Origin of the sequence: Kitasatospora purpeofusca (assembly GCF_000718025.1) — a bacterium.
Taxonomy (GTDB): Bacteria; Actinomycetota; Actinomycetes; order Streptomycetales; family Streptomycetaceae; genus Kitasatospora; species Kitasatospora purpeofusca.
In genome coordinates, this window is record NZ_JODS01000019.1 from 1 (window position 1) to 56,307 (window position 56,307).

Genomic DNA, 56,307 nt, shown 5'->3' on the forward strand with positions numbered 1-56,307 from the left:
CGGGCCGACAAATCCCAAACAGGACAGTCGAAACGTCAGTCAGTGCTCGGGTCAGACCCGCCAGCAGCGTCACCACGTACATCATCACTGTCAGTGCTGCTCGCGCCAGCCGTCGTGGGAGGCGGCGACGGTGTCGAGGGCGTGGAGGAGAGCCGGGGTCCAGCCGTGCTCGGGGGGTTCCACGACCACCAGCCACTGGGCGTCCTCGGCGTCGTCCTCCCCGGCGAGGGCGTCCCGGACGATCTCCGGCTCGGCGAGGTCGGGGTGGTCCGCGCCGAGCTCCTCGGCGGCCTCCTCGGCGGCATCGCGGTCGGGCAGGACGAGCAGTTGCCGGGCGTGCGGGTCGAAGTCGTCCGGCAGGTCGGCTGCCTCGGAGACGGACGCGGCGACGGACTCGGTGGTGGGGTCGGTGGTGGGGTCTTCGGTCACCCGTCCATTCTCCAGGGCGGCCGGAGCTGTCCGTGCCCCGTGGGATGCTGGTAGGCGATGGCCAGGAAGAGTGCACCCGACGACCTGCTCGCCCCGCTGACCCTCGCGGTCGGCCAGGAGGAGCTGCTGCTGGACCGCGCGGTGGCCCAGGTGGTGGCCGCGGCGAAGGCCGCCGACCCGGACACCGATGTGCGGGACATCCCGCCCGGTGGCCTGCAGCCCGGCAGCCTGGCCGAGCTCACCACTCCCTCGCTCTTCGCCGAGCGCAAGGTCATCGTGGTCAGGGCCGCGCAGGACCTCTCCGCCGACTCCGTCAAGGAGGTCAAGGCGTACATCGAGGCCCCCGCCGAAGAAGTGATCATGGTCCTGGTGCACGCGGGCGGCGCCAAGGGCAAGGGCCTACTGGACGCGGGCCGCAAGGCCGGCGGCCGCGAGGTGGCCTGCGCGAAGCTCGCCAAGGCGAGCGAGCGGCTGGCCTTCGTGAAGGGCGAGTTCCGGACCCTCGGCCGCTCGGCGACGCCGGAGGCCTGCCAGACCCTGCTGGACGCGCTCGGCAGCGACCTGCGCGAGCTGGCGGCCGCCTGCAACCAGCTGACCTCCGACGTCGAGGGCACCATCGACGAGACCGTGGTCGCCCGCTACTACAGCGGCCGGGCCGAGGCCACCGGCTTCGAGGTCGCGGACCTGGCGGTCACCGGCCGGGCCGCCGAGGCGCTGGAGCGCCTGCGCTGGGCCCTGGCGGTCGGCCAGCCGCCGACCGGCATCACCTACGCGCTGGCGTCCGGCGTGCGGAGCATCGGGCGGCTGGCGACGGCCGGGCGGAACATGCGCCCGGGGGACCTCGCCCGCGAGCTGGGCATGCCGCCGTGGAAGGTGGAGCGGGTCCGCCAGCAGATGCGCGGCTGGACGGGCGACGGCGTGGCCGTGGCGCTGACGGCGATCGCGCAGGCGGACGCCGCCGTCAAGGGCGGCTCCGACGACCCGGCCTTCGCCCTGGAGCGTGCCGTGGTCGCCGTGGCGAGGGCCGCCAGGGCCGGTTCCCGGCAGCCCTCGTACTGAGCCCGCTCCGGGGCTACGGGCCGCCGATCGCCTTGAGCATGTCCCGGGTGTCGTCGAGCATGGCCTTGCGCACGGTCTCCCGGTCCAGGGTGTGGTTCTTGCCGACCTGGTAGTTGTCCGTCCAGTACAGCGAGTACGTCATACCGCCGTCGCGGACCTGCAGGTAGTAGTTGATGTCGTGGAAGGTCTTGTCCGAGCTGGTCGGTTCGTCACCGTAGGCGAGGTAGGCCTCCTCGCCGAGGCCCGGTACGGGGGTGATCTCGTACTTCTGCTGCTCGAAGTACTGTCGCAGGGCGGTGAACTCCGGGGCGGAGTCGACGGCCCGGTGCAGTTCGGCCCGGATGTCGAGGGTGGCGTAGTCGGTGGTCTCGCTGTCGGACGGGGTGCGCTTCATCAGCGCGTAGCAGCGCATGACGTCCATGGAGTCGGTGCGGCCGACGTGTTCCAGCGGGTAGTTGTCCACCATCTTGTACTTGCCGCGGAACGCGGTGAGCTTGCCGGCGTCGCAGATCCGGTCGACCGCGTGGTAGCTGCGGAGGCTCTTCGCCGCGGACCCGCCGTCGACCAGACCGGGCACCGCGAGCACGGTGCCGGTCCAGACGGCCGAGGCGAGGATCGCGCCGACGAACGCCCAGGTCGCGTTGCGCCGAAGTCCGCCGCTCCGGCGGCCGCCCGGGGCGGGGGCGCCGCCCACCACCGCCGAGCCGGGCACCGTGGGTGTTCCCGGTCCGCCCGGTGCGCCGGGCGCGCTGGGGAGGCCGGGCGGCGGCCCGAAGCCGGGCGGGCTGTTCGGTACCGGTGGCTGCTGCGGGAAGCCGGCGAAGCCGGGTCCGTTCTGCGGCGACGGTGCCGGTGACGGTGATGACGGCGGCGGTGTCCCCAATGTGTGCCCCCCTCGGGCCTGCGACGTGGGTGCCGGAGCCCCGACCCTATCGGCCGGGCCGGGCGACCGTTCGAGGAAAGCGACGGCCGCCGGGCCGACCCGGTTCCCGCCCCGGCCCGGCCGCCGGCCCGGGGCCCGGAAACGCCGACTGCCCGCCCGGTGTGTACCGGGCGGGCAGTGGTGGGAAGTCCTGCGGGCAGGTACTTCCGGTCAATCCCTGTGCACCGCACCCGCGTGGCGAACGCAGGCCGCGTGCGGTGCGAAGTCTGTTGTGCGCCTCGGGGGTTCCGGGTAGAGGGCCGGGCGTCCCGAGGGGTGGGGCCGTCGTGCGGCCCCGAGGCGTCAGGCCTGGACGGCGGTGTTGACGCGCTTGGTGATGGCCGACTTCTTGTTGGCGGCCTGGTTGGCGTGGATGACGCCCTTGCTCACGGCCTTGTCCAGCGCCTTGGAGGCGGCGCGGGCCAGCTCGGTGGCCTTCTCGGTCTCGCCGGCGGCAGCGGCCTCGCGGGCCTTGCGCAGAGCGGTCTTCAGCGAGGACTTGACGGCCTTGTTGCGCAGGCGCGCCTTCTCGTTGGTCTTGTTGCGCTTGATCTGGGACTTGATGTTCGCCACGAAAGTGCCTCAGTCTGTGAAATCGGTTCTGGGGGTTCCCCGGCCGGAGGCTGGGGAGGTTTGCACCAGCGACCCTTGGAGCAGCTGAGAGGGCATGCCGGGGCCAGGTGCAGCGGCCAACGCTACCAGGGCCGACGGGCCCGGCCCAAACCGGGCGGGCACGGCGCGGGCACGGCGCGGGCGCGCGCTGGGCGCCCGGTGGAGGCGCGCCGGGCGCCCGGTGCCGGTCAGGCCCGCAGCAGCGGCTCGCCGTAGTGCTCGACCTCGGGGAACGGCCGGTAGAAGTGGTGCAGCAGCGCACGCCACCGCTGGTACTCGGGGGAGCGGCGGAATCCCTCGGTGTGGTCGGTGAGGTTCTCCCACTCCACCTGGAGCAGGAACCGGGAGCCGCGCCCCTCGTCCAGGCAGCGGCGCAGGGCCAGCGAGCGGAAGCCGGGCCGGCCGGCGATCAGGGGGCGGGCCTCGGTGAAGGCGGCGAGGAATTCCTCCTCCTGGCCGGGCAGCACGTCGAGCAGGGCGCTTTCGAGGATCATGGCTCGCCATCCTGCCGTGCGACCTCGACCGCGGGAGCCGTCCCGCGGGCCCCGGGGACCCCTCGCGACAGCCCGCTTCGGGGCCCCCGGGCGGCCCGAAGCGGACGGGTGGCGCGCGGTCCGCCCGCGGGAGGTGGGAAGATGGGAGGAACTATCTCGATCGGACGACCGTCCGGTCGCCCGGGAAGCCGGTCAGCGATGATCCGGACACCCCCGGCCCCCGGACCAACGGAGAATCGGACCAAGGTGCCCGCGACCCCCAGCAATGTGCCAGAGCCCAGCCGTACCGACCCGGCGCTGATCCGCAACTTCTGCATCATCGCCCACATCGACCACGGCAAGTCGACCCTCGCCGACCGGATGCTGCAGATCACCGGTGTGGTCGACCCGCGGCAGATGCGCGCCCAGTACCTCGACCGCATGGACATCGAGCGCGAGCGCGGCATCACGATCAAGTCGCAGGCCGTCCGTCTCCCGTGGGCGCCGAGGACCGGTCCCCACGCCGGGAACACGCACATCCTCAACATGATCGACACCCCGGGCCACGTGGACTTCACGTACGAGGTGTCGCGTTCCCTCGCGGCCTGCGAGGGCACCGTCCTGGTCGTCGACGCGGCCCAGGGCATCGAGGCGCAGACCCTCGCCAACCTGTACCTGGCGCTGGAGAACGACCTCACGATCGTCCCGGTGCTGAACAAGATCGACCTGCCGGCCGCGCAGCCGGAGAAGTACGCCGCGGAGATCGCCCACATCATCGGCTGCGACCCGTCCGATGTGCTTCAGGTCAGTGCCAAGACCGGTCTCGGTGTCGAGGACCTGCTGGACCACATCGTCAACACCGTCCCGGCCCCGGTCGGCGTCAAGGACGCCCCGGCCCGCGCGATGATCTTCGACTCGGTGTACGACTCCTACCGCGGCGTGGTCACCTACGTCCGTGTCGTGGACGGTCAGCTGACCAAGCGCGAGCGCATCGCGATGATGTCCACCGGCGCCACCCACGAGCTGCTGGAGATCGGCGTCATCTCGCCGGAGCCGAAGGTCGCCGACGGCCTGGGCGTCGGTGAGGTGGGCTACATCATCACCGGTGTGAAGGACGTCCGGCAGTCCAAGGTCGGTGACACCATCACGTCGATGCACAAGGGTGCCACCGAGGCGCTCGGCGGCTACAAGGACCCGCGTCCGATGGTGTTCTCGGGCCTGTACCCGCTGGACGGCTCGGACTACCCGCTGCTGCGCGACGCCCTGGACAAGCTGCGGCTGAACGACGCGGCGCTGGTGTACGAGCCGGAGACCTCGGTCGCGCTCGGCTTCGGCTACCGCTGCGGCTTCCTCGGCCTGCTGCACCTGGAGATCATCCGGGAGCGCCTGGAGCGCGAGTTCAACCTCGACCTCATCTCCACCGCCCCGAACGTGGTCTACCGGGTGATCATGGAGGACGGCTCCGAGCACACCGTCACCAACCCGAGCGAGTTCCCGGTCGGCAAGATCGCCGAGGTGTACGAGCCGGTCGTGCGCGGCACCATCCTGGCGCCGAACGAGTTCGTCGGCGCGATCATGGAGCTGTGCCAGTCCCGCCGCGGCAACCTCCAGGGCATGGACTACCTGTCCGAGGACCGGGTCGAGCTGCGCTACACCCTTCCGCTCGCGGAGATCGTCTTCGACTTCTTCGACCAGCTGAAGTCCAAGACCCGCGGCTACGCCTCGCTCGACTACGAGCCCATCGGCGAGCAGACCGCCGACCTGGTCAAGGTCGACATCCTGCTGCACGGCGACGCGGTGGACGCGTTCTCCGCGATCGTGCACAAGGACAAGGCCTACGGCTACGGCGTGATGATGGCCGGCAAGCTGCAGAAGCTGATCCCGCGCCAGCAGTTCGAGGTGCCGATCCAGGCCGCGATCGGCTCCCGGGTGATTGCCCGTGAGACCGTCCGCGCCATCCGCAAGGACGTCCTCGCCAAGTGCTACGGCGGTGACATCTCCCGTAAGCGGAAGCTGCTGGAGAAGCAGAAGGAGGGCAAGAAGCGGATGAAGATGGTCGGCCGCGTGGAGGTCCCGCAGGAGGCCTTCATCGCCGCGCTGTCCACCGACGCCGAGACCCCCAAGGGCGAGAAGAAGTAACCGAAGAAGTAACCGAGGGCGGAAGGCGGTCGGGGAGGACCCCGGCCGCTCGCCCTCCACCGTGAGGGGCCCGGGACACGATGCGTGTCCCGGGCCCCTCACGTGTGCTTCAGCGCAGCGACATGACGACGCTCTTCAGGATCGCGGCCTTGATCAGCCGCCCGGTCCGGCCGGTGAGCGCGGTGGGTCGCATCGAGTCGTCGCCGTGGATCAGCTGGACCAGCCCGTCGCGCCGCCCGAGGCTCAGGCACTGCACGAGGTAGCGGAAGGCGAACGGCTTGTCGGTGCGCCCGGCGAGCAGCTTGCCGAGGTACTGGCCCTGCGGCAGGGCGGTGGCGCAGCCCATCCGCAGGGTGCCGGTGCCGGGGACGGTGACCTCGGCGGCGTCGCCGATCACGTGCACCTCGGGGTGCGAGACCGACCGCAGGTGGTCGTCGACGATCGCCCGGCCGGCCGGGGTGACGGCGAGGCCGGCCTCGGCAGCGAGCGGGTGCGGTTCCATCGAGGCGGCCCAGACGACCAGGTCGGCGGGGATCCGGCCGCCGGCGGTGGTGAGGCCCTCGGCGTCGACGGCGGTGACGGCGGTCTGCTCGTGGATCGCGACGCCGAGTCCGCGCAGCACCCGGTGGACGTGGCCGCGGCCCTTGGCCGAGAACCAGCCGCCGACCTGCTCGGCGGCGACGATCCGCACGGTCCAGTCGGGGTGGGCCTCGGCGAGTTCGGCGGCCAGTTCGATGCCGGTGGCGCCGCCGCCGACCACGGCGACGGTGCCGGGGCGGTCGGCGGTGCGCAGCCGTTCGGCGATCCCGGCGGCGTGTTCGGCGGCGTAGGCGTGCTCGGCGGCGCCGGGGACGTCGTGCCAGGCAGTGCGGCTGCCGAGGGCGTGGACCAGGGTGTCGTAGGCGACGACCTCGCCGTTGTCGAGGGTGATCTTGCGGCCGGCGAGGTCGATCCCGGTGGCGCGGGCGGCGATGTGGCGGACGGCGCGTCCGCGCAGCACCTCGGCGAGGGCGGGCCGGTGCTCGGGGTGCCCGGCGGCGGTCTCGTGCTGCCGGATGCGGTGCAGGATCCGCTGCTCGGGGGCGATCAGGGTGACCTGCCCGCGCTTGCCGGCACGGGTGGCGGCGGCGAGGCCCGCGTAGCCGGCGCCCAGTACGACGATCTGCTTCTCGGTCATGTCGTCCCGCTCCTTCGTGGCGCCGTCGGCGGCGTCCTCTTCCGGCGCCCCCGGGGTGGCCGGGGAGCGCTCTCCGCGTGTTCGGAAGGGGGACGACGGAGCCGGTCGGAGTGTGACGGTGACCCGCGTCACACCGCCGGCGGGGTGGTGGCGGGGTTGAGGTGGGTGAGCTTCTCCGGGTTGACCACGGTGTAGGCGGAGGTGATCCGGCCGTCGGCGACGGTGAAGCCGACCACGCCGCCGACCAGGCCCGGCTGCTGGTACCAGACCAGGCCGGGTTCGCCGTTGACCAGGGCGAACTCGATGACGGTGTCGGGGGTGCCCCACTTGGTGACCATGCCGGCGACGAGCCGGGAGACCTTCTCCGCACCGAAGACCGGGCGGGCGCCGGCGGTGACGAGGCCGCCGCCGTCGGAGTGCCAGACCACCTCGGGGTCGAGGACGGCGAGCAGGCCCTCGATGTCGCCGCGGGCGGTGGCGGCGGCGAACGCCTCGACGGCCTGCCGGTGCTCGGCGGGGTCGGCGGTGGCCCGGCGGCCGCCGTCCTTGACCCGGCGGCGGGCGCGGGAGGCGAGCTGGCGGGCGGCGTCGGGGCTGCGGTCGAGGGAGGCGGCGATCTCGTCGAAGCCGACGGCGAAGACGTCGTGCAGCACGAAGGCGGCGCGTTCGGCGGGGGTGAGCTGTTCGAGGACGGCGAGCAGGGCCAGCGAGACGGATTCGCCGAGTTCGGCGAGCTCGGCGGGGGAGGCGGGGCCGCTCTGGTAGGAGACGGACGGTTCGGGCAGCCATTCGCCGAAGTAGGACTCGCGGCGGGCCCGGGCGGAACCGAGCTGGTCGTAGCAGAGGCGGGTGACGACGGTGGTGAGGAAGGCGCGGGGGTCGGCGACGGCGGCGCGGTCGGCGGCGCGCCAGCGCAGCCAGGCCTCCTGGAGGACGTCCTCGGCGTCGGTGAAGGAGCCGAGCATCCGGTAGGCGACGGAGCCGAGGTAGCGCCGGTTGGCCTCGAAGGCGTCCGGGGCGGTGCCGCCGGTCGTGGCGTCGGTGCTGCCGGTGGTGGCCCGGGCGCTGCCGGTGCCACCGCTGCCGCTGCCGGTGCTGGGCGCGGCGGTGGCCGCCGACGGTTCGTCACTCACGGCCCTACGGTAGCGTCCCGCCCCCCGGCGGGGCAGGGTGGGACGGCCCCGGACGTGCGGGAACCCGGGGCGACCGGCTGTCGGGCCGGCCGCCCCGGGTTCGCCGGGAGGCTCACCGGGAGGTGGGCGGGGAAGGCGCGCGACCGCGCCCGGGGGCTACTCGACCTCGGCGACCGCCTCGGCGAACTGCGCCTGGTAGAGCCGGGCGTAGGCCCCGTCGGCGGCGATCAGCTCGTCGTGGCCGCCCTGCTCGACGATGGAGCCGTTCTCCATCACCAGGATCACGTCGGCGTCCCGGATGGTGGAGAGCCGGTGCGCGATGACGAAGCTGGTGCGGCCGGTGCGCAGCCGGGCCATGGCCCGCTGGATGAGCACCTCGGTGCGGGTGTCGACGGAGCTGGTGGCCTCGTCGAGGACCAGGATCGACGGCTGGGCGAGGAAGGCGCGGGCGATGGTGATGAGCTGCTTCTCGCCGGCGCTGACGCCGGTGCCCTCGTCGTCGATGACCGTGTCGTAGCCGTCCGGCAGGGTGCGGACGAAGCGGTCGACGTGGGCGGCCCGGGCGGCCTCGATCACCTGCTCGCGGGTGGCGCCGTCGGCGCCGTAGGCGATGTTGTCGGCGATGCTGCCGCCGAACAGCCAGGTGTCCTGGAGGACCATGCCGATCCCGGAGCGCAGGTCCTCGCGGGACATGGCGGCGATGTCGACGCCGTCGAGGGTGATCCGCCCGGCGCTGACCTCGTAGAACCGCATCAGCAGGTTGACCATGGTGGTCTTGCCGGCGCCGGTGGGGCCGACGATGGCGACGGTCTGGCCGGGTTCGACCTTGAGCGAGAGGTCGTCGATGAGCGGCTTGTCGGGGTCGTAGCGGAACGCGACGTCCTGGAAGACCACCCGGCCGCGCAGGGTGTCGGGGCGTTCCGGCATGGCCGGTTCGGGGGTCTGCTCGGCCGAGTCGAGGAGTTCGAAGACGCGTTCGGCGGAGGCGACGCCGGACTGCACCAGGTTGGCCATGCTGGCGACCTGGGTGAGCGGCTGGCTGAACTGCCGGGAGTACTGGATGAAGGCCTGGACGTCGCCGATGGAGAGGGCGCCGCTGGCCACCCGCAGGCCGCCGACGACGGCGATGAGCACGTACTGGAGGTTGCCGATGAGCATCATCGCGGGCTGGATGATGCCGGAGATGAACTGGGCCTTGAAGCTGGAGGCGTAGAGGGCCTCGTTGTGCTCGCGGAAGGTGGCTGCGGACTCCTTCTGCCGGCCGAAGACCTTGACCAGGGAGTGGCCGGTGTACATCTCCTCGATGTGCGCGTTGAGCTGCCCGGTGGAGCGCCACTGCTGGACGAACTGGGGCTGGGCGCGCTTGCCGACCCGGGTGGCGACGACGACGGACAGCGGGACGGCGATCAGCGCGATCAGGGCGAGCAGCCAGGAGATCCAGAACATCATGGCGAGTACGCCGACCACGGTGAGCAGGGAGTTGATCACCTGGCCGGTGGTCTGCTGCATGGTCTGGCTGATGTTGTCGATGTCGTTGGTGACCCGGCTGAGGACCTCGCCGCGGGGCTGCTTGTCGAAGTAGCTGAGCGGCAGCCGGGCGAGCTTGGCCTCGGTGTCCTGGCGCAGCCGGTAGCCGACGCGCTGGATGGCGCGGGCGGCGAGGCGGCCCTGGACGACGCCGAAGACGGCGGAGGCGACGTAGATGGCGAGGACCCAGAGCAGGATGCTGCCGATGGCGCCGAAGTCCATGCCCTGGCCGGGGGTGAAGTCGACCGAGGAGATCAGGTTGGCGAGGTCGCCGTCGCCGCGGGCGCGCATGGCGTCGACGATCTGCTGCTTGGAGGAGCCGGCCGGGAAGCGGCTGCTGACGACGCCGGCGAAGATGAGGTCGGTGGCGTGGCCGAGGATCTTGGGGCCGACGATGGCGGCGCCGATGCTGAGGACGCCGAGGCCGAGGACGCCGGCGATCAGGGCGCGTTCGGGGCGGAGCAGTTTGAGCAGCCGCTTGCCGGAGGTCTTGAAGTCCATGGACTTCTCGGCGCCCTGACCGCCCATGAAGCGGCCGGGGCCGGCGGGGCCGCGGCGGGCGGCGGCGGACTGGGAGTCACCGACCGGCGCGCCCGGTCCGCCCGGTCCGCCGGGGCCGCCCGGACGTCCACCGGGTCCGCCCGGTGCCTTGGCGAAGTCCGGCCGTCCACCCGGTGCCTTGGCGAAGTCCGGCCGTCCGGGTGCTTTGTCGGACCCGGGTGCGGGCCTGTCGGGGCTGGTCACGCCGCCTCCTGCTCGGTGAGCTGGGAGAGCACGATCTCCCGGTACGTCGGGTTGCCGGCCATGAGCTCGCCGTGGGTGCCGGTGCCGACCACGGCGCCCTCGTCGAGGACGATGATCCGGTCGGCGTCGCGGATGGTGGAGACGCGCTGGGCGACGATCACGACGGTCGCCTCGGTGGTCTCGCGGGCGAGCGCCTTGCGCAGCTTGGCGTCGGTGGCGTAGTCGAGCGCGGAGAAGGAGTCGTCGAAGAGGTAGATGTCGGGCCGGCGCACCAGGGTGCGGGCGATGGCCAGGCGCTGGCGCTGGCCGCCGGAGACGTTCCCGCCGCCCTGGGCGATGGGCGCGTCCAGGCCCTCGGGGAACTTCTCGACGAACTCCTTGGCCTGGGCGATCTCCAGCGCGTGCCAGAGCTCCTCGTCGGTGGCGTCGGGCCGGCCGTAGCGGAGGTTGCTGGCGACGGTGCCGGAGAACAGGTAGGGCTTCTGCGGGACGAGTCCGACGCTGTCCGAGACGGCGCCGGGGTCGAGTTGCCGGACGTCGACGCCGCCGAGCAGGACCTGGCCGGAGCTGACGTCGAAGAGCCGGGGGACGAGGCCGAGCAGGGTGGACTTGCCGCTGCCGGTGGAGCCGATGACGGCGGTGGTCTCGCCGGGGCGGGCGGTGATGTCGATGCCGCGCAGGACGGAGGCCTCGGCGCCGGGGTAGCGGAACTCGACCTCCCGCAGTTCGAGGTGGCCGCGGCGCAGCACCTCGGTGACGGGGTCGGTGGGCGGGACGACGCTGGACTCGGTGCCGAGCACCTCCTGGATGCGTTCGGCGCAGACCTCGGCGCGCGGCACCATCATGAACATGAAGGTGGCCATCATGACGCTCATCAGGATCTGCAGCAGGTAGGAGAGGAACGCGGTGAGTGCGCCGATCTCCATGTCGCCGCTGTTGATCCGGTGGGCGCCGAACCACAGGACGGCGACGCTGGAGATGTTGACGACCAGCATCACGCTCGGGAACAGGTAGGCCATCAGCTTGCCGACCTGCAGCGAGACGCCGGTGAGGTCCTCGTTGGCGTCGGCGAACCGGTTCTGCTCGTGGTCGTCCTTGACGAAGGCGCGGATGACCCGGATGCCGGTGATCTGCTCGCGCAGCACCCGGTTCACGGTGTCGATCTTGTCCTGCATGCTGCGGAAGCGCGGGCGGAGCTGGCGCACGAGCACGGCGACCACGACGGCGAGGGCGGGGACGACGGCCAGCAGCAGGCCGGAGAGCGGCACGTCCTGGTTGAGGGCCATGATGATGCCGCCGACGCACATGATCGGCGCCGCGACCATCATGGTGAACGACATCAGCACCAGCATCTGGACCTGCTGGACGTCGTTGGTGGTGCGGGTGATGAGGGACGGGGCGCCGAACTGGCCGACCTCGCGGGCGGAGAAGCCCTGGACGCGGTCGAAGACGGCGGCGCGGATGTCGCGGCCGACGGCCATGGCGGTGCGCGCCCCGTAGTAGACGGCGCAGATCGAGCAGAGGGTCTGGAGGACGGTGACGCCGATCATCACGGCGCCCACCTGCAGGATGTAGCCGGTGTCCCCCTTGATCACGCCGCTGTCGATGATGTCGGCGTTGAGTGTGGGCAGGTAGAGCAGCCCGAGGGTGGACACCAGCTGGAGCAGCACCAGCAGGGTGATCGGTCGGGAATAGGGGCGGAGGTACGCCCTTAGCAGTCTGATCAGCACTGGCTCACTCTTGTCGTCGGCGGCGTCTTTGGCATCCCAATTCTCGTTGTTCGGAGGGCTCGTACAGCCGATTCCGGGCAAGCGAGCCGGATCTTTGTCCGGCTCTTTGCCGAACGTTCCGGGCGGCGGGGTGGTGCCGTGCACCGATGGTTCGGGAGGGTGCCAGCTCGGTCCGCCCTCTTACGGAATGACCGGTTTCCCCCTAGGCTGCTGACAGCCCTCTTGTTACTCACTGGTACCGGCCCGGTTTGCGTCAGGCGGGCCGGCGACCGCCCCCACGGCCGCCGCGCGTCCCGTCCGCGGTGCCGGTCCCAGCCGCAGACCCCGTCCCTCCACGTCCATCGGACGGCCACCCGCCCCCGGAGGTCCTCGTTGAGTTCCGCGCAGTCCCTGATCGACTCCGGCCGTCCCGACCTGGTCGCCGGGCGTCCCACCTCCGTCGCCCACCTGTTCCAGGAGCGGGTCGCGCTGACCCCCGGCGGTGAGGCCTACCGCTACCCGGTCCCGGTGGACGAGCACGCGGCGGACAGCACCCCCGGCGCCGAGCAGTGGCGGTCGCTGACCTGGGCGCAGTCCGCGACCCGGGTGTACGCGGTGGCGGCGGGGCTGCTGTCGCTGGGCATCGAGGCCGAGGACCGGGTCGCGCTGGCCTCCTCCACCCGGCTGGAGTGGGTCCTGGCCGACCTCGGCAACATGTGCGCGGGCGCGGCCACCACGGCCGTCTACCCGAGCACCAACGCCGACGAGACCGCGTTCATCCTCTCCGACTCCGGCTCCCGGGCCATGTTCGCCGAGAACACCGCCCAGCTGGACAAGGTGGTCGCGGAGCTGGACCGGCTGCCCGCGCTGGAGACGGTGGTCCTCTTCGACGCGCCCGACGGGCCGCCGGAGGCCGGCCGGCTGAGGGTGCTGTCCTTCACCGAGCTGGAGCGCCTCGGCACCGAGTACCTGGCCGCGCACCCGGACGCGGTCGAGAAGGCGATCGCCGCGCTCGACAAGGAGCAGCTGGCGACCCTGATCTACACCTCCGGCACCACCGGCCGCCCCAAGGGCGTGCGGCTGGTGCACGACTGCTGGGCGTACGAGGGCCGGGCCCAGGAGGCCAGCGGGCTGCTGGCCGCCGACGACGTGCAGTTCATGTGGCTGCCGCTGTCGCACGTGTTCGGCAAGACGCTGATCTCGGGGCAGATCGCCACCGGGCACGTGATGGCGCTGGACGGCCGGGTGGAGCGGATCATCCACAACCTCCCGGTGATCCGGCCGACCGTGATGGCCTCGGCGCCGCGGATCTTCGAGAAGGTCTACAACGGCATCGCCGGCAAGGCCAGGGCCGAGGGCGGCGCCAAGTACAAGATCTTCCTGTGGGCGGCGCGCACCGCCCGCGACCACGCCCGCGCGGTGCAGGAGAGCCGGGTGGCGACCGGGGTGGGCACCGCCCCGGTGGGGCTGCGGCTGAAGCACGCGATCGCCGACCGGCTGGTGTACTCGAAGATCCGGGCCGCGTTCGGCGGCCGGCTGCGCGGGGCGGTCTCCGGCAGTGCCGCGCTGGCGCCCGAGATCGGCTACTTCTTCGTCGGCGCGGGCGTGCCGATCCTGGAGGGCTACGGCCTGTCCGAGACCAGCGCCGGCTCCTGCGTCAACCGGGCCGAGGACATCCGGGTCGGCACGGTGGGCCGTCCGCTGCCGGGCACCGAGGTGCGGATCGCCGAGGACGGCGAGATCCTGCTGCGCGGCCCCGGTGTGATGCGCGGCTACCACAACCTGCCGGAGAAGACCGCCGAGGTGCTGGAGTCGGACGGCTGGTTCCACACCGAGGACATCGGCGAGCTGTCCGCGGACGGCTTCCTGCGGATCACCGACCGCAAGAAGGACCTGTTCAAGACCTCCGGCGGCAAGTACGTCGCGCCGAGCGAGGTGGAGGGCAAGTTCAAGGCGGTCTGCCCGTTCGTCAGCAACATCCTGGTGATCGGCAACGGCCGCAACTTCTGCACCGCGCTGATCGGCCTGGACGAGTCCGTGATCATGCCGTGGGCCGCCGAGCACGGGATGGCCGGCAGCTCCTACGCCGAGGTGACGGCCGACCCGCGGACCCACGAGCTGATCGAGGGCTTCGTCCGGCGGCTGAACGGCTCGCTGCAGCGCTGGCAGACGATCAAGAGGTTCCACCTGCTGCCGCGCGACCTGGACGTCGAGCACGGCGAGCTCACCCCGAGCCTGAAGATCAAGCGCCCGGTGGTGGAGCGGACCTACGCGGACGAGGTCACCGCGATGTACGCGGGCGCCAACGAGGCCTGATCCCGGCCCGGTCCGACCGCGTCCCACACTGTCCCGTACGGCCCGGGGGGATCACTCCGGCCGTACGGGACAATGGGGTCATGCCCTCCGCACTCCCCGACGGTGAACCGGTACCGTCCGACGGCTCCCTGCCCGCGCACGCCCTGGACGGGCTGGGCTCCCGGCCGTTCGGCTTCTACCTGCACGTGCCGTACTGCGCCAGCCGCTGCGGCTACTGCGACTTCAACACCTACACCGCCACCGAGCTGCGCTCCTCCGGCACGGTCGCCTCCCAGGAGACCTACGCGGACAACGTGGTCGCCGAGGTCCGGCTGGCTCGCCGGGTGCTCGGCGACGCCGCCCCGCCGGTGCGCACCGTCTTCCTGGGCGGCGGCACCCCGACCCTGCTGCCCGCCCGCGACCTGGTGGCGATGCTCGCCGCGATCCGCGAGGAGTTCGGGCTCGCCGAGGGGGCCGAGGTCACCACCGAGGCCAACCCGGAGTCCGTGGACCCGGCGTACCTGGCGGAGCTGCGCGAGGGCGGCTACAACCGGATCTCCTTCGGCATGCAGTCGGCCCGCCCGCACGTGCTGCAGCTGCTCGACCGCCACCACACCCCCGGCCGCCCCGAGGCCTGCGTCGCCGAGGCGCGCGCGGCGGGCTTCGAGCACGTCAACCTCGACCTCATCTACGGCACCCCCGGCGAGTCCGACGACGACTGGCGGGCCTCCCTGGACGCCGCGATCGGCGCCGGCCCGGACCATGTCTCCGCCTACTCGCTGATCGTCGAGGAGGGCACCAAGCTGGCCGCCCGGGTCGGCCGCGGCGAACTGCCGATGATCGACGACGACGTGCACGCCGACCGCTACCTGATCGCCGAGGAGGCGCTGGCCGCGGCCGGCTACTCCTGGTACGAGGTCTCCAACTGGTCCACCACCCCCGAGGGCCGCTGCCGCCACAACGAGCTGTACTGGACCGGCGGCGACTGGTGGGGCGCCGGCCCCGGCGCGCACAGCCACGTCGGCGGCGTCCGCTGGTGGAACGCCAAGCACCCCGCCGCCTACGCCCGCGCCCTCGCCGAGGGCCGCACCCCCGCCCAGGGCCGCGAACGCCTCGCCGCCGAGGACCGCCGGGTCGAGCGGATCCTGCTGGAACTGCGCCTGGTCGAGGGCATCCCGCTGGACCTGCTGACGGAGACCGGCCTGAAGGCCGCACACCAGCACCTGGCCGACGGCCTCCTCGCCCCGCAGCCCTGGGCCGCCGGCCGCGCCGCCCTCACCCTCCGCGGCCGCTTGCTGGCCGACGCGGTGGTACGTGACCTGGTGGACTGACTCGCGCTAGCTTTCTTCCGTGATGACTGATGAGCACAGGGTGATGGAGCTCTTCGAAGGGCTGGCCGTCCCGGAGGGGTGGAGGGCGGAGCTCGTCCGCGGCGAGATTGTGCTGAGCATGAGCTCGGACCTGACCGCCAATCTGATCACCGCATCCGTGCGGGACCGGATTCCACACCATCGCTGGCACGCTCTGACCACACAGGACGTGGCCATTGCCGGTGCGCTCAGCGAGCCCCAGCCGGACCTGGTCGTGTTCGAACGTGGGGCGGTCGACGGTCCGGGACGGGTGGTTCCCGCGTCGGACCTCACGCTGGTCGTCGAGGTCGTCTCGAAGACCAGCGTGCTGCGCGACTACCGGACCAAGCGGGAGCTGTACGCCGAGGGCGGCATCCCCGTCTACCTGATCGTCGACCCGATCAAGGGCCTCTGCGTCCTGCTCACCGAGCCGACCCGGGCGGCCGCCTCCGGGCTGCCCGACTACGTGGCCGAGCGGACCACCAAGTTCGGCGAGCCGGTTCCGGTGGACCTGCTGGGCATCACGCTCGACACCACGGAGTTCCGGCCCTACTCCTGACCCGGCAGGGTCACGAAGTCGATCAGTTCCTCGACCTTGCCCAGCAGCTCGGGCTCCAGGTCCCGGTAGGAGTTCACCTTCGACAGGATGCGCTTCCACGCCGCCGGGGTGTCCTCGGGCCAGCCCAGGCGGCGGCAGGTGCCGGTCTTCCAGTCCTCGCCCCGGGGGACGGCGGGCCAGGCCGGGATGCCAACGGAGGAGGGCTTCACGGCCTGCCAGACGTCGATGTAGGGGTGGCCGACGACCAGGACGTGCGGGCCGCTCGCCCGGGCGGCGATGCGGTGCTCCTTGGTGCCCGGGAGCAGGTGGTCGACCAGGACGCCGAGGCGGCGCTCCGGGCCGGGGGCGAATTCGGCGACGATCGCGGGCAGGTCGTCGACGCCCTCCAGGTACTCGACGACCACGCCCTCGATCCGCAGGTCGTCGCCCCAGACCCGCTCCACCAGCTCGGCGTCGTGCCGGCCCTCGACGTAGATCCGCGACTCGCGGGCGACCCGGGCCCGGGCGCCGGGGACGGCGACCGAGCCGGAGGCGGTGCGGGCGGGGGTGCGGGCCGGGGCCGGGGCCGCGGGCCGGACCAGGGTGACCGTCCGGCCCTCCAGCAGGAAGCCGCGCGGGACCAGCGGGAACACCCGGTGCTTGCCGAACCGGTCCTCCAGGGTGACGGTGTGGCCCTCGGCGGTCCGCTCGCAGCGCACCACCGCCCCGCAGAAGCCCGTCGACGCCTCCTCGACCACGAGGTCCCGCTCGGCCGGTACCTCGGGGGCGGGCGTCGACCGCTTCCACGGCGGGGTCAGGTCCGGTCCGTACTGGCGGCTGCGCATTCCCCGGAGTCTACGGGGCGTCAGCCAGTGAACGGCGAGTTCAGCACCAGCAGCTCGGCGATCCGCGCGCGCAGGGCGGCGGAGTGCGGCAGCGGCACCGGTGCGCCGCCGCGCTGCATCCGGACGCCCCGGTCGGCGAGCACGTAGACGGCCCGCAGGGTGCGCAGGGTGTTGGAGACGACGGCGGGGACGGCGCCCGCGGTCGCGGAGGGGCGGCGCGGCGGCTGCGCGGCGATCGGGTCGAGCCAGCCGAGGGCCTGGCGCTCGGTCAGCTCCGGCCGGGTGAGGATCTGGGCGACCGCGCGGCCGAGCCGGTCGTCCTCCATGGCGTCCAGTACGTGGTCGGTGGGGGCGAGCAGCCGGGCGGTGACCAGGTCCAGCAGCGGGGTCGGGTCGGCGAGCAGCGGGCCGCGGCCGAGGGCGGCCAGCAGGTCGGCGCCGTGTGCCACCGCGTGCAGCCAGCCGAGCCGGGGGTCGAAGCCGCGCAGGTCGGTCTCCTCGACGTACCAGCGGGCGAAGGCCGCCAGCCAGGCCGGGCGGTGGGCGCCGTGGTCGGCGAGGTCGGCGAGGACCAGCGGGGCGAAGGTGCGGGCCTGGATCTCGGGGTCGGTGAGGCGTTCGGCCATCTCGTCGCCGAGCGCGAGGCGCTGCTCGGGCGTCAGCAGCGGTACCCAGCGGCACAGCTGCTCGTAGGCGAGGCTGTCGCGGACGTGCGGGTCGGGCGAGCGCAGCGCGGCGCTGACGGCGGCGAGGGTGTCGGGGGTGGGGGCGGCGGATTCGAGTGCGGTCCAGTTGATCACGGGCGGACCCTAGGGGCGGGGGCGGCCGCGGGCCACCGATTTAACGGGCCCGGTGGGCGGCCCGGTTCACAACCCCGGCTCACAGCCCCGGCGCGCCCCAGACCGGGAACCAGCGGGTGAGGTCCTTCTCCAGCCGCAGGTCGTTGCCGAGCATCGCGTTGACCTCCAGCTCCAGCGGGTTGTCGCGCTTCTCCCCGCCGCCGGGCAGCGGTGCGAACGGGTAGAAGGTGCCGCGCTTGTACAGGTAGACGAGGGCCAGCGGGCGCTGTCCGTCGGCGTCGCGGAAGCCGACCAGGGAGCAGAGCAGCTGGGGGCCGAAGCCGTGCGCCTCGAGTTCGCTGTTGACCGCGTGCAGGTCGTTGACGAGTTCGGGCAGTTCGCCGGGCTCGTGCCGGGCGAGCAGCCAGGAGTAGCCGTAGGAGTCCTTGGACGCCTCGACGGGGACGCCGCCGCGTTCGGTGTCGGCGTCGAGCAGGGCCCGGACCTGACGTTCGACCTCGTCGAAGGCGCCGCCCTCGACGGAGGCGAAGCAGACCGAGCCGAGTCCGGTGGGCCGGAAGCCGGCCGCGGCCTCCAGGGTGAGGGCGGCGGACGGCACGCCGAACAGCTGGTCGAGGTCGGGCTTGACGGGCTTGGTGCGGCCGAACAGCGTGTCCAGGATGCCCACGGCGGTCCTTCCGGTCAGAGGGCGGTGCGGTGCGGTGCGGGGGCGGTGCGGTGCGGAGTACGGGAGCCGCGGCCGGACGGGTGGCTCAGCGGCCGAGCTCGGAGGAGATCTTCGCCAGCTGGGCCAGCCGCTGCTCCAGCGACGGGTGGGTGGAGAACAGCTGGGTGGCGGCCTCCCGGGCGCTGAGCGCCGGCGCGAAGTAGAACGCGTTGTAGGGCTGGGCCTGGCGCAGGTCCCGGGTCGGGATGGCGGCGATCTGGCCGGTCACCTTGGTGAGCGCCGAGGCCAGCGCGCTGGGCCGCCCGGTGAGCTGGGCGGCGGCCCGGTCGGCGGCCAGCTCCCGGTAGCGGGAGAGCAGCCGGGTCAGCAGGAAGCTGATCGCGTAGACGGCGATCGACACCAGCGGGATCACCAGGGCGGCGATCGCGGCGTTGGAGTCGTTGTTGTTGCGCCCGCCGCCCATGAAACCGCCGTACATGGCGATCCGGGTCATCGCGCCGGCCAGTACGCCGAGGAAGCCGGCCACCGTCATCACGGCGACGTCCCGGTGGGCGACGTGCGACAGCTCGTGGGCGAGCACGCCCTCCAACTCCTCCGGCTCCAGCCGGCGCAGCAGGCCGGTGGTCACGCAGACCACCGCGTTCTGCGGGTTGCGGCCGGTGGCGAAGGCGTTCGGCATGTCGTTGTCGGCGACCGCCACCCGGGGTTTGGGCATGTCGGCGAGCGCGCAGAGCCGGTCGACGGCGCCGTGCAGCTGCGGGTACTGCTCCGGGGTGACCCGGTGGGCGCCCATCGCCCGTTCGGTGATCCGGTCGCTGAACCAGAACTGGGCGACGAACAGGCCGCCCGAGATCAGCACGATGATCGGCCAGGCGCCGCGCAGCAGCGCGATCAGCAGACCGGTGAATCCCACGTACAACAGCCCGATCAGGAACATCGTCCCCACCATGCGGCCGGTCAGGCCGCGGTCGGGGGCGAAGCGGGTGTGCTGGCCCGAGCTCGACATCGCTGCTCCTCCGTTCGCCGTCCGCTTCCGATGCTGCCACCGGGCGGGCCCCGCGGCATCACCCGCGCGCCGCGGACTGCGGGCAGGATCACCCCGGCCGGGCCGTTCCTGCCGTCGGACCCGGGCCTTACACTGGCAGGTACGGTTCTGGCACTCGTGTGTTCAGAGTGCCAAGGCCGGGCCCCGCGGGGTCGGACCGGACAGCTCGAACACGGACACATGCCACGACGGTGTGTCACAACGGACAACGCGTGAAGACGGAGGTGCGTGCCCATGGCCGGTGAGGTCCGCCAGCTCGACGACCGCAAACTCGCGGTGCTTCGCGCGATCGTCCAGGACTACGTGGGGACGGAGGAGCCGGTCGGCTCCAAGGCCCTGGTCGAACGGCACAACCTCGGGGTCTCCCCGGCGACCGTGCGCAACGACATGGCGGCGCTGGAGGAGGAGGGCTACATCCACCAGCCGCACACCAGCGCCGGTCGGATCCCCACCGACAAGGGCTACCGGCTGTTCGTCGACAAGCTGGCCGAGGTCAAGCCGATGAGCGCGCCCGAGCGGCGGGCGATCCGGCACTTCCTCGACGGCGCGGTGGACCTCGACGACGTGGTCGCCCGCACGGTGCGGCTGCTCGCCCAGCTGACCCGCCAGGTCGCGGTGGTGCAGTACCCCTCGCTGAGCCGTTCCACGGTGCGGCACATCGAGCTGGTGGCGCTGGCCCCGGCCAAGGTGATGCTGGTGCTGATCATGAACACCGGCCGCGTCGAGCAGCGGCTGGTGGACTGCCCGGGTACGGTCGGCGAGACCGTGCTGGCGGACCTCCGGGGCCGGATCAACGCCCGGGCCGCCGGACAGCGGCTCCCGGACGTCCCGGGGCTGCTGGAGGAACTGCCCGCGCAGTTCGAGGCGGCCGACCGGCCGACCGTGTCCACGGTGCTGGCGACGCTCTTCGAGACCCTCGCCGAGCAGCGCGAGGAGCGGATCATGCTGGCCGGCACGGCCAACCTGACCCGCTTCGGCCACGACTTCCCGCTGACCATCCAGCCGGTGCTGGAGGCGCTGGAGGAGCAGGTCGTCCTGCTCCGCCTCCTGGGTGAGACGGCGGACGCCGGGATGACGGTCCGGATCGGGCGGGAGAACGCCTACGAAGGGCTGAATTCCACCTCGGTCGTCTCGGTCGGTTACGGTTCGGGCGACGAGAGCGTGGCCAAACTGGGGGTGATCGGTCCGACCCGGATGGACTACCCGGGCACAATGGGGGCGGTGCGAGCGGTGGCACGGTACGTGGGTCAGATTCTGGCCGAGTCGTAGGAACGGTCGTCGTCGGACAGCTGACGGCGCCCGAAGTCGCAAGCACTCACACAGGCGGAACAAGCGGAGCATTTGGTGGCCACGGACTACTACGCGGTACTCGGCGTCCGACGGGATGCGGGGCAGGACGAGATCAAGAAGGCGTTCCGGCGCCTGGCACGCGAACTGCACCCGGACGTCAACCCGGACCCGAAGACGCAGGAGCGGTTCAAGGAGATCAACGCCGCCTACGAGGTGCTCTCCGACCCGCAGAAGCGCCAGGTCTACGACCTCGGCGGCGACCCGCTCTCGCCGAACGGCGGGGGCGGCGCGGGCGGCTTCGGCGCGGGCGCGGCGGGCTTCGGCTTCTCCGACATCATGGACGCCTTCTTCGGCGCCGCCTCCGGCCAGCGCGGACCGCGCTCCCGGACCAGGCGCGGCCAGGACGCCATGATCCGGCTGGAGATCACCCTGGAGGAGGCCGCGTTCGGCACCACCAAGGAACTCCAGGTCGACACGGCCGTCACCTGCACCACCTGCAGCGGCGAGGGCGCCGCGCCCGGCACCTCCGCGCAGACCTGCGACATGTGCCGCGGCAAGGGCGAGGTCTCCCAGGTCACCCGGTCCTTCCTGGGCCAGGTCATGACCTCCCGCCCCTGCCCGCAGTGCCAGGGCTTCGGCACCGTCGTGCCGACCCCCTGCCCGGAGTGCGCCGGCGACGGCCGGGTCCGCGCCCGCCGCACCCTGACCGTCAAGATCCCGGCCGGGGTCGACAACGGCACCCGGATCCAGCTGGCCGGCGAGGGCGAGGTCGGCCCCGGCGGCGGCCCGGCCGGCGACCTCTACGTCGAGATCGCCGAGACCGCCCACCCGACCTTCCAGCGTCGCGGCGACGACCTGCACTGCACGGTCACCATCCCGATGACGGCGGCCTCGCTCGGCACCCAGGTGCCGCTGCAGACCCTGGACGGGATCGAGGAGGTCGACATCCGGCCCGGCACCCAGTCCGGCCAGTCGATCCCGCTGCACGGCCGGGGCATCACCCACCTGCGCGGCGGCGGCCGGGGTGACCTGATAGTGCATGTCGAGGTGCAGACGCCCACCAAGCTCGACGCCGAGCAGGAGGAGCTGCTGCGCCGCCTGGCGGTGCTGCGCGGCGAGGAGCGGCCGTCCGGCCAGTTCGCGCCCGGGCAGCAGGGGCTGTTCTCCCGGCTGAAGGACGCCTTCAACGGCCGGTAGCCGTCCCGCGCGGGGGTGCCGAGGCTTCCTCGGCACCCCTTTCGCGTTCCCGTTCCCGTTCCCACCCCGGAGGTTCCCCGCATGACCGCGCCCGTGTTCGTCGTCGACCCCGAGCGGATCGCCGCCGCCGCGCCGGGCGCGTCCGTCCGGCTGGACGGGCCGGAGGGCCGGCACGCCGCCGCGGTGAAGCGGCTGGAGCCGGGCGAGGCGGTCACCCTGGCCGACGGCCGGGGCCTCGGCGTGGACGGCACCGTCGCGGCGGTGCACGGCAAGGACGCGATCGAGGTGACGGTGACGGCCGTGCGGCGCGAGCCGGAGCCGTCGCCGCGGATCGTCGTCGTGCAGGCGCTGCCCAAGGGCGACCGGGGCGAGCTGGCGGTGGAGACCATGACCGAGGTCGGCGTGGACGTGGTGATCCCCTGGGCGGCGTCGCGCTGCATCACCCAGTGGAAGGGCGAGCGCGGCGCCAAGGCGCTCGCCAAGTGGCGGGCCACCGCGCGGGAGGCCGGCAAGCAGTCCCGGCGGCTGCGCTTCCCCGAGGTCCGCGAGGCGATGACCACCCGGCAGCTGGCCCCGGTGCTGGCCGGCGCCGCGTTCGCGGCGGTGCTGCACGAGGAGGGCTCCGAGCCGCTGGCCGGCGCCGCCCTGCCGGAGACCGGGGACCTGGTGCTGGTGGTCGGCCCGGAGGGCGGCGTCTCCCCGGAGGAGCTGGCCGCCTTCGCCGAGGCCGGCGCGAAGCCGTACCGGCTCGGCCCCTCGGTGCTGCGCACCTCCACGGCCGGGGTCGCGGCCGGCGCGCTGCTGCTGGGCCGCACCGGCCGCTGGGCCTGACACCGGCGTCCCCCGTCGGGGTTCGCGGACCGCGAACTCCGGGCGCGCCGCGCCCCCGGCTGCCTAGGGTGGCGACCGTGAGCGAACCCGAGAGCACCCCCGAGGGCGCCTACCTGCGCCACCCGCACCTGCACGGCGACCTGATCACCTTCGTGGCCGAGAACGACGTGTGGCTCGCCCCGCTGGACGGCGGCCGGGCCTGGCGGCTGACCGCCGACCACCGACCGGTCCGCAGACCGATGTTCTCCCCGGACGGCCGCCACGTCGCCTTCACCTCCACCCGGGACGGCGCCCCCGAGGTGCACGTGGTCCCGGTGGACGGCGGGCCGTCCCGGCGGCTGACCCACTGGGGCGACGCGCAGACCCAGCTGCGCGGCTGGACCGCCGACGGCCGGCCGATCGCCACCACCGCCGCCGGGCAGGCCTCGCTGCGCCGCACCTGGGCGCGGGCGGTGCCGCTGGACGGCGGCGAGGCGGCCCGGCTGCCGTACGGCCCGGTCGGCGGGCTGGCCTTCGAGCCCGACGGCGACCGGGTGCTGCTGGTCTCCGCCTACGCCACCGAGCCGGCCTGGTGGAAGCGCTACCGGGGCGGGCGGACCGGCCGGCTGTGGATCGGCTCCGACCGCTTCGAGCGCGTCCACGAGGAGCTGGACGGGCACATCGAGTCGCCGCTGTGGGTGGGCGGGCGGATCGCCTTCCTCTCCGACCACGAGGGCGTCGGCGCGCTCTACTCCAGCCTCCCGGACGGCTCCGACCTGCGCCGGCACGGCATCTCGCCGGAGGGCTTCTACGCCCGCACCGCCACCACCGACGGGAGCCGGGTGGTCTGGCACAGCGCCGGCGACCTGTGGCTGCTGGAGGACCTCGACGGCGCCGGGCCGCGCCGCCTGGACGTCCGCCCGGCCGGTCCGCGCACCGGCCGCCGCCCCCGCCCGGTGTCCGCCGCGCACTGGCTGGAGGGCGCCGCCCCGGACCGCACCGGGCGGGCCGGGGCCGTGGTGGTGCGCGGCTCCGTGCACTGGCTCACCCACCGGGAGGGTCCGGCCCGGGTGCTGGACGAGACGCCGGGCGTGCGCGGTCGGCTGGCCCGGGTGGTGCCGGGACCGGCCGGCGAGGACGCCGCCCAGGGCGTGGTCTGGGTGACCGACGCCGAGGGCGAGGACGCGATCGAGTACGCGCCCGCCGTGCTCGGCACCGAGCGCCGCCGGCTCGCCGCCGGGCAGCTGGGCCGGGTCCGCTCGCTGTTGGTCTCCCCGGACGGCAAGCAGTTGGCGGTCGGCGCGCACGACGGCCGGGTGCTGCTGGTCGGCCTGGCCGACGGCGCCGTGCACGAGCTGGCGCACAGCACCGACGGCGAGGTCAGCGGGCTGGCGTTCAGCCCGGACTCGGCCTGGCTGGCCTGGTCGCAGCCGACCCTCGGCGCCTGGTCGCTGCGCCAGATCGTGCTGGCCAACCTGGCCACCCGGACGGTCTCCGAGGCGACCCCGCAGCGGTTCGTCGACACCTCCCCGGCGTTCACCGCCGACGGCCGGCACCTGGCGTTCCTCTCGGTGCGCAGCTTCGACCCGGTGTACGACTCGCACGTCTTCGACCTGTCGTTCCCCAACGGCTGCCGCCCGTACCTGATCACGCTGGCCGCCGACACGCCGTCGCCGTTCGGGCCGCGCCGGGCGGGCCGGGCGGCCGGCGGGGAGGAGGACGAGCCGAAGGGCCGCCGGGCGGACGGCGAGGAGGGCGCGGCCGACGCGCCGCCGGCGACCCGGGTCGACCTGGACGGCATCGCCGACCGGATCGTGCCGTTCCCGGTGGAGGGCGGCCGGTTCGGGGTGCTGCGGGCCGCCAAGGACGGCGTGCTGTGGACCAGGCTGCCGCTGGTCGGCGAGCTGGGCGACGAGGCCGCCTCGCTGGAGGACGAGCGCCCGCGGCCGACCCTGGAGCGCTTCGACTTCCGCAAGCGCCGGGCGGAGCAGCTGGTGGACGGCCTGGACGCGTTCGCGGTGAGCGGGGACGGCACCCGGCTGGTGGTGCTGGACGAGGGCGAGCTGCGGATCGTGCCCGCCGACCACAAGGCCTCCGGCGAGGACGACGAGATCGACGTCGACCTGGACCGGCTGCGGGTGACGGTCGACCCGGCGGCCGAGTGGCGGCAGATGTACGACGAGAACGGCCGGCTGATGCGGGACAACTTCTGGCGTCCCGACCTCGGCGGGGTGGACTGGGCCGGGGTGCTGGCCCGCTACCGGCCGCTGGTGGAGCGGCTCGGCTCGCACGACGACCTGGTGGACCTGCTCTGGGAGGTGCACGGCGAGCTGGGCACCTCGCACGCCTACGTGGTGGCGCACGGGGTGCACACCGAGCCGGCCCGCCGGCAGGGCCTGCTGGGCGCGGACCTGGTCCGGGACGGTGAGGTGTGGCGGGTCGCGCGGATCCTGCCGGGGGAGTCCTCCGACCCGCGGGCGCACTCGCCGCTGGCCGCCCCGGGCGCGGCCGTCCGCCCCGGGGACGCGGTGCTGGCGGTCAACGGCCGCCCGGTGGACCCGGTGACCGGCCCGGCGCCGCTGCTGGCGGGCACCGCCGGGCAGCCGGTCGAGCTGACGGTGGCCGGCAAGGACGGCACCGACCAGCGGTACCCGGTGGTCGTCCCGCTCGCCGACGACGAGGCGCTGCGCTACCACGACTGGGTGGCCGGGCGGCGGGCCGCCGTCCGGGAGCTGTCGGACGGCCGGCTCGGCTATCTGCACATCCCCGACATGCAGACCACCGGCTGGGCGCAGATCCACCGCGACCTGCGCTCGGAGATGGCCAGGGAGGGCGTGGTCGTCGACATCCGGGGCAACCGGGGCGGGCACACCTCGCAGCTGGTGGTGGAGAAGCTGGCGCGCCGGATCGTCGGCTGGGGCGTGGGCAGGGACGTCGCCAACCCCGCGCCGTACCCGGAGGACGCGCCGCGCGGTCCGGTGGTCGCCCTGGCGGACGAGTACTCGGGCTCGGACGGCGACATCGTCAACGCGGCGATCCAGGCGCTGGGGATCGGCCCGGTGGTCGGCACCCGCACCTGGGGCGGGGTGATCGGCATCGACAGCCGCTACTCGCTGGTGGACGGGACCCTGGTGACCCAGCCGAAGTACGCGTTCTGGTCGGAGCGGCTCGGCTGGGGCCTGGAGAACCACGGAGTGGACCCGGACGTGGAGGTGCCGTTCCCGCCGCACGCCTGGGCGGCGGGGGAGGACCCGCAGCTCGCCGAGGGGGTGCGGATCGCCCTGGCGGCGCTCGCGGAGCGGCCGGCCAAGACCCCGCCGGCGCTGCCCTGGGAGCGCTAGCCGGGTGGTCGCGGGAGGCCGGACCCCGGTCCGGCCTCCCGCTCCGGGGCGGCCGTCGCCGTGCGTGCTCCGGCGGCGACCGCCTGGCGTGATCCGAAAGGGAGGGCCTAGCATGCGGCCGTACGCTCCCACCAGACCAGCACCAGCATCCCGCGAGGAGATCCCGATGGCCGGCGAGGCGCAGCCCGACTGCCTGTTCTGCAAGATCGTGGCGGGCGAGATCCCGGCCACCGTGGTCCGCAAGACCGACCGGACCCTCGCCTTCCGCGACATCGCCCCGAAGGCCCCGGTGCACGTCCTGGTGATCCCGCACGCCCACTACCCGAACGCGGCCGCGCTGGCCGACGCCGAGCCCGACGTCGCCGGCGAGCTGCTCGCCGAGGCGGGCCGGGTCGCCGCGGACGAGGGCCTCGAGGACTACCGGCTGATCTTCAACACCGGCGCCGGCGCGGGCCAGACCGTCTTCCACGCCCACGTCCACGTGCTGGGCGGCACGTCCATGACCGAGCGCATGGTCTGAGGCGTGTCCCAGCGCGAGCTCGTCGTCCTCGGGACCGCCAGCCAGGTCCCGACCCGGCACCGCAACCACAACGGCTACCTGCTGCGCTGGGACGGCGAGGGCCTGCTGTTCGACCCCGGCGAGGGGACCCAGCGGCAGATGCTGCGCGCCGGGGTCTCGGCCACCCAGCTCACCCGGATCGCCGTCACGCACTTCCACGGCGACCACAGCCTGGGCCTGGCCGGGGTGATCCAGCGGATCAACCTGGACCGGGTCCCGCACCCGGTGGACGTCTACTTCCCGGCCTCCGGCGAGGTGTACTTCGAGCGGCTGCGGCACGCCACCGCCTTCCACGAGACGGCCGTGCTGCGGCCCCGCCCGATCGAGGAGCCGGGCCCGCTGCCCGCGCCCGGCGCCCGGTTCGCGCTGGAGGCGGTCCGGCTGTCGCACCCGGTCGAGTCCTTCGGCTACCGGCTGAGCGAGCCGGACGGCCGCCGGCTGGTGCCCGAACGGCTGGCCGCCCTGGGCATCGCCGGCCCCGACACCGGCCGGCTCCAGCACCGGGGCGCGATCGAGGTGGACGGCAAGCGGATCACCCTGGAGGAGGTCAGCGAGCCCCGGCCGGGGCAGCGGTTCGCCTTCGTCATGGACACCCGGCTCTGCGAGGGCGTCCACGAGCTCGCCGAGCGCGCCGACCTGCTGGTCGTCGAGGCCACCTTCTCCGACGCGGACGCAGGGCTGGCCGAGGACCACGGCCACCTCACCGCCGGCCAGGCCGCCAAGGTCGCCGCCGAGGCGGGTGTCCGCACCCTGGTCCTGACCCACTTCTCGCAGCGCTACCCCGACCTCGGCCAGCACCTCGCCGACGCCCGCAAGCATTTCGACGGCCCGATCGTGCTTGCCGAGGACCTCGCCCGGGTACCAGTACCGCTCCGGCACAAGTGAGGCGCCCATCCGTCAGGGCCGCGGTGAACAGCGTGGAAAACCGCTCGCGCCGCCCGGCGTTCTGCCGCAGCATCGTCGGGTGCGGCCCCGCCGCCCGCCGCAGCGATCACGTGCGCGGCGTACCCTGGTGCCCCGGAAGGACCGAGCGGCACACGAGACACGGATGGGATGAGGCAGGCCCCAGCGCCGACCTATGAGTGACACATCGCAGACCCGTTCCAACGGACAGCCGCGCCCCGAACCGGCCGAGGACGGCCGCGTCAGCGCCCGGATCGTCATCCCCGAGAAGCATCCGATGGTCACCCTGCTCGGCGCCGCCGACTCGCTGCTGCGAGTGATCGAGCAGGGCTTCCCCGCCGCCGACATCCACGTCCGGGGCAACGAGGTGACCGCGACCGGCGAACGCGCCGAGGTCGCCCTCGTCAAGCAGCTGTTCAGCGAGATGATGCTGGTGCTGCGCACCGGCCAACCCCTCACGGAGGACTCCGTGGAGCGTTCCATCGCCATGATCCGCAGCGCCGTCGACGACCCGGACAGCCCGACGCCGTCGAAGGTGTTCACCGCGAACATCCTGTCCAACCGGGGCCGGACCATCCGTCCGAAGACCCTCAACCAGCAGCGCTACGTCGACGCCATCGACAAGCACACGATCGTCTTCGGCCTCGGCCCGGCCGGCACCGGCAAGACCTACCTCGCGATGGCCAAGGCCGTCCAGGCCCTCCAGGCCAAGGAGGTCAACCGGATCATCCTGACCCGCCCGGCCGTCGAGGCGGGCGAGCGGCTCGGCTTCCTGCCCGGCACCCTGTACGAGAAGATCGACCCGTACCTGCGGCCGCTGTACGACGCGCTGCACGACATGATGGACCCCGACTCCATCCCGCGGCTGATGGCCGCCGGGACCATCGAGGTCGCGCCGCTCGCCTACATGCGCGGCCGCACCCTCAACGACGCCTTCATCATCCTCGACGAGGCCCAGAACACCTCGCCCGAGCAGATGAAGATGTTCCTCACCCGCCTCGGGTTCAACTCCCGGGTGGTCGTCACCGGCGACACCAGCCAGATCGACCTCCCGGGCGGCACCCGCAGCGGCCTCAAGGTCGTCCAGGAGATCCTGGTCGACGTGCCCGACATCCACTTCTCCGTCCTCACCAGCACCGACGTGGTCCGCCACAAGCTGGTCGGCCGGATCGTGGACGCGTACGAGCGCTGGGACGCCCTCCAGGAGGCCCAGGAGACCGAGGAGCGCCGCCCCCCGGTCAAGGCCGCCCAGCGGCGCGGCTCACGCGCACCCCGACAGTCCCATCGCACCGAAAGCTGAGTAACCAGCCCGTCATGTCGATCGACATCGCCAATGAGTCCGGCTGGGACGTCGACGAGGAGTCCGTCCTCGCCGTCGCCCGCTACGCCCTGGACAAGATGCGGATCCACCCGCAGTCCGAACTGTCCGTGATCCTCGTGGACGGGGCGGCGATGGAGGAGCTGCACATCCAGTGGATGGACCTCCCGGGCCCCACGGACGTGATGTCCTTCCCCATGGACGAGCTGCGCCCCGGCAAGGAGGGCGAGGAGCTGCCGCAGGGGCTGCTCGGCGACATCGTGCTCTGCCCCGAGGTCGCCGAGCAGCAGGGCAAGGCGGCCCCGTCCAAGCACTCGATGGACGAGGAGCTGCAGCTGCTCACCGTGCACGGTGTGCTGCACGTGCTCGGCTACGACCACGAGGAGCCGGACGAGGAGGAGGAGATGTTCGGCCTCCAGAAGGCGATCCTCGACGGCTGGCGGGCCGAGCGGGGCCTCGGCGGCATCTCCCCGGCCCCCACCACCCACTGAGCGCGGAGCCCGAACCCCTGTGAGTGGTGAAAGTACGAGCTTCATCCTCGGCGCGGTCGCGCTGGTCGTGCTCGGCTGGCTGGCCGCGTGCGCCGAGGCGGGCATCTCCCGGGTGTCCCGGTTCCGGGCCGAGGAAGCGGTCCGGTCCGGGCGCAGGGGCTCGGCCCGGTTGCTGGCGCTGGCCTCCGACCCGATCCGCTACCTCAACCTGGCCACCCTGATCCGGGTGGCCAGCGAGATGGCGGCCGCGGTGCTGGTCACCGTGGTGTGCGTGCGCAACATCGACACGACCTGGCAGGCCGTGCTGCTGGCGTTCGGCGTGATGGTGCTGGTGTCCTTCGTGGCGGTGGGGGTCTCCCCGCGCACGATCGGCCGCCAGCACCCCCTCACCACCGCCACCGCGGCCTCCTTCGTGCTGCTGCCGCTGGCCCGGATCCTCGGCCCGATCCCGCGGCTGCTGATCCTGCTCGGCAACGCCCTGACGCCCGGCAAGGGCTACCGCGAGGGCCCGTTCGCCTCCGAGGCGGAGCTGCGGGCGCTGGTCGACCTGGCCGAGAAGAACGACGTCATCGAGGACGAGGAGCGCCGGATGGTGCACTCCGTCTTCGAGCTGGGCGACACCATCGTCCGCGAGGTCATGGTGCCGCGCACCGACCTGGTGATGATCGAGCGGCACAAGACCGTGCGCCAGGCGCTGACCCTGGCGCTGCGCTCGGGCTTCTCCCGGATCCCGGTGGTCGGCGACAACGAGGACGACGTGGTCGGCATCGTCTACCTCAAGGACCTGGTGCGCCGCACCCACATCAACCGGGACTCCGAGTCGGACGAGGTCGGCGCCGTGATGCGCCCGGCGGTGTTCGTCCCGGACTCCAAGCCCGCCACCGACCTGCTGCGCGAGATGCAGCAGATGCGCTCGCACGTGGCGATCGTGATCGACGAGTACGGCGGCACCGCCGGCCTGGTCACCATCGAGGACATCCTGGAGGAGATCGTCGGCGAGATCACCGACGAGTACGACCGGGAGATCGCCCCGGTGGAGGACCTCGGGGACGGCTCCTACCGGATCACCGCCCGGCTGCTGGTCGAGGACCTGGGCGAGCTGTTCGGGATCGAGCTGGAGGACGAGGACGTCGAGACGGTGGGCGGCCTGCTGGCCAAGCACCTGGGCCGGGTGCCGATCCCCGGCTCCTCCTGCGCGATCCCGCTGCCCGAGGAGGTCCCGGGCGGCCTCACCGCGATCCGCCTGACCGCCGAGAGCTCCGCCGGCCGCCGCAACCGCATCGGCTCCGTGGTCGCCGCGCCGGTGCGGGAGGCGGAGGAATCGGCCCCCGGGGCCGACGAGTAGCGTTCGGGTACGTCCGGAGCGACGATGGGGGCATGAGTCACCAACTTCGCGCGGAGTACGGCCCGCAGGGGGCGGCGGGCGGGGTGAAGGTCTGGCACGTCGTGCGGGAGGGGGATCCGGCCGTGGCACTGTGCGGCCGGAGCATGCCCGCCGACGTGGAGACCCGGTCGGAGCAGGAGTGGGGGACCGGGCTCCGGTGCTGTCAGCAGTGCGGTTCGCTGTACATGCACGAGGTGCCGCACATGCAGGGGAGCCACCCCTACAGCTAGGCGGGCCCGGGCCCGACAACCAACAGCCAGGCGCTACGACCGAGTCGGAGGTCGCCATGAAGCTGCAGGACGAATTGCCCGTCGACCACAGACTTGTGCTGGTGTGGCGGATCGGGGCGGGTCTCGGCGGGGTGTTCCTGATCGTGTTCGGCTGCCTGGGGCTGGCCGACCACCCGGGATTCCTGTCCACCGAGGGCAACGACATCGCCGGCATGTCCACCAACGGCGCGCTGAGCGTCCTGTCCATCGTGATGGGCGGGGTGCTGGTGGTCGCCGCGGTCATCGGCGGCAACGTCGCCGCCAATGTGAACATGGCGGTCGGCGTGCTGTTCGTGCTGTCCGGGTTCTACGGGCTGACCGTGCTCGGCCGCTCGGACGCCAACATCCTGAACTTCGGGATCCACAACGTGATCTTCGCCTTCGCCTTCGGCGTGGTGATCACCACCTTCGGGATGTACGGACGGGTCAGCAGCCACCTGCCGCACGACAACCCGTACTGGCGCAAGCGGGCGGCGGACGAGGTGGCGATGCCCAACGGTCCCAAGACCTTCGTGAAGGTGATCCGGCCCGGTCCGCCCAACCCGGTCGGCCACTGAGGACCCCGGCCGGTCGGCCACCGAGGACCGCGGTCGGCGGGGCCTATGCTCCTGGGCATGAGTGACATCGTCGAGCTGGACCCCGAAGACAAGAAGATCATCACCCTGGCCCGCTCCGCCCGCGCCCGCAACGGCGTCCCGGAGGGGGCCGCGGTGCGTGACGAGACCGGCCGGACGTACGTGGCCGGGACGGTCGCGCTGGAGTCGCTGCGGCTGAGCGCGGTGCAGACGGCGGTGGCGATGGCGGTGGCCAGCGGTGCGAAGTCGCTGGAGGCGGCGGCCGTGGTGTCCGAGGCGGAGCAGCCCGCCGAGGCCGATCTGGCGGCCGTGCGGGACCTCGGCGGCGCGGGCACCCCGCTGCTGCTGGCCGGGCCGGACGGGGTGCTGCGGGTCTCGGTCGAGGCGCGCTGAACGCTTGCGGCGTCGCCGGTGCCCGGGGTTCGCGCCCCGGGCATCCGTGCGTTCGAACACCCTTGGGCCAGGCGGATAATCTCACCGGGGACGGGCGGGGAATCCGCACGGTGAGGGGGCTGGGCGATGGGGCCGTACGCGTTCTTCGCGGGACTGCTGCTGGGCGTGATGGGCATGGGCAAGTGGCAGGAGACCGGCTCGCCGTTCTGGCTCTGGGGCTCGGTCTCCTTCCTGCTGATCGTCCTCGGCTGGGGGCTGGGCTCGCTGTTCGGCGGGAAGAAATGACCGGCCCGGACGCCGGTGGCGGTCCCCTCGCGGGTGATCAGGGAGAATGGGGTCCATGAGTGCCCCTTCCTCCTCGTACCGCTCCGGCTTCGCGTGTTTCGTCGGCCGGCCCAACGCGGGCAAGTCGACCCTGACCAACGCTCTGGTGGGGACGAAGGTCGCGATCACCTCCGACCGCCCGCAGACCACCCGGCACACCGTCCGCGGCATCGTGCACCGCCCGGACGCCCAGCTGGTGCTGGTCGACACCCCCGGCCTGCACAAGCCGCGCACCCTGCTCGGCGAGCGCCTCAACGACCTGGTCCGCAGCACCTGGGCCGAGGTCGACGTGATCGGCTTCTGCCTGCCCGCCGACCAGAAGCTCGGCCCCGGCGACAAGTTCATCGTCAAGGAACTCGCCGAGATCAAGAAGACCCCCAAGGTCGCCATCGTCACCAAGACCGACCTGGTCGACTCCAAGCGGCTCGCCGAGCAGCTGATCGCCGTCCACCAGCTCGGCGCCGAGCTGGGCATCGAGTGGGCCGAGATCATCCCGGTCTCGGCGGTCGGCGAGAAGCAGGTGGACCTCGTCGCCGAGCTGATCACCAAGCTGCTCCCGGAGGGCATGCCGCTCTACCCGGACGGCGACCTGACCGACGAGCCCGAGCAGATCATGGTGGCCGAGCTGATCCGCGAGGCCGCCCTGGAGGGGGTCCGCGACGAGCTGCCGCACTCGCTGGCCGTCGTGGTCGAGGAGATGATCCCGCGCGAGGGCCGTCCGGCCGACCGGCCGCTGCTCGACATCCACGCCAATGTGTACATCGAGCGGCAGAGCCAGAAGGCGATCGTCATCGGCGCCAAGGGCGCCCGGCTCAAGCACGTCGGCACCACCGCCCGCAAGCACATCGAGGCGCTGCTCGGCACCCCGGTCTACCTGGACCTGCACGTCAAGGTGGCCAAGGACTGGCAGCGGGACCCGAAGCAGCTGCGCAAGCTCGGGTTCTGACCGACGGCGGGCTCTGACCGGCAGCTGGCTCTGACCGGCAGCGGGTTCCGATCAGCGGCGGGCTCTGATCGGCGGCGGGACGGCGAGGGGGCGGGGATGAAGCTGAACACGCGCGAGTGGGGCAGCGGCGACCGGGTGGCGCTGCTGGTCCACGGGATCATGTCCGACCACCGCAGCTGGCGGTCGGTCGGCCCGGCGCTGGCCGGGCGCGGCTACCGGGTGATCGCGGTCGACCTGCGCGGCCACGGCGCCAGCCCGCGCGGGGAGGGCGCCGCCCCGGTGGACCGCTACCGGCCCGAGCAGTACGCCCAGGACCTGGTGGACACCCTGCCGACGGGCGCGGAGCTCGCGATCGGCCACTCCCTCGGCGCCCTGACCCTGCTGCACGCGGTGGACCGGCTCCGGCCGGCCCGGGCCGTCTACTCCGACCCGGCCTGGCGCTTCGTGCGGCCCGGCCTGTTCGACCCGGCCGTGTTCACCCAGTTCAAGGCGGCCACCCGGGAGCAGATCGGCGTGCTCAGCCCGCGCTGGGACGCGGCGGACGTCGAGGTCGAGCTGGCCACCCTCGCCGTCTGGGACCCGGACACCGCGCTCGCCCTCTCCGCCCTCGCGGACCGGGCCGCGCTGCCCGGCGCCCCGGTGGTGCCGTCCCTGGTGCAGCTGGCCGACAACAGCTGGCTGATCGGGCCCGAGGACGCCGGGACGCTGCGCGGCCTGGGCTACGAGGTACGCACGGTGCCCGGCGCCGGGCACACCATCCACCGGGACGACCTCCCGGGCTTCCTGGCCTCGCTCGACGGCTGGCTCTGACGGCCGGGTGTGACGGCCGGGTGTGACGGCCGGGGTGTGACCGCTGCGGTGCGACGGTCGGGAGGCGTTGCCGGTCAGGCGCCCTCGCGCAGGACCAGCGAGACCAGCTCCCGCTGGGACTCGGTGAGCTTGGGGTCCGCGCAGTGCACCGTGCGCCCGTCGACGGTGATCGCGTAGTGGTAGCCGTCCGGCACCCCGTAGGAGGGCGCGCGCAACCCGCCCGCGACGGCCTCGCGGGCGAGCGCGTGCACGTGCGGGGCGTCCACCCGCTCGGTGGTGTCGAGCTCAGCGCGGCGGACGTGTCCCGCGAGGCCGCCGGTCCGGGTCACCTGGATACGCATGGTGTCCATGGTGCTACCCAGGGATGGCGTTTGCCGGTGTTTTTCCGGACCTTGACCCAATCGCCACTCAGGTCGGGCTGATGCCGACCTTCGCCCAGGACGCGGTCACCGTGTCCGCGACCTCCGGCTCCGGGTAGCGGGCCTTCGCGGCCGCCACGGTGGCCCGGGCGAAGGCCGTGAAGTCGGCGTCGGCGGGCAGCCGCCGGCCGGTCAGCGCGTCGTACCAGATCTGGCCCGCGCGCTCCCAGGACCGGCCGCCGAGCGCGGTGGCGAGCAGGTAGAAGGCGTGGTTGGGGATGCCCGAGTTGATGTGCACGCCGCCGTTGTCCTGGCCGGTGCGCACGTAGTCGCGCATGTGTGCGGGCTGGGGGTCCTTGCCGAGCCGGGGGTCGTCGTACGCGGTGCCGGGCTCCTTCATCGAGCGCAGCGCCACGCCCTGCACCCCGGGGGCGAGCAGTCCGGCGCCGATCAGCCAGTCCGCCTCGGCGGCGTCCTGGAGCAGCGCGTACTGCTTGACCAGGGAGCCGAAGACGTCGGAGACCGACTCGTTGAGCGCGCCCGGCTGGTCCCGGTACTCCAGGCCCGCGGTGAACTGGGTGACGCCGTGGGCGAGCTCGTGGCCGATGACGTCGATGCAGGCGGTGAAGTCGCCGAACACCTCGCCGTCGCCGTCGCCGAAGACCATCCGCCGGCCGTCCCAGAACGCGTTGTCGTAGTCCTGGCCGTAGTGGACGGTGGCGTCCAGGCGCAGCCCCTGGTCGTCGATGGAGTGCCGGCTGTAGACGGCGGAGAACAGGGTCCAGGTCGCGCCGAGGCCGTCGTAGGCGTGGTTGACGGACTGGTCCGGGACGGCGCCCTCGCCCTCCCGGCGGACGGTGCGGCCGGGCAGGCGCTCGCGGTGCGCGGCGTCGGAGATCACCCGTTCCAGCCGGTCGGCGGCGGCGGCCCGGTCCGGCAGGGCGGCGGTGAGCCGCGCGGCCCGGTGCGCGGCGTCGAGGGCGAGGGAGCGGGCGGCGGGCTCGTGACCGTCCTCGGCGAGGCGGTCCAGGACGTACGGCGGAACGATCGCGCAGAGCGTCGGTTCGGCTGTCATGTGGCCCAGGGTGAGGCATTGATGACGTGTTGTCACCGGCGCGGACAGGATTTCGCGCCTCCCGGGCCGGGCCGCGCGCCGCCGGGGGACCGTCTCAAGGGGTGGGAAGACCGCCCGGGCGGCTTCGGGGTCGCGCGGCGCTGGGTTAGGCTGGATCGCATCATGCGCATCGGGCTGCTTCTTCTTAGCTGCCGCGTCGAGGGCCTGTAGTCCGTCAAGGGCCGGCTTCCCTCGCCGCGGGGACTGTGCTGCGCGCTGAATTTCGGGCGATCCGTGAACGGGTCGTGAGCGGCAGCAGGCCGGCCGAGTCGGGTGACACCTCACCCCGACCCGCCCGCACCACGCATCACAGGAAGCCGAGACTCACCTCCATGACCGAGCAGAGTTCCGCCGCGCCCATCCCCGCCGCCCGCGCCTTCGTCGACCGCCCCACCCCGATCACCGCCGCCTCGGTACGCCAGCGGCCGTCCGGGATGCGGCACGGCCGCTACCTGCCGTTCGGCACCGTCGACCTGCCGGACCGCACCTGGCCGAACCAGGTGATCACCAAGGCGCCGCGCTGGCTGTCCACCGACCTGCGGGACGGCAACCAGGCGCTGATCGACCCGATGTCCCCGGCCCGCAAGCGCAAGATGTTCGACCTGCTGGTGGCGATGGGCTACAAGGAGATCGAGGTCGGCTTCCCGTCCTCCGGGGCCACCGACCACGCCTTCGTGCGCTCGCTGATCGAGGAGGGGGCGATCCCGGAGGACGTCACCATCTCGGTGCTGACCCAGGCGCGCGAGGAGCTGATCGAGAAGACCGTCGAGTCGCTGGTCGGGGCGCCGCGGGCGACCGTGCACCTGTACAACGCGACCGCGCCGCTGTTCCGCCGGGTGGTGTTCCGCAACGACCGGGCGGCCACGAAGGCGATCGCCGTCGACGGCACCCGGCTGGTGATGGAGTACGCCGAGAAGCTGCTGGGCGACGACACCGCCTTCGGCTACCAGTACTCGCCGGAGATCTTCGTCGACACCGAGCTGGACTTCGCGCTGGAGGTCTGCGAGGCGGTGATGGACGTCTGGCAGCCGGGCGAGGGCCGCGAGATCATCCTGAACCTGCCGGCCACCATCGAGCGGGCCACCCCGAACGTCCAGGCCGACCAGTTCGAGTGGATGTCGCGCAACCTGTCGCGCCGGGAGTTCGTCTGCCTGTCGGTGCACCCGCACAACGACCGGGGCACCGCCGTGGCCTCCGCCGAACTGGCCTACATGGCCGGCGCCGACCGGATCGAGGGCTGTCTGTTCGGGCAGGGCGAGCGGACCGGCAACGTCGACCTGGTGACCCTGGGCATGAACCTGTTCTCGCAGGGCGTCGACCCGGAGATCGACTTCTCCGACATCGACGAGGTCCGCCGCACCGCCGAGTACTGCAACCAGATGGAGGTGCACCCGCGCCACCCGTACGCCGGCGACCTGGTGTACACCTCCTTCTCCGGCTCGCACCAGGACGCCATCAAGAAGGGCTTCGACGCCCTGGAGGCCGACGCCAAGGCGGCCGGCGTACCGGTGGAGCAGCACACCTGGGGCGTGCCGTACCTGCCGATCGACCCGAAGGACGTCGGCCGCACCTACGAGGCGGTCATCCGGGTCAACAGCCAGTCCGGCAAGGGCGGCGTGGCGTACGTCCTGAAGAACGACCACAAGCTGGACCTGCCGCGCCGGATGCAGATCGAGTTCTCCCGGATCATCCAGGCCAAGACCGACGCCGAGGGCGGCGAAGTCACCCCGGCCGAGATCTGGCGGGTCTTCGAGGACGAGTACCTGCCGACCACGGGCAACCCGTGGGGCCGGATCTCGCTGACCGGTTCGCGCACCCTGACCACCGAGGACGGCCGGGACGCGCTGACCGCCCACGCGGTGGTGGACGGGGCGACGGTCAGCCTGGCCGGTACCGGCAACGGCCCGGTCTCGGCCTTCGCGGACGCGCTGGCGCAGATCGGCGTGGACGTCCGGGTGCTGGACTACGCGGAGCACGCGCTGAGCGAGGGCGGCGACGCCCAGGCCGCCGCGTACGTGGAGTGCGCGGTGGACGGCCGGGTGCTGTGGGGCGTGGGGATCGACAGCAACACCGTGCTGGCCTCGCTGAAGGCGATGATCAGCGCCGTCAACCGGGCGCAGCGCGGTTAGTTCGTACGGGTAAAAGTTTCCGGGCCGTCCCCTGCGGGGCGGCCCGGCGGCGTTCCCGGACGTCGTGGGGCGGTCGTCCGGCCGGGGGCGCCCCGGCTGTGTCCTGCGCCACATTTTTTGTCGGATCGGGCCGTTCGAGGTACTGACACGTGTCGGCAACCGTGGCAACATCGTCCCACCGGTAAGCCGGGTCGGTGGGACGGCCCGGTGGCCGGTCGCGTGACCTGCCCATTGTTGTGCAGGCCGCCTGCCATGTCTGGGGAGTGGCGCCGTGACAGGGATGTGGGGTGTTCGCCCGCGGTGGCGGACTGATGTTCTCGGTGACTTCTTCTGCCCGGGCTGCGGCGGGGACCGCAACTACCGCCGGCAACACGGCCGGCGGTGGCTGCGGCTGCTGGGGACCCCGGTACTTCCGCTCGGACCGGTGATCGGCAGCGTGCAGTGCACCAGCTGCCACGGCCGGTTCGGGGTGGAGAGCCTGGAGCAGCCAACCTGCGTGCGCCTGGGCGGGATGCTGCGCGACGCGCAGTACACCGTCGCGCTGGCGATGCTGGCGGCCGGTGGCACCGCCCACCGCGCGGCCCGCGAGGCGGCGTGCGGGGCGGTCCGGGACGCCGGCTTCGAGGACTGCGGCGAGGCGCAGGTGCTGGCGGCGCTGGCCGCGCTGTCCGGTCTCGGCGGCGAACTGTACGACGCGCACGGCATGGCGGGCGGGCTGGCCGTGGAACTGCACGCGGCCCTGGAGCCGCTGGCCCCGCACCTGGCCCGGCCGGGCCGGGAGCGGCTGCTTCTGCAGGGGGCGGCGATCGCGCTGGCCGACGGCCGGTACCGGCCGCAGGAGCGGGAGGCGCTGGCCGCGATCGGGCGCTGTCTGGACCTGCCGCACGCGCGGGTCGGGGCGCTGCTGGAGGCGGCGACCCGGGCGCCGTACTAGCGCTCCGGTCCTTCCTGCTCTCCCTGTTCTTCCTGTTCTTCCGGTCCTTCTCTCCCCGGCCTTCGGTCTCTCGGTCTCTCGGTCTCTCGGTCTTCCGGTCTTCCGGTCCTCCCGGCGGAGCCTCTCGCCGGACACCCGACCCCCTCTCTTCTGTCGGCACCTCCTCCCCCCAGACCCCCACAACCGGGCCCCTTCCGCCCCCGGCTCCCGGCCGGTGGCGTCCCCACGGCCGGGGCCCGCCGTGACCCGCACCGCTCGGCAGCCCCCACGGCCCCGGTGCGGGCACACGGCTGTCCGAGGCTGGGGGACAATGGTGGGATGTCCACACTGTTCCAGGGCCGCCGCGGTGGTGAGGCGGGCGCATGAGTCTCTTCCGCGACGACGGCGTGGTGCTCCGGGCCCAGAAGCTCGGCGAGGCGGACCGGATCATCACCCTCCTCACCCGCCACCACGGCAAGGTGCGCGCGGTGGCGCGCGGGGTGCGCAAGACCAAGTCGAAGTTCGGCGCGCGCCTGGAGCCGTTCTCGCACGTGGACGTGCAGTTCTTCAGCCGCAACAGCGAGCTGATCGGCCGCGGCCTGCCGCTCTGCACCCAGGTGGAGACGATCGCCCCGTACGGCGGCTCGATCGTCACCGACTACGGCCGGTACACCGCCGGCACGGCCATGCTGGAGACGGCGGAACGGTTCGCCGAGAACGAGGGCCAGCCGGCCGTCCAGCAGTACCTGCTGCTGGTCGGCGGCCTGCGCACGCTGGCTGCCGGGCTGCACGAGTCGCACCTGGTGCTGGACGCCTTCCTGCTGCGCTCGCTCGCGGTCAACGGGTACGGCGCGACCTTCGACGACTGCGCCAAATGCGGGATGGAGGGACCCAACCGGTTCTTCTCGCTCCAGGCCGGCGGCGTGCTCTGCCCGGACTGCCGCGTGCCCGGATGTGCCGTACCCTCCCCTGAGACACTGGTACTGCTCGGCGCGTTGTTGTCAGGGGACTGGCAGACGGCGGACGCCTGCGAGCCGAGGTACTGGCGGGAAGGCAGCGGACTGGTCGCGGCCTATCTGCAGTGGCACCTGGAGCGGGGTATCCGCTCGATGAGATACGTGGAGAAGTGAGCACATGGCAGCGCGACGGCTCTTCGGCGGCGGCAAGCAGAGGGAGTACCTCCCCCCGACCCCGCACCCCAGCGGCGCCCGGCCCCCGAAGATCCCCGGCGAGCTCGTCCCGGGCCATGTCGCGATCGTCATGGACGGCAACGGCCGCTGGGCCAAGGAGCGCGGGCTGCCCCGCACCGAGGGCCACAAGGTCGGCGAGTCCGTCGTGCTGGACGTGCTCAAGGGCGCGATCGAGCTCGGCGTGAAGAACATCTCGCTCTACGCGTTCTCCACCGAGAACTGGAAGCGTTCGCCCGACGAGGTGAAGTTCCTGATGAACTTCAACCGCGACGTCATCCACCGCCGCCGCGACGAGATGGACGCGATGGGCGTGCGGGTGCGCTGGGCCGGCCGGATGCCCAAGCTGTGGAAGAGCGTGGTCCAGGAGCTCCAGGTCGCCGAGGAGCAGACCAAGGACAACGACGCCGTCACGCTGTACATGTGCGTCAACTACGGCGGCCGGGCGGAGATCGCGGACGCCGCGGCGGCGATCGCGGCCGATGTCGCGTCGGGCCGGCTGGACCCGAAGAAGGTCAACGAGAAGACCCTCACCAAGTACCTGTACCACCCGGACATGCCGGACGTGGACCTGTTCCTGCGCCCCAGCGGCGAGCAGCGGACGTCGAACTTCCTGCTCTGGCAGTCGGCCTACGCCGAGTTCGTGTTCCAGGACGTGCTCTGGCCGGACTTCGACCGCCGTGACCTGTGGCGGGCCTGCGAGCAGTACGCGATGCGCGACCGCCGGTTCGGCGGGGCGATCCCGAACGAGGCGCCGGCCGAGCTGGGCACCGAGGTGCCGGCGCAGCGCTGAGCCGGTGAAGGGCTGGGCGCTGCGAAGGGCTGGGCCCGTTGCGGCCCTGAGCCTGTTGCGGCCCTGAGCCTGTTGCGGCGCCGGGTCCGCGTGCGGAGAAGGGCCCGCGGGAGGTGACTCCCAGCGGGCCCTTCGGCGTACCGGTACTCAGGCCTTGGCGGCGCACTCCGCGCAGGTGCCGAAGATCTCCAGGGTGTGCGCGATGTCGCTGAAGCCGTGCTCGGCGGCGACCGAGTTGGCCCAGCGCTCGACGGCCGGACCCTCGACCTCGACGGTGGCACCGCACTGGCGGCAGACCAGGTGGTGGTGGTGCCCGCTGCTGCACCGGCGGTAGACGGCCTCACCGTCGGCGGTGCGCAGGACGTCCACCTCGCCGGCGTCGGCGAGCGACTGGAGCGTCCGGTAGACCGTGGTCAGACCGACCGAGTCCCCCCGGTGCTTCAGCATGTCGTGGAGCTCCTGGGCGCTGCGGAAGTCCTCGATCTCGTCCAGGACCGCCGAGACGGCGGCGCGCTGCCGGGTCGATCGGGCTCGCGGCGACGGGCCTGCGGTGGTCACCGTGGGTCCTCCTGCTGGTGTGGGCGACTGGCACCTCATTGTGCCAGCCCCGCACTGGGCGCCGGAGTGGTCGCGTCGACCCGCTCCGGACCGGGCAGTCGGACGTCGCAGACCTGCGGTCCGCTCTCCTGGGTGTCGCGGTGGCGGCGGCGGGCGAGGGGGGCGGCGATCGCGCCGAACACCGCGAACACGACGATGGCCAGCAGCACGATGGCCGGGCCGGAGGGCACGTCCAGCTGGTAGGAGCCGGTGACACCGGCCAGGGCGACGAGCACGCCGACCGCGATCGAGCCGGCCTGGGTGGCGGCGAAGGAGCGGGTGAGCTGCTGGGCGGCCGCGACCGGAACCACCATCAGGGCGCTGACCAGCAGCAGGCCGACCACCCGCATGGCGACGGTCACGGTGACCGCGGCCATCACCGCGAGCAGCAGGTTGAGCAGCCGCACCGGGACGCCGGTGACCCGGGCGAAGTCCTCGTCCTGGCAGATCGCGAACAGCTGGCGGCGCAGGCCCAGGGTGACGGCGACGACGACGGCGCCGAGCGCGCCGATGGTGGCCAGGTCGGCGGGGGAGACGGTCAGGATGGAGCCCCAGAGGTAGCTCTCCAGCGAACCGGCGCCGGCCTGGGCGGACTTGGAGACCAGCAGCTTGCCGCAGGCCATGCCGCCGTAGAAGAGCATCGCGAGGGCGATGTCGCCGCGCTGGTTGCCGCGCGCGCGGACCAGTTCCATGGTGACGGCGCCGAGCACGCAGACCGCCACGGCCATCCAGACCGGGCTGGTCTGGAAGATGAAGCCGAGGCCGACGCCGGTCATCGCGACATGGCCCATGCCGTCGCCCATCAACGCCTGGCGCCGCTGCACCAGGTAGATGCCGACGGCGGGGGCGGTGATGCCGACCAGCACGGCGGCGATCAGCGCCCGCTGCATGAAGTCGTAGCTGAGCATCTCGGTCATGACAGCAGTCCCCGGGGTCGGTCGTGTTCGTGGCCGTGGTCGGCGTGCGGATGGACGTGGTCGTGGCCCGGCAGGGCGTGCAGACCGGTGTTGGGAACGGGCGGGCCGTCGTGCGCGACGCAGCCGTCGCGCAGCACCACGGCCCGGTCGATCAGCGGCTCCAGCGGCCCGAGTTCGTGCAGCACCAGCAGGACGGCGGCGCCGCGCGCGACCTCGGCGCGCAGGGTGTCGGCGAGCACCTGCTGGCTGGCGGCGTCCACCCCGGCCATCGGCTCGTCCATGATCAGCAGATCGGGGGCGCCGGCCAGGGCGCGGGCGATCAGCACCCGCTGCTGCTGGCCGCCGGAGAGGTCGGCGACCCCGTCCCGGGCCCGGTCGAGCATGCCGACGGCGGCCAGTGCGCGGTCCACGGCGGCACGGTCCGCGCGGCGGAACGGCAGCAGCCGGTGCAGGGGCAGCCGGCCGGTGGAGACGACCTCCCGGACGGTGGCCGGGACGCCGGAGGCGGCGGTGGTGCGCTGCGGCACGTAGCCGATCCGGTGCCAGGCGCGGAACCGGGCGAGCGGGGTGCCGAACAGTTCGAGCGTGCCGCGCTCCAGCGGGACGGCCCCGGTGACGGCCTTGACGGTGGTGGACTTGCCGGAGCCGTTGGCGCCGAGCAGGGCGACCACCTCGCCGGGGCGGACGGTGAGGTCGACGCCGCGCAGCACCGGCCGTCCGCCGCGCGAGGCGACGGCGTCGTGGAGGCGGACGGCCGGGGGCACCGAGGGTGCCGGGGGTGCCGGGGAGGTCAAGGTGGTCGGGGTGGTCATGCCGGTGGTCCCGTCAGCTGGTGGGTGCGGCGGGCGCGGCCGGCGCGTCGGTGCCGAGGGCGGTCCGCAGGTTGGCCAGGTTCTGCCGCATCACCGAGAGGTAGTCGTCCTTGGCCGGGTCCTTGACGCCCTCCAGCGGGTCGAGGACGGCGGTCCTGAGGCCGAGGTCCTTGGCGACGGTGTCGGCGAGCTTGGGGCTGACCAGGGTCTCGAAGAAGATCGTGGTGACGCCGTTCTCCTTGGCGGCCTTCTGGACGTCGGCGAGGCGGGCCGGGGTGGGCTCGGACTCGGGGTCGACGCCGTTGATGGCGACCTGGGTGAGGCCGTAGGCCCCGGCGAGGTAGCCGAAGGCGGCGTGGCTGGTGACGAAGGTGCGGTTCCGGACGTCCTTCAGCCCGTCCTTGAACTCCTGGTCCAGGGCGGTGAGCCGGCCGACCAGCTCGTCGGTGTTCTTCCGGTAGTCCTCGGCGTGGGCCGGGTCGGCCTTGGCGAACTCGGCGCCGACGCTCCTGGCCACCGCCGCGTAGCGGGTCGGGTCGAGCCAGATGTGCGGATCGCCGGCGGCCCCGTCGTGGTCGTGGCCGTCGTGCCCGTCGCCGCTCTGGGCCTCGCCGCCGTGGTCGTGCCCGTCGCCCTCGGTGTGGCCCTCGGCGAGGTGGTGGTCCTCCAGCGGGACGGCCGCGGTGGCGTCGATCTTGTGCTTGGAGCCGGAGCCGGCGACCGCCTTGTCGACGGTGGGCTGCAGGCCCTTGAGGTAGACGATCGCGTCGGCCTTCTTGACCGCCCCGACCTGCTTGGCGGTGAGTTCGAGGTCGTGCGGCTCGACGCCGGGGGCGGTGAGGTCGGTGACCTTGACGTGCTCGCCGCCGATTCGGCCGGCGAGGAACTCCATCGGGTAGAAGGACGCGACGACGTTCAGCTTGCCCTCCGCGCCCTGGGCTCCGCCGCCGCTGCCGCAGGCCGTCAGGGTGAGGCCGGCGGTGAGGGCGGTGGCGGTCAGGGCTATGGCGCCGCGAGTACGTCGTCGGATCATCATGACAACCATTCTCAGATTAGATGGAAATGATTGTCAAATCACTCGGACGGGTGAACGGGTGGTGACGGTGAGTGGGCCGGTGCCGGAGATACCGATTTGAACCCCGTACCCATATGGCCGGTAACCTGAGGTATTCGGGTACGCGCAACCAGCCGTGCCCTGACCGTGCCGTACGTACTGAAGAGAGCACTGTGGCAGCCGACAAGATCGAGACGATCGTCAGCCTGAGCAAGCGCCGTGGCTTCGTCTACCCCTGCAGCGAGATCTACGGCGGCACTCGTGCCGCCTGGGACTACGGTCCGCTGGGCGTCGAACTCAAGGAGAACATCAAGCGCCAGTGGTGGCGCGCGATGGTGCAGGCCCGTGAGGACGTCGTCGGACTCGACTCGTCGGTGATCCTGGCCCGCGAGGTCTGGGAGGCTTCCGGCCACGTCAAGACCTTCAACGACCCGCTGACCGAGTGCCTCTCCTGCCACAAGCGCCACCGGGCCGACCACCTGGAGGAGAAGTACGAGGCCAAGCACGGCTTCCCGCCGCCGAACGGCCTCCAGGACGTGAACTGCCCGGACTGCGGCGTCAAGGGCCAGTTCACCGAGCCCAAGGACTTCTCGGGCATGCTGAAGACCCACCTCGGTGTCACCGAGGAGGCGAGCGGCCTGGCCTACCTGCGCCCGGAGACCGCCCAGGGCATCTTCACCAACTTCAAGGCCGTCCAGACCACCTCGCGCAAGAAGCCGCCGTTCGGCATCGCCCAGGTCGGCAAGAGCTTCCGCAACGAGATCACCCCCGGCAACTTCATCTTCCGGACCCGTGAGTTCGAGCAGATGGAGATGGAGTTCTTCGTCAAGCCGGGCGAGGACGAGCAGTGGCACGAGTACTGGCTCCAGCAGCGCTGGGACTGGTACGTCGGCCTCGGCCTGCGCACCGACAACATGCGCCTGTTCGAGCACCCGAAGGAGAAGCTCTCCCACTACGCCAAGCGCACGGTGGACATCGAGTACCGCTTCAACTTCGGCGGCACCGAGTTCTCCGAACTGGAGGGCATCGCCAACCGCACCGACTACGACCTGACGGTGCACAGCGAGGCCTCCGGCCAGGACCTCAAGTACTTCGACCAGGAGTCCGGCGAGCGGTACTTCCCGTTCGTCATCGAGCCGGCGGCGGGCCTCAACCGCGCCATGCTGGCCTTCCTGATCGACGCCTACTTCGAGGACGAGGCGCCGAACGCCAAGGGCGTCATGGAGAAGCGCGTCGGCATGCGGCTCGACCCGCGGCTGGCCCCGGTCAAGGTCGCGGTCCTGCCGCTGTCGCGCAACGCCGACCTCTCGCCGAAGGCCCGCGGCCTGGCCGCCGACCTGCGCACCGCCTGGAACGTCGAGTTCGACGACGCCGGTGCCATCGGCAAGCGCTACCGCCGCCAGGACGAGATCGGCACGCCGTTCTGCGTGACGGTCGACTTCGACACCCTCGAGGACAACGCGGTGACCGTGCGCGAGCGCGACACCATGACGCAGGAGCGCGTCTCTCTCGACCAGGTGAAGTCCTACCTGGCGGCGCGGCTCATCGGCTGCTGACGTCGGCGGGCCCGGGTGCCCGCGGTCTTCCGTGCGAACCCCCGTTCGCCCCGGTGTCCCCGGGGCGGGCGGGGGTTCCGCGTAGGCGGGTGCTGTTCCCGGGGGCGCCGGGTCGGTGGGCGCTGTTTCCGGAGTTGCCGCTTCGGGGTCCGGTCGCCGTGACGATCGGCTAATCTCCGCTCCGGGCCGCCGGACCGGCCCCAGCTACGGGGAGGGGTTGGGATGGCGGATCCATGGTCGATCGCGTCGGGTGTCGGTGCCCTGGCTTCGGTCGCGGGGGCCTGGGCGGTCTACCGGGGACAGACCCGGCAGGTGGACTTCGAACTCGCCCGGACGCTCCACCTCGACCTGACGAGCGGTGAAGTGGCGCTGGCCCGCTACGCCCTGGTCGCATTCCGTCGGGGGCAGCAGCCCTACGGACCCGACGTGCTCGCGGCCTACTTCACGATGCTGTGGTGCTTCGAGCGTGTGCTCCAGGGCCGGCGGTCCATGATCCGGTCGCCGCTCGACCGGGTGCGCCGCAGTTCTCCCGTGCGCTTCCTCGACGAGGCCATCGCCATGCATGTGGCGAGCTGGGAGAGGAACCTGCCGGAGATCCGGCGCCGGTTGATCGAGGCCCTGGCCGAGGTGCACGGCGACGAGCTGCGCGACCGGGGCCTCTCCGCCAAGTTCGAGGCGCTCGCCGGGGCGCTGCGCTCGGCCGGGGTGATGCCGACGCCGCCCCCCGTCGTCCTTCCCCCGCAGGGGGAGTCCGCCCCGGCCTCGTGAGCGTGGGGGGTGGGTGGGGCGGGCGTCGGCCGGGTGGGGCGGACGCCGGCGGGTGGGCGCCTGCCGGGTGGGCCCGGGCTCAGCGGCGGCCCCAGCGGGAGCGGGGGCGGTTGGCCGGGGTGGTGGGGAGACCGGCGGTGCGGAGCGCGGCGAGGGTGGTGCGGTGCTGTCCCGGGTCCGCGAGCAGAGGCATGAGCAGTGCCTCGTAGAGGTCGGTCCGACCGGCCAGGGCGCCGGCCAGCCGGACCAGTTCGGCCGGTGGCCGCAGCGTCGCCAGCTCGCCCAGCAGCAGGGCGGGCAGCGGCGCGGGGAGCGTGGTGGCCAGGGCGGTGAGGTCGCCGGTGGGACGGCCGGCTGCCTGGCGCAGCAGGGTCCGGGCGTCGGTGGCGCGGTCCGCCTGGTGGAGGGCGGTGGCGAGGGCGGTCAGCTCGGCGGTCGGGGCGGAGCCCCACTCCCAGAGCAGGGTGGCGCCGTCGGCGTGCTGCCCGGCCCGCTCCAACCCGTCCAGCAGGGCCGGTAGGTCGGCGGCCGGGCAGGAGCGCAGCGTGTTGAACAGCTCCCCGGCCTCCTCGGCAAGCCCGGCCCGGCGCAGCTCGGCGAGGGTGGCGGCGGCGTGCTGGGGGCTGCCGTGGACGGCGCTGCGGGCGAGGTGGAGGGAGGCGCCGGTCGGTCCCCGGTGGGCGAGCCGGGCGGCCAGCGCGGCGGTGTCCTCCGGGGTGAGGTGCTCGGCGGCCTGGCCGAGGATGTCGGCGGCCTCGGTCGGGGAGGCCTTCCGGTACAGGCCGGTGATGCGCTCGGCGAGGGCGGCGAGCTCGCCGGGGGAGCGGTGGCGTGGCGGTGCGGGCGCCGGTGCGGGGCCGGGTACCGGCGCGGGGCCGGGTGCGGGGCCGGTGGGCGTGGGGTGGGGGCCGTCGTCGGCCGGCGTCTGGCGGTCGGCGTGGTGGACGTCGTGACGGACAACGCGGTGGACATCGCGGTGGTGGACGTCGTGGAGAGCGTCGTCGTGGCCGCGGTCCGGTATGTCGTTCGGGGTGCCCGTCCCGGGCCGTTCGCTGCCCCCGACCCGTGGCGACGGCTGCCGCAACTGCTCCTCCAGGCTCTTCAGTCGGTCGCTCAGATCCAGGCAGCGTGCGCCCAGCCCCTCGCGCAGTGTCCGCGCCTGGGTCAGCTGCCGCAGCAGCTCACCGTCCACCCGCTGCCGGTCGGGCAGCGACCGGACGGCTTCGGCGAGCCGCCGCTCGCGCTGCACCGCGTACTGTCTGGCGCGCAGTAATTCGTCCAACTGGGATCTGAGTTCGAGAGCGTCCTGCTCGCTCGCACCGATGCCCGCGTCCGGGACGAGGGGCTGTTCCGTGTGCCGTGTACGCATGATCACCGCAACCTGTCCAACTTGACCCTGACGGCCAGTCATCCTGGCGTTGAAATACGGCGCTGGAGTTACGGCAGTGCGTCCACAGTCTTGCGAGTGGTGTCCGGGGGCGCATGGGGCGCACGGATCGTGAGCCACCCGGCGCGCGCTTGCTACCCGTGCGCCTCCCGGTCGGAGGTGCCGGTCCGGCTCACCGCTCGGTCGCGGCGAGCCGGGCGCGGGCCTCCATGAGGGCGAAGCCGAGCAGGTTCTCGCCGCGCCACTCGGCGGGCCGCTCGGCACGCTCGTTCTCCGCGCCGAGGCCGATGCCCCAGATCCGGTCGAGCGGGCTGGCCTCCACCAGGACCCGCCGGGCGGTCGACAGCAGGTAGGCGCGGAGCCCGGCGTGGCTGCCGAACTTGGCGACATTGCCCGCGACGACCAGCTCGAAGCGGCCCGCACGCCAGACGGCGTCGTCGAAGCCGCGGACCTGGCGGCCCAGCTTCTTCGCCTCCCCGGCGCTCGGCGCGGCCAGGATCAGGGCGAGCGTCCTGCTGTCGTCGAACATCCGGGCCTTGCCCGCCATCATCCAGTGCTCGGCGGTCCGGTACTCGACACCGTCGACGACGAACGGGTGGTCGGGCCACCACTGGCTCAGCACACCGGGGCCGAACGACCCGTTCTGCTGCGGCTGATGGCCCCAGAACAGCAGCCACTTGGCCCGGGCGCCGGCCGCCACGGCCGCGGTCAGGGCGGCGCGGTCACGGGTGTCGGCGGGATCGATCGTGCGTTCGTCGCTCATATCGTCATGCTGACACAAAGGGGTTCGGTGCGGCGAGCGGGTTTTCCGTAGGGGGCCTTGGGTTCGTCGGATCTCGGGCCGGGCGGTGCGTCGCCGGTACTGATGTCGTGGTGCTCGGTCTTCGTCCTGAGTCGTGGTCCTGAAATGAAGGCGACCCCAGCGCAGTTGTCGGTGGGGTCGTCTTCCGCTTTCCGACCGAGGAGCCGAAATGTCCGAGCCGTCCGAGGCCGCCCCCGCCGTGCGTGAACTCCGTCTGGTGGTCACGGCCGCCGACTACGAGCAGGCGCTGCACTTCTACCGCGACATTCTCGGCCTTCCCGAACGTGCCGCCTTCGCCTCGCCCGACGGGCGGGTCACCATCCTGGAGGCCGGTCGCGCGACCCTGGAGATCGCCGATCCGGGCCACGCCGACTTCATCGACGAGGTCGAGGTCGGCCGACGTGTCGCCGGCCACCTCCGGGTCGCCTTCCAGGTCGACGACTCCACCGCCACCACCGCCGAACTCGCGGCCGCCGGCGCCGAGGTGGTCGCCGAACCCGTCCGTACTCCCTGGAACTCCCTCAACTCCCGACTCGAAGCACCCGGGGGCCTCCAGCTCACCCTCTTCACCGAACTCGGCGACCCGGCCACGGAGTGACTCCGGCCGCCGCGCCGGGTTGAATCCTTTCCGTGGGTCGCCGCCTCTTATGGACGGCTTCGGTGAGGACCGGGGCGGACGAGGAGGTTGTGACGATGGTCTGGGCGGCTGTGGCGGTCGGTGTGCTGCTGGTCGGGGCGTGCAGCGTGACGGTGCTGCGGAAGTGGGGGCGGCGGCGTGGCTGAGGTGCGGGAGTGGCCGGGGAGTTCGGTGGTGGCCGCGGCGCAGGACGGTGATGCGGAGGCGATCGCCACGCTGGTCTCGGGAGCGCATCCGCATGTCCGGCGGTTCGCGCGGTCGCTCTGCGCCACGCCGGAGGACGCCGAGGACGCGGCGCAGGAGGCGCTGATCATCCTCTACCGCAAGATCGGGATGCTGCGGGCGACCGGGGCACTGGCCTCGTGGATGTTCCGGATCGTACGGAACGAGTGCCTGCGGCGGGCGCGTTCGGCGCTGGGGGAGCGTCCGGTGGCCGGGGTGGCGCCGTACCGGTCGGCCGAGGACGAGGTGCTGGGGCGGCTGGAGGCCGGGCGGGTGGCGGAGGCGATCGCGGCGTTGCCGGAGGATCAGCGGCGGGTGCTGGTCATGCGGGACGTCCAGGGGCTCAGCGGGCGGACGGTCGCCGATGCGCTGGGGCTGAGCACCGCGGCCATGAAGTCGCGGTTGCACCGGGCGCGGGCGGCGGTCCGGGCGGTCACCGGCGGAGGGGAGTGGTGAAGGGCGGCACTTCCGGCTATGCCAGCCGGACGGTGGCCGGGCACCTGGTGCGGGGCGGGATCGGGTTCGGCGCGCTGGTGGGGGCGTTCGTGCTGCTGCCGGTCGCCGGGCCGGTGGCGCTCCTCCTGCTGCCGCTCGGGCTGGTCGCCCTGCGCGGGTGTCCGACCTGCTGGGTGATCGGGCTGCTGGAGACGGTGTCGCGGGGGCGGCTGCGGCGTGAGTGTGTCGACGGGCGGTGTGAGCTCCGTCCCGCGGCGGACCGGGCCCGGTCGTGGCCACCCGGAGCGGGTGGCCACGACCGGCAGGAGGACCCAGGGGCGGCCGTCAGCCGATGGAGCGGGGGAGGCGGGTCGTCAGGTAGAGGACGGTGAAGGACCCCAGGAGCTGGATGCCCAGGCAGAGGGCGAGCGCGCGGTCCATGCCCAGCGTGGGGGAGAGGCTCAGGTAGAGGGAGCCCAGGGTGGCGACGCCCAGGGCGAGACTGGACTGCTGACCGGTGGCGAGGACGCCGCTGCCCACGCCCGCCCGGGCGGCGGGGACCTTGGAGAGGACGACGCGGAACAGCGGGGTGCCGATCAGGCCCTGGCCGATGCCGGCGAGAGCGACGCCGGGGGCCATCCGCAGCGGGGAGAACCCGTTCCAGTCGGCGAGCACGGTGACGGCCAGGGTCACGAGGCCGAGGGCCTGGACGACGGCGCCGGCGGTCAGGACCCGGCTGCCGAAGCGGCCGATCAGGCGCGGACCGGAGAGCGAGGCGGTGAAGTAGCCGACGGCCATCGGGACCAGTGCCCAGCCCGCCGCGACCGGGCCGAGGTGCAGGCCCTGCTGGAGGGCGACCGCGATGACGAACATGAAGCCGCCAAAGCCGCCGAAGTAGGGGATGGCGATGCCGAGGCCGCGTCGCATCTCGGGGATGCGCAGCAGGGTGGGCGGTACCAGCGGGGCGCCGCCGAGGCGCTCCGCCCGGCGCTCGACCAGGGCGAAGGCGGTGGCGAACACGGGGAACAGGGCGAGCAGCAGCCAGGACCACAGCGGCCAGCCGGCGGCGCGGCCCTCCATCAGCGGCACCAGCAGGGCGAGCAGGGTGGCGGTGAGCAGCACCGTCCCGGCGACGTCGACCTTGGCGCCCTGCGGGGCGCGGCTCTCCGGGACGAAGCGCAGGGCGAGGACGAGGGCGAGCAGGGCGAAGGGGACGTTCAGCAGGAAGACCGAGCGCCAGCCGGTGCCGAAGAGGTCGGCGGCGACCAGCATTCCGCCGAGCACCTGCCCGATGACCACCGAGATGCCGCCGACCGCGCCGTAGACCGAGAGGGCGCGCCCGCGCCGGGCGCCGTGGGTGGCGGCGGTGATGGTGCCGAGGACCTGGGGGATCAGCAGGGCGGCCGACGCGCCCTGGGCGGCCCGGGCGGCGACCAGGCTCCATGCGCCGGGGGCGAGGCCGCAGGCGAGCGAGGTCACGGCGAAGGCGGCCGCGCCGACCACGAAGAGCCGGCGCCGGCCGAAGAGGTCGCCGAGTCGTCCGCCGAGGACGAGGAGCACGGCGAAGGCGATGCCGTACCCGGCGGCGACCAGTTCCAGGACGGCGGGGCCGGCCGCGAGGTCGTGGTCGATGGTCGGCAGGGCGACATTCACTATGAAGAAGTCAAGCATCGGGAGGAACGCCCCGAGCAGGACGGTGACCAGTCCGGCTGTACCGAGGGAAGGGGAGGAGGGAGCGGACGGAGGAGGGGAGAGAGGGGAGGCCGGGGCGGCGGTGGTGCCCGGGGAAGCTGCTGAGGCGGCGGTGGGGAGGAGGGGCCTGGTGGCGGTCAGTTGCTGGGTCACGGTCATACGATCCGCCGTGCCGCACCCTGGTACCAGAGTGTGCTTATCCAGGTATAGGGAATACCTGGCAACAGGATGAGCTGTGCCGCATGCTGGTGGAATGAGTCTGACCGCCGTCACGGCGACCACCGGGAAAGTGCCCGCCGATCCTCGGCGGCAACAGTTGGCGGCGTTCCTGCGCAGTCGCCGGGAGCGGGTCACCCCCGAGCAGGTGGGGCTGCCGCCGACCGGTCGGCGGCGGACGCCGGGGCTGCGCCGTGAGGAGGTGGCGCAGATCGCCGCCGTCGGGGTCACCTGGTACACGTGGTTGGAGCAGGGGCGCGAGATCCAGGTGTCCGTGCAGGTCCTGGACGCGGTGGCGCGCGCCCTGCTGCTCGACCCCAGTGAGCGGGCCCATCTGTTCACCCTGGCCGGCGCGGAGGACCCGGCGCCGGTGCGGGAGTGCCCGACCGTCACGCCCGCGGTCCGGATGACGCTGGACCGGATGGCCCCCTACCCGGCCGCGGTGATCAACTCCCGCTACGACGTGCTGGCCCACAACACGCAGTACACCGGGATCGTCGGCGATCTGGCCGCACTGCCGCCCGAGGACCGCAATCTGATGTGGCTGGCCTTCACCCCCTCGCGCTTCCACGAGGTGCTGGTGGACCACGAGGAGGAGCGGGACGTCATGGTCGCCCGGTTCCGGTCCGGGATGGGCGACCACGCGGCCGAGCCCGCCTGGCGGACGCTGCTCTGCCGGCTGCGGAAGGCCTCCCCGGTGTTCGACGAGGCCTGGCAGCGGCACGACGTCCTGCGGCCGGGGAACGGCCTGAAGCGCTTCCTGGTGCCGGGGGTGGGGCTGCTGCGGCTCGACTACACCAGCTTCTGGCTCGGTCCGGCCCAGGGGTCGCGGATGGTCGTCTACACCCCGAAGGACGAGGAGACCGCCGCGCTGCTGCCCCGGCTTCCCACCCGGCCGCCGTCGGCCGCGGCGGGGGCGGGATCGGGGGTGCCGCTCGGCTGACGGCCGCCCGGTGCGGGCCAGACCGAGGGTCAGGCAGAGCGCGGCCAGCGGGAGCTCGACACAGCCCGCCATGATCAGCGCGGCGAGCGTCTCCCGGCCCGGCAGCGCGGTGGCGATGTCGACCAGGGCGTCGCCCGCCAGCAGCAGGGCCACCACCGCGGCCGGTCCGGCGGTGGCCGTGCCGCGGCGGCGCAGCCCGGCGTCGAGCCGGAGCAGGGCCGCCAGCTCGCACAGGTCGAAAGCGGCCCACGCGGTGTCGCCCTCGGCCACCAGCAGGGCCGTCCAGGGCAGCAGCAGGAACGCGGCGAGCGCGGGCACCCGCTCGGCGAGCGGGCCGAGCACGGGACGGCCGGCCCGTGCGGCACGCGGCGCGAAGGCGGGGGCGAAGCCGAGGACGGCGGTGCTCATCGGGCACCCCCGGCGACGGCGCCGACCCGGGCCCGGACCAGCGGCGACCGCTCGGGGGCGGCACCGCCCGCCTCGACCAGCACACCGTCGAACACGCCCTCGCCCCAGGCGAGCCAGAACTCCCCGCCGACGGTGACCACCTCGGCCGCGCGGACGACCGGGGCGGGTCGGCCGGGCAGCCGGAGCAGCCGTCCGCCGGTGAACCCGACGACCGGGACCGCGCCGCCGTCCGGCAGCCGGCCCCAGGCGAGACCGTGCCGGGAGCGGCGGCGCCCGCCCGCGCCGGCTCCGGCCCAGGCGCGGGCCCCGCGCAGCAGGCCGCCGGTGAGGCGGGTCGCGACCAGGACGTCCACCAGCTCGTCGTACTCGTAGACCTCCAGGGCGGCCCGGCCGCGGGACCGGCCGGCCCGGACACTGCGCACCGACCACGGCCCGGCGGCCGGGCGGGTCGCGCCCGGCAGGACCGCGGGCCCGACCGGAAGCCGCCCCTCGGCCGGGTCGGCCGGGGCGGCCGCGGCGGTGGGGCCGAGGGTCGGACGCCCGTGCGGCAGATCGGCGGAGTGCGATGCGTAGCTCGTCATGCCCTCAAGACTGGCCGTCCCGGGCAGCGTTGTCGGTAGTGCACCGATCCGAATCGGGGGTGTACCCAGCTTCACCATTTCTCGGTACCGACCTTCATGGTGACGGCCGATCACGGCACTCTAGGCTGTCCGCCATGCTCTCCACGAAGCCGCGCCGTGCGCTCATCGGGAGCGCCGCCCGGCCCCCGTGGCCTGCGGCGTTCTGGCGGGACGCCCTGTTCCTCGCCGCCGGAATCCCGCTCTCCCTTCCCGTCTGGCTGACCGTCACCGTCCCCAAGGTGTCGCTGTTCCTCGTGGGCGTGATCCTGCTCGGGATCCGCCTCCTCTCCGCCGCGCAGCGCGCCCGGCTGCGGGCGCTGCGCGGGGTGGACGTCCCGCCGCTGCTGCGGCCCGCCGGCACCTCGGCCGGCGCGGTGGCCACGCTGCGCACCGCCGTGAGCTGGCGCCAGGTCGGCTACCACCTGGTGGTCGCTCCACTGGTCGCGCTCGGCGCGCTGGTCGTGCTGTGGGGGTCGGGCGCGGCCGTGGTGGCCTCGACGGTGTTCGGCTGGGCCTGGACGATGCCGTCCTCCTCGCCGGTCGCGGACCACTGGGCCAAGCTGGACGTCCCGCTCACCGTCGGCGGCGTGGCGCTGCTGGCGGTCCTGCCCTGGGCGGTCCGCCTGCTGGCCGGTCTGGACGAGGCGCTCGCGGTGCGGATGCTCGGTCCGGGCCGCACGGCGGTGCTGGAGCACCGGATCGAGGAGGTGGTGGAGAGCCGGGCCGGCCTGGTGGACGCGGTCGACGCCGAACGCCGCCGGATCGAGCGCGACCTCCACGACGGCGCCCAGCAGCGGCTCACCTCCCTGGCGATGAACCTCGGCCTGGCCCGCCGCACCCTCAAGGACATCCCGCCCGAGGCCATGCAGGTGATAGTCGAGGCGCACGAGGAGGCCCAGGCGGCCATCGACGAGCTGCGGGACCTCGTCCGCGGCCTGCACCCGGCCGTTCTGGAGGACCGCGGGCTGGACGCGGCGCTCTCCGGCATCGCGGCCAGGATCCCGCTGCCGGTCCGGCTGGACGTCGACCTGGCCGAGCGGATAGCGCCGACGGTCGAGGCCGTCGCCTACTTCACCGTCTCCGAGGCACTGACCAATGTCGCCAAGCACGCCCGGGCCTCCCGGGTGGACGTCACGGTGCGGACGGCCGGCGGTCGGCTGCACCTGGTCGTCAGCGACGACGGCGTGGGCGGGGCGGACGCCGCTCGGGGCACCGGCCTGACCGGCCTGCGGCAACGCACCGCCTCGGTCGACGGATCCTTGTTCCTGGTCAGCCCCGTCGGGGGCCCGACCACCATTACCGTGGAGTTGCCGTGCGCGCTGTGATCGCCGAGGACTCGGTCCTGCTCAGGGTCGGTCTGGTCAAGGTCCTGGAGGCCGTGGGCTACGAGGTGGCCGCCGCCGTCGGGGACGCCGAGGCACTGCTCGTCGCGGTGGAGGAGCACCGCCCGCAGGTGGTGGTGGCGGACGTCCGGATGCCGCCCGGCTACTCCGACGAGGGGGTGCGGGCCGCGCTGGTGATCCGCCGCCAGTGGCCGGAGGTGGCGGTGCTGCTGCTCTCCCAGTTCGTCGAGGAGCGCTACGCCGCGGACCTGCTGACCACCAACACCAGCGGGGTCGGCTACCTGCTCAAGCAGCGGGTGGCCAATGTCGACGAGTTCGTGGACGCCCTCCAGCGGGTCGCCGAGGGCGGGACGGCGCTGGACCCGGAGGTGGTGGCCCAGCTGCTGGTGCGGCGCCACCGCGATCCGTTGGAGCGGTTGACACCGCGCGAGCGGGACGTGCTCGCCCTGATGGCGGAGGGCCGGTCGAACGCGGCCATCGCCGGCTCCCTGGTGGTCAGCGACAGCGCGGTGGCCAAGCACATCAACTCGATCTTCGCCAAGCTCGACCTGCCGCAGGCCGACGACAGCCACCGCCGGGTGATGGCGGTGCTGCGCTTCCTGGAGGTGGCATGAGGACGCCGGAGGCCGGTCCGACCGCGGGCACCGGCCCGGTCCGGGGCGGGGGGACGGCGACGGCGAGTCCCGCTGCACCCGTGCCCGGGCCGCCCGCCCGCGGCGGCCACCGGGGCTGGCGGGTCCTCGGGACCGTGACGCTGGTCGTGGTGATGCTGATCGGTGCCCTGCAGACCTGGGCGACGGCGGTGCAGCAGCAGAGCCGTTCGGAGCGGACCTACGGGATCGCGGTGACCAAGGTGCGGCTGGACACCGGCCGGGCCGCCGTCCGGATCCGGCCCGGGCAGGAGGGCCAGGTGGTGGTCCGGCAGCTCCTGAACTGGATGGTGCGGAAGCCGGTGGTCTCGGCGCTGTTCGACCAGGGCGAGCTCGACGTCCGGATGGTCTGCAACCAGGTGTTCGCGGTCGGCGACATCGGCTGCGGAGCGGTGGTCGAGCTTGAGGTTCCGCCCGGGGTCGCGGTGACCGGACGGCAGTCCAGCGGCAGCATCGACATCGCCGGGGTGACGGGTGAGATCGATCTGGCCTCCACCTCGGGGGAGGTCCGGTTGGACGAGGTGTCCGGTCCGCTGACCGTGCGTACCACCTCCGGCTCCGTGCACGGCCGGCGCCTCACCTCCCCGAGGGCCGACGTGGCCGCGACCTCGGGCTCGGTGGAGCTGGGCTTCACCGCGGAGCCCTCGGCCGTGGACATCGGTGTCACCTCGGGGTCGGTG

The 56,307-nt window shown here is 72.9% G+C and carries 54 protein-coding genes (1 of these 54 only partly in view); 32 read left to right on the forward strand and 22 right to left on the reverse strand.

The window, feature by feature from the left end; translation table 11 throughout:
• Positions 1-90 precede the first annotated feature (90 nt).
• Positions 91-327 carry a hypothetical protein gene (locus IF01_RS0124855; RefSeq protein ID WP_199523330.1) on the reverse strand — a complete coding sequence of 79 codons (237 nt, stop codon included), beginning with the start codon at positions 325-327 and terminating at the stop codon, positions 91-93.
• 159 nt (positions 328-486) lie between these two features.
• Between IF01_RS0124855 and holA the strand changes: the two genes are divergently transcribed.
• Positions 487-1,488, forward strand: a complete 1,002-nt coding sequence (gene holA, locus IF01_RS0124860; RefSeq protein ID WP_030395755.1) for a DNA polymerase III subunit delta — start codon at positions 487-489, stop codon at positions 1,486-1,488.
• Between the two features lie 13 nt (positions 1,489-1,501).
• On the opposite strand, the gene IF01_RS0124865 is transcribed toward holA, so the two are convergent.
• The 3 genes from IF01_RS0124865 to IF01_RS0124875 form a co-directional block, all read right to left on the reverse strand.
• Positions 1,502-2,200 carry a hypothetical protein gene (locus IF01_RS0124865; RefSeq protein WP_030395756.1) on the reverse strand — a complete coding sequence of 233 codons (699 nt, stop codon included), beginning with the start codon at positions 2,198-2,200 and terminating at the stop codon, positions 1,502-1,504.
• A gap of 513 nt (positions 2,201-2,713) precedes the next feature.
• A complete protein-coding gene (rpsT, locus tag IF01_RS0124870; RefSeq protein ID WP_030309778.1) occupies positions 2,714-2,983 on the reverse strand; it encodes a 30S ribosomal protein S20 in 270 nt (89 codons plus the stop codon).
• Positions 2,984-3,210: 227 nt separating this feature from the next.
• Positions 3,211-3,516, reverse strand: coding sequence for an antibiotic biosynthesis monooxygenase family protein (locus tag IF01_RS0124875; RefSeq protein WP_030395757.1), 306 nt, complete (start codon positions 3,514-3,516; stop codon positions 3,211-3,213).
• A gap of 246 nt (positions 3,517-3,762) precedes the next feature.
• Between IF01_RS0124875 and lepA the strand changes: the two genes are divergently transcribed.
• Positions 3,763-5,634 (forward strand): translation elongation factor 4, encoded by a 1,872-nt coding sequence (gene lepA, locus IF01_RS0124880; protein WP_078880277.1) that lies wholly within the window; start codon positions 3,763-3,765, stop codon positions 5,632-5,634.
• 109 nt (positions 5,635-5,743) lie between these two features.
• Here lepA and IF01_RS0124885 read toward each other — a convergent pair whose 3' ends face one another.
• The 4 genes from IF01_RS0124885 to IF01_RS0124900 form a co-directional block, all read right to left on the reverse strand.
• Positions 5,744-6,811, reverse strand: coding sequence for an NAD(P)/FAD-dependent oxidoreductase (locus IF01_RS0124885; RefSeq protein WP_030395759.1), 1,068 nt, complete (start codon positions 6,809-6,811; stop codon positions 5,744-5,746).
• Positions 6,812-6,939: 128 nt separating this feature from the next.
• Complete coding sequence (gene sigJ / locus IF01_RS0124890; protein ID WP_078880278.1) at positions 6,940-7,944, reverse strand: RNA polymerase sigma factor SigJ; 1,005 nt, start codon at positions 7,942-7,944, stop codon at positions 6,940-6,942.
• Positions 7,945-8,100: 156 nt separating this feature from the next.
• A complete protein-coding gene (locus IF01_RS0124895; protein ID WP_051756193.1) occupies positions 8,101-9,999 on the reverse strand; it encodes an ABC transporter ATP-binding protein in 1,899 nt (632 codons plus the stop codon).
• 212 nt (positions 10,000-10,211) lie between these two features.
• Positions 10,212-11,945, reverse strand: coding sequence for an ABC transporter ATP-binding protein (locus IF01_RS0124900; RefSeq protein WP_030395762.1), 1,734 nt, complete (start codon positions 11,943-11,945; stop codon positions 10,212-10,214).
• A 372-nt stretch (positions 11,946-12,317) separates the two neighbouring features.
• On the opposite strand from IF01_RS0124900, the gene IF01_RS0124905 reads away from it, so the two are divergent.
• From IF01_RS0124905 to IF01_RS0124915, 3 genes are all read left to right on the forward strand, one after another.
• Complete coding sequence (locus tag IF01_RS0124905) at positions 12,318-14,240, forward strand: AMP-dependent synthetase/ligase (RefSeq protein ID WP_030395763.1); 1,923 nt, start codon at positions 12,318-12,320, stop codon at positions 14,238-14,240.
• A gap of 80 nt (positions 14,241-14,320) precedes the next feature.
• The gene (gene hemW / locus IF01_RS0124910; RefSeq protein ID WP_030395764.1) at positions 14,321-15,550 is read left to right on the forward strand and encodes a radical SAM family heme chaperone HemW; all 1,230 of its coding nucleotides are present in this window, start codon (positions 14,321-14,323) and stop codon (positions 15,548-15,550) included.
• Between the two features lie 22 nt (positions 15,551-15,572).
• Complete coding sequence (locus IF01_RS0124915; protein WP_030395765.1) at positions 15,573-16,127, forward strand: Uma2 family endonuclease; 555 nt, start codon at positions 15,573-15,575, stop codon at positions 16,125-16,127.
• Here IF01_RS0124915 and IF01_RS0124920 read toward each other — a convergent pair.
• The 4 genes from IF01_RS0124920 to htpX all read right to left on the reverse strand — a co-directional run bounded on the left by IF01_RS0124920 (position 16,118) and on the right by htpX (position 19,424).
• Positions 16,118-16,951, reverse strand: a complete 834-nt coding sequence (locus IF01_RS0124920) for a DUF3097 domain-containing protein (RefSeq protein ID WP_030395766.1) — start codon at positions 16,949-16,951, stop codon at positions 16,118-16,120. The genes IF01_RS0124915 and IF01_RS0124920 overlap by 10 nt on opposite strands.
• 20 nt (positions 16,952-16,971) lie before the next feature.
• Complete coding sequence (locus IF01_RS0124925; RefSeq protein ID WP_030395767.1) at positions 16,972-17,751, reverse strand: DUF2785 domain-containing protein; 780 nt, start codon at positions 17,749-17,751, stop codon at positions 16,972-16,974.
• Positions 17,752-17,830: 79 nt separating this feature from the next.
• Positions 17,831-18,418 (reverse strand): PspA-associated protein PspAB, encoded by a 588-nt coding sequence (pspAB, locus tag IF01_RS0124930; RefSeq protein ID WP_030395768.1) that lies wholly within the window; start codon positions 18,416-18,418, stop codon positions 17,831-17,833.
• An 85-nt stretch (positions 18,419-18,503) separates the two neighbouring features.
• A complete protein-coding gene (gene htpX, locus IF01_RS0124935) occupies positions 18,504-19,424 on the reverse strand; it encodes a zinc metalloprotease HtpX (RefSeq protein ID WP_030395769.1) in 921 nt (306 codons plus the stop codon).
• A gap of 273 nt (positions 19,425-19,697) precedes the next feature.
• Here htpX and hrcA point away from each other — a divergent pair, with 273 nt between their 5' ends.
• The 15 genes from hrcA (at position 19,698) to IF01_RS0125010 (ending at position 34,073) form a co-directional block, all read left to right on the forward strand.
• Positions 19,698-20,732 carry a heat-inducible transcriptional repressor HrcA gene (gene hrcA, locus IF01_RS0124940; protein WP_030395770.1) on the forward strand — a complete coding sequence of 345 codons (1,035 nt, stop codon included), beginning with the start codon at positions 19,698-19,700 and terminating at the stop codon, positions 20,730-20,732.
• A gap of 75 nt (positions 20,733-20,807) precedes the next feature.
• Positions 20,808-21,950 (forward strand): molecular chaperone DnaJ, encoded by a 1,143-nt coding sequence (gene dnaJ, locus IF01_RS0124945; protein WP_030395771.1) that lies wholly within the window; start codon positions 20,808-20,810, stop codon positions 21,948-21,950.
• Between the two features lie 81 nt (positions 21,951-22,031).
• A complete protein-coding gene (locus tag IF01_RS0124950) occupies positions 22,032-22,781 on the forward strand; it encodes a 16S rRNA (uracil(1498)-N(3))-methyltransferase (protein ID WP_030395772.1) in 750 nt (249 codons plus the stop codon).
• Positions 22,782-22,858: 77 nt separating this feature from the next.
• A complete protein-coding gene (locus IF01_RS0124955) occupies positions 22,859-26,101 on the forward strand; it encodes a S41 family peptidase (RefSeq protein WP_030395773.1) in 3,243 nt (1,080 codons plus the stop codon).
• A 166-nt stretch (positions 26,102-26,267) separates the two neighbouring features.
• Entirely contained in the window at positions 26,268-26,621 is a 354-nt protein-coding gene (locus IF01_RS0124960) for a histidine triad nucleotide-binding protein (RefSeq protein ID WP_030395774.1), read from the forward strand.
• A gap of 3 nt (positions 26,622-26,624) precedes the next feature.
• Positions 26,625-27,545, forward strand: coding sequence for a ribonuclease Z (locus IF01_RS0124965; RefSeq protein ID WP_030395775.1), 921 nt, complete (start codon positions 26,625-26,627; stop codon positions 27,543-27,545).
• A gap of 295 nt (positions 27,546-27,840) precedes the next feature.
• Positions 27,841-28,863, forward strand: coding sequence for a PhoH family protein (locus IF01_RS0124970; RefSeq protein ID WP_037781114.1), 1,023 nt, complete (start codon positions 27,841-27,843; stop codon positions 28,861-28,863).
• Between the two features lie 14 nt (positions 28,864-28,877).
• On the forward strand, positions 28,878-29,372 hold the full coding sequence (gene ybeY / locus IF01_RS0124975) for an rRNA maturation RNase YbeY (RefSeq protein WP_030395777.1): 495 nt from the start codon (positions 28,878-28,880) through the stop codon (positions 29,370-29,372).
• A gap of 19 nt (positions 29,373-29,391) precedes the next feature.
• Complete coding sequence (locus tag IF01_RS0124980) at positions 29,392-30,717, forward strand: hemolysin family protein (RefSeq protein ID WP_030395778.1); 1,326 nt, start codon at positions 29,392-29,394, stop codon at positions 30,715-30,717.
• Positions 30,718-30,749: 32 nt separating this feature from the next.
• On the forward strand, positions 30,750-30,986 hold the full coding sequence (locus IF01_RS0124985) for a hypothetical protein (RefSeq protein WP_030395779.1): 237 nt from the start codon (positions 30,750-30,752) through the stop codon (positions 30,984-30,986).
• A 56-nt stretch (positions 30,987-31,042) separates the two neighbouring features.
• Positions 31,043-31,582 (forward strand): DUF4383 domain-containing protein, encoded by a 540-nt coding sequence (locus IF01_RS0124990; RefSeq protein ID WP_037781090.1) that lies wholly within the window; start codon positions 31,043-31,045, stop codon positions 31,580-31,582.
• 57 nt (positions 31,583-31,639) lie between these two features.
• Positions 31,640-31,993, forward strand: coding sequence for a cytidine deaminase-like protein (locus IF01_RS0124995; protein WP_030395781.1), 354 nt, complete (start codon positions 31,640-31,642; stop codon positions 31,991-31,993).
• A 126-nt stretch (positions 31,994-32,119) separates the two neighbouring features.
• Positions 32,120-32,278, forward strand: coding sequence for a hypothetical protein (locus IF01_RS48490; RefSeq protein WP_157855342.1), 159 nt, complete (start codon positions 32,120-32,122; stop codon positions 32,276-32,278).
• A 55-nt stretch (positions 32,279-32,333) separates the two neighbouring features.
• Complete coding sequence (gene era / locus IF01_RS0125005) at positions 32,334-33,263, forward strand: GTPase Era (RefSeq protein ID WP_030395782.1); 930 nt, start codon at positions 32,334-32,336, stop codon at positions 33,261-33,263.
• Positions 33,264-33,359: 96 nt separating this feature from the next.
• Positions 33,360-34,073 carry an alpha/beta fold hydrolase gene (locus IF01_RS0125010; protein ID WP_030395783.1) on the forward strand — a complete coding sequence of 238 codons (714 nt, stop codon included), beginning with the start codon at positions 33,360-33,362 and terminating at the stop codon, positions 34,071-34,073.
• 74 nt (positions 34,074-34,147) lie between these two features.
• On the opposite strand, the gene IF01_RS0125015 is transcribed toward IF01_RS0125010, so the two are convergent.
• Positions 34,148-34,414, reverse strand: coding sequence for a protealysin inhibitor emfourin (locus IF01_RS0125015; RefSeq protein ID WP_030395784.1), 267 nt, complete (start codon positions 34,412-34,414; stop codon positions 34,148-34,150).
• 67 nt (positions 34,415-34,481) lie between these two features.
• On the reverse strand, positions 34,482-35,507 hold the full coding sequence (locus IF01_RS0125020; protein ID WP_030395785.1) for a M4 family metallopeptidase: 1,026 nt from the start codon (positions 35,505-35,507) through the stop codon (positions 34,482-34,484).
• A gap of 371 nt (positions 35,508-35,878) precedes the next feature.
• Between IF01_RS0125020 and leuA the strand changes: the two genes are divergently transcribed.
• The 4 genes from leuA to IF01_RS0125040 all read left to right on the forward strand — a co-directional run bounded on the left by leuA (position 35,879) and on the right by IF01_RS0125040 (position 40,568).
• Entirely contained in the window at positions 35,879-37,675 is a 1,797-nt protein-coding gene (gene leuA / locus IF01_RS0125025) for a 2-isopropylmalate synthase (protein WP_030395786.1), read from the forward strand.
• A 424-nt stretch (positions 37,676-38,099) separates the two neighbouring features.
• Complete coding sequence (locus IF01_RS0125030) at positions 38,100-38,609, forward strand: TerB family tellurite resistance protein (RefSeq protein ID WP_233290235.1); 510 nt, start codon at positions 38,100-38,102, stop codon at positions 38,607-38,609.
• A gap of 362 nt (positions 38,610-38,971) precedes the next feature.
• Positions 38,972-39,718 carry a DNA repair protein RecO gene (gene recO / locus IF01_RS0125035; protein WP_030395788.1) on the forward strand — a complete coding sequence of 249 codons (747 nt, stop codon included), beginning with the start codon at positions 38,972-38,974 and terminating at the stop codon, positions 39,716-39,718.
• Between the two features lie 4 nt (positions 39,719-39,722).
• Complete coding sequence (locus IF01_RS0125040) at positions 39,723-40,568, forward strand: isoprenyl transferase (RefSeq protein WP_030395789.1); 846 nt, start codon at positions 39,723-39,725, stop codon at positions 40,566-40,568.
• Between the two features lie 147 nt (positions 40,569-40,715).
• Here IF01_RS0125040 and IF01_RS0125045 read toward each other — a convergent pair whose 3' ends face one another.
• Genes IF01_RS0125045 through IF01_RS0125060 form a run of 4 tightly spaced genes read right to left on the reverse strand, consistent with a single transcriptional unit; the run spans position 40,716 to position 43,930 of the window.
• Positions 40,716-41,126, reverse strand: a complete 411-nt coding sequence (locus IF01_RS0125045; RefSeq protein ID WP_030395790.1) for a Fur family transcriptional regulator — start codon at positions 41,124-41,126, stop codon at positions 40,716-40,718.
• Between the two features lie 35 nt (positions 41,127-41,161).
• Positions 41,162-42,082: a metal ABC transporter permease gene (locus tag IF01_RS0125050; protein WP_051741489.1), complete on the reverse strand. Its 921-nt coding sequence runs from the start codon at positions 42,080-42,082 to the stop codon at positions 41,162-41,164.
• On the reverse strand, positions 42,079-42,894 hold the full coding sequence (locus IF01_RS0125055; RefSeq protein WP_030395792.1) for a metal ABC transporter ATP-binding protein: 816 nt from the start codon (positions 42,892-42,894) through the stop codon (positions 42,079-42,081). Before IF01_RS0125055 ends, IF01_RS0125050 begins: the two co-directional genes overlap by 4 nt.
• Positions 42,895-42,907: 13 nt before the next feature.
• Positions 42,908-43,930, reverse strand: a complete 1,023-nt coding sequence (locus tag IF01_RS0125060; protein WP_051756168.1) for a metal ABC transporter substrate-binding protein — start codon at positions 43,928-43,930, stop codon at positions 42,908-42,910.
• Positions 43,931-44,121: 191 nt separating this feature from the next.
• Here IF01_RS0125060 and IF01_RS0125065 point away from each other — a divergent pair, with 191 nt between their 5' ends.
• Both IF01_RS0125065 and IF01_RS0125070 read left to right on the forward strand, forming a co-directional pair.
• Positions 44,122-45,504, forward strand: coding sequence for a glycine--tRNA ligase (locus IF01_RS0125065; protein WP_030395794.1), 1,383 nt, complete (start codon positions 44,122-44,124; stop codon positions 45,502-45,504).
• 222 nt (positions 45,505-45,726) lie between these two features.
• Positions 45,727-46,272: a hypothetical protein gene (locus IF01_RS0125070; RefSeq protein ID WP_030395795.1), complete on the forward strand. Its 546-nt coding sequence runs from the start codon at positions 45,727-45,729 to the stop codon at positions 46,270-46,272.
• 79 nt (positions 46,273-46,351) lie between these two features.
• On the opposite strand, the gene IF01_RS0125075 is transcribed toward IF01_RS0125070, so the two are convergent.
• Together IF01_RS0125075 and ybiA are read right to left on the reverse strand one after the other, a co-directional pair.
• Positions 46,352-47,641 carry a hypothetical protein gene (locus tag IF01_RS0125075; protein ID WP_157855343.1) on the reverse strand — a complete coding sequence of 430 codons (1,290 nt, stop codon included), beginning with the start codon at positions 47,639-47,641 and terminating at the stop codon, positions 46,352-46,354.
• A gap of 190 nt (positions 47,642-47,831) precedes the next feature.
• Positions 47,832-48,422 (reverse strand): riboflavin biosynthesis intermediates N-glycosidase, encoded by a 591-nt coding sequence (gene ybiA / locus IF01_RS0125080; RefSeq protein WP_037781096.1) that lies wholly within the window; start codon positions 48,420-48,422, stop codon positions 47,832-47,834.
• A gap of 208 nt (positions 48,423-48,630) precedes the next feature.
• On the opposite strand from ybiA, the gene IF01_RS0125085 reads away from it, so the two are divergent.
• Positions 48,631-49,059, forward strand: a complete 429-nt coding sequence (locus IF01_RS0125085) for a VOC family protein (RefSeq protein ID WP_030395798.1) — start codon at positions 48,631-48,633, stop codon at positions 49,057-49,059.
• 177 nt (positions 49,060-49,236) lie between these two features.
• Complete coding sequence (locus IF01_RS0125095; protein ID WP_030395799.1) at positions 49,237-49,776, forward strand: RNA polymerase sigma factor; 540 nt, start codon at positions 49,237-49,239, stop codon at positions 49,774-49,776.
• Positions 49,777-50,100: 324 nt separating this feature from the next.
• Here the strand turns inward: IF01_RS0125095 and IF01_RS0125105 are convergent, their stop codons facing one another.
• Entirely contained in the window at positions 50,101-51,606 is a 1,506-nt protein-coding gene (locus IF01_RS0125105) for an MFS transporter (RefSeq protein WP_078880281.1), read from the reverse strand.
• 94 nt (positions 51,607-51,700) lie between these two features.
• Between IF01_RS0125105 and IF01_RS0125110 the strand changes: the two genes are divergently transcribed.
• Complete coding sequence (locus IF01_RS0125110) at positions 51,701-52,606, forward strand: helix-turn-helix transcriptional regulator (protein WP_030395802.1); 906 nt, start codon at positions 51,701-51,703, stop codon at positions 52,604-52,606.
• A gap of 404 nt (positions 52,607-53,010) precedes the next feature.
• Here the strand turns inward: IF01_RS0125110 and IF01_RS0125115 are convergent, their stop codons facing one another.
• The gene (locus IF01_RS0125115; protein WP_030395803.1) at positions 53,011-53,595 is read right to left on the reverse strand and encodes a hypothetical protein; all 585 of its coding nucleotides are present in this window, start codon (positions 53,593-53,595) and stop codon (positions 53,011-53,013) included.
• Between the two features lie 134 nt (positions 53,596-53,729).
• Between IF01_RS0125115 and IF01_RS0125120 the strand changes: the two genes are divergently transcribed.
• From IF01_RS0125120 to IF01_RS44245, 3 genes are all read left to right on the forward strand, one after another.
• Positions 53,730-54,959 (forward strand): sensor histidine kinase, encoded by a 1,230-nt coding sequence (locus IF01_RS0125120; RefSeq protein ID WP_051756171.1) that lies wholly within the window; start codon positions 53,730-53,732, stop codon positions 54,957-54,959.
• A complete protein-coding gene (locus tag IF01_RS0125125) occupies positions 54,947-55,591 on the forward strand; it encodes a response regulator (protein ID WP_030395805.1) in 645 nt (214 codons plus the stop codon). Before IF01_RS0125120 ends, IF01_RS0125125 begins: the two co-directional genes overlap by 13 nt.
• 80 nt (positions 55,592-55,671) lie before the next feature.
• Positions 55,672-56,307 carry the 5' portion of a DUF4097 family beta strand repeat-containing protein gene (locus IF01_RS44245; protein WP_030395806.1) on the forward strand. The gene runs 174 nt beyond the window's last position, so only the first 636 of its 810 coding nucleotides appear in the window; it begins with the start codon at positions 55,672-55,674; its stop codon lies beyond the right edge, outside the window.

Excerpts from the sequence above, each read along its gene's own strand:
- holA (WP_030395755.1), top strand. The coding sequence starts at position 487 with ATGGCCAGGAAGAGTGCACCCGACGACCTGCTCGCCCCGCTGACCCTC.
- IF01_RS0124875 (WP_030395757.1), bottom strand. The coding sequence starts at position 3,516 with ATGATCCTCGAAAGCGCCCTGCTCGACGTGCTGCCCGGCCAGGAGGAG.
- IF01_RS0124885 (WP_030395759.1), bottom strand. The coding sequence starts at position 6,811 with ATGACCGAGAAGCAGATCGTCGTACTGGGCGCCGGCTACGCGGGCCTC.
- IF01_RS0124895 (WP_051756193.1), bottom strand. The coding sequence starts at position 9,999 with ATGGGCGGTCAGGGCGCCGAGAAGTCCATGGACTTCAAGACCTCCGGC.
- hemW (WP_030395764.1), top strand. The coding sequence starts at position 14,321 with ATGCCCTCCGCACTCCCCGACGGTGAACCGGTACCGTCCGACGGCTCC.
- IF01_RS0124915 (WP_030395765.1), top strand. The coding sequence starts at position 15,573 with ATGACTGATGAGCACAGGGTGATGGAGCTCTTCGAAGGGCTGGCCGTC.
- IF01_RS0124920 (WP_030395766.1), bottom strand. The coding sequence starts at position 16,951 with ATGCGCAGCCGCCAGTACGGACCGGACCTGACCCCGCCGTGGAAGCGG.
- htpX (WP_030395769.1), bottom strand. The coding sequence starts at position 19,424 with ATGTCGAGCTCGGGCCAGCACACCCGCTTCGCCCCCGACCGCGGCCTG.
- hrcA (WP_030395770.1), top strand. The coding sequence starts at position 19,698 with ATGGCCGGTGAGGTCCGCCAGCTCGACGACCGCAAACTCGCGGTGCTT.
- IF01_RS0124950 (WP_030395772.1), top strand. The coding sequence starts at position 22,032 with ATGACCGCGCCCGTGTTCGTCGTCGACCCCGAGCGGATCGCCGCCGCC.
- IF01_RS0124960 (WP_030395774.1), top strand. The coding sequence starts at position 26,268 with ATGGCCGGCGAGGCGCAGCCCGACTGCCTGTTCTGCAAGATCGTGGCG.
- IF01_RS0124970 (WP_037781114.1), top strand. The coding sequence starts at position 27,841 with ATGGTCACCCTGCTCGGCGCCGCCGACTCGCTGCTGCGAGTGATCGAG.
- ybeY (WP_030395777.1), top strand. The coding sequence starts at position 28,878 with ATGTCGATCGACATCGCCAATGAGTCCGGCTGGGACGTCGACGAGGAG.
- IF01_RS0124985 (WP_030395779.1), top strand. The coding sequence starts at position 30,750 with ATGAGTCACCAACTTCGCGCGGAGTACGGCCCGCAGGGGGCGGCGGGC.
- IF01_RS0124990 (WP_037781090.1), top strand. The coding sequence starts at position 31,043 with ATGAAGCTGCAGGACGAATTGCCCGTCGACCACAGACTTGTGCTGGTG.
- IF01_RS0124995 (WP_030395781.1), top strand. The coding sequence starts at position 31,640 with ATGAGTGACATCGTCGAGCTGGACCCCGAAGACAAGAAGATCATCACC.
- IF01_RS48490 (WP_157855342.1), top strand. The coding sequence starts at position 32,120 with ATGGGGCCGTACGCGTTCTTCGCGGGACTGCTGCTGGGCGTGATGGGC.
- era (WP_030395782.1), top strand. The coding sequence starts at position 32,334 with ATGAGTGCCCCTTCCTCCTCGTACCGCTCCGGCTTCGCGTGTTTCGTC.
- IF01_RS0125010 (WP_030395783.1), top strand. The coding sequence starts at position 33,360 with ATGAAGCTGAACACGCGCGAGTGGGGCAGCGGCGACCGGGTGGCGCTG.
- IF01_RS0125015 (WP_030395784.1), bottom strand. The coding sequence starts at position 34,414 with ATGCGTATCCAGGTGACCCGGACCGGCGGCCTCGCGGGACACGTCCGC.
- IF01_RS0125020 (WP_030395785.1), bottom strand. The coding sequence starts at position 35,507 with ATGACAGCCGAACCGACGCTCTGCGCGATCGTTCCGCCGTACGTCCTG.
- leuA (WP_030395786.1), top strand. The coding sequence starts at position 35,879 with ATGACCGAGCAGAGTTCCGCCGCGCCCATCCCCGCCGCCCGCGCCTTC.
- recO (WP_030395788.1), top strand. The coding sequence starts at position 38,972 with ATGAGTCTCTTCCGCGACGACGGCGTGGTGCTCCGGGCCCAGAAGCTC.
- IF01_RS0125040 (WP_030395789.1), top strand. The coding sequence starts at position 39,723 with ATGGCAGCGCGACGGCTCTTCGGCGGCGGCAAGCAGAGGGAGTACCTC.
- IF01_RS0125050 (WP_051741489.1), bottom strand. The coding sequence starts at position 42,082 with ATGACCGAGATGCTCAGCTACGACTTCATGCAGCGGGCGCTGATCGCC.
- IF01_RS0125055 (WP_030395792.1), bottom strand. The coding sequence starts at position 42,894 with ATGACCACCCCGACCACCTTGACCTCCCCGGCACCCCCGGCACCCTCG.
- IF01_RS0125060 (WP_051756168.1), bottom strand. The coding sequence starts at position 43,930 with ATGATGATCCGACGACGTACTCGCGGCGCCATAGCCCTGACCGCCACC.
- IF01_RS0125070 (WP_030395795.1), top strand. The coding sequence starts at position 45,727 with ATGGCGGATCCATGGTCGATCGCGTCGGGTGTCGGTGCCCTGGCTTCG.
- IF01_RS0125075 (WP_157855343.1), bottom strand. The coding sequence starts at position 47,641 with ATGCGTACACGGCACACGGAACAGCCCCTCGTCCCGGACGCGGGCATC.
- ybiA (WP_037781096.1), bottom strand. The coding sequence starts at position 48,422 with ATGAGCGACGAACGCACGATCGATCCCGCCGACACCCGTGACCGCGCC.
- IF01_RS0125085 (WP_030395798.1), top strand. The coding sequence starts at position 48,631 with ATGTCCGAGCCGTCCGAGGCCGCCCCCGCCGTGCGTGAACTCCGTCTG.
- IF01_RS0125105 (WP_078880281.1), bottom strand. The coding sequence starts at position 51,606 with ATGACCGTGACCCAGCAACTGACCGCCACCAGGCCCCTCCTCCCCACC.
- IF01_RS0125110 (WP_030395802.1), top strand. The coding sequence starts at position 51,701 with ATGAGTCTGACCGCCGTCACGGCGACCACCGGGAAAGTGCCCGCCGAT.
- IF01_RS0125115 (WP_030395803.1), bottom strand. The coding sequence starts at position 53,595 with ATGACGAGCTACGCATCGCACTCCGCCGATCTGCCGCACGGGCGTCCG.
- IF01_RS0125120 (WP_051756171.1), top strand. The coding sequence starts at position 53,730 with ATGCTCTCCACGAAGCCGCGCCGTGCGCTCATCGGGAGCGCCGCCCGG.